At 41.8% G+C, this 57,671-nt stretch carries 62 protein-coding genes and 1 pseudogene (2 of these 63 running past the window's edge); 21 read left to right on the top strand and 42 right to left on the bottom strand.

Features of this window, described 5'->3' with window-relative positions; translation table 11 throughout:
- Positions 1–198: the 3' portion of a DUF2529 domain-containing protein gene (locus tag OIT90_RS01990; RefSeq protein ID WP_039182149.1), read on the top strand. The gene continues 333 nt to the left of window position 1, outside the view; only the last 198 of its 531 coding nucleotides appear in the window; its start codon lies off the left edge, out of view; its stop codon occupies positions 196–198.
- A gap of 40 nt (positions 199–238) precedes the next feature.
- Here OIT90_RS01990 and pyrG read toward each other — a convergent pair whose 3' ends face one another.
- Both pyrG and rpoE read right to left on the bottom strand, forming a co-directional pair.
- Positions 239–1,846 (bottom strand): glutamine hydrolyzing CTP synthase, encoded by a 1,608-nt coding sequence (gene pyrG, locus OIT90_RS01985; protein ID WP_039182151.1) that lies wholly within the window; start codon positions 1,844–1,846, stop codon positions 239–241.
- Between the two features lie 239 nt (positions 1,847–2,085).
- A complete protein-coding gene (rpoE, locus tag OIT90_RS01980; RefSeq protein ID WP_058838549.1) occupies positions 2,086–2,625 on the bottom strand; it encodes a DNA-directed RNA polymerase subunit delta in 540 nt (179 codons plus the stop codon).
- 377 nt (positions 2,626–3,002) lie between these two features.
- Here rpoE and OIT90_RS01975 point away from each other — a divergent pair, with 377 nt between their 5' ends.
- Complete coding sequence (locus tag OIT90_RS01975; protein WP_474892323.1) at positions 3,003–3,476, top strand: DUF2798 domain-containing protein; 474 nt, start codon at positions 3,003–3,005, stop codon at positions 3,474–3,476.
- Positions 3,477–3,489: 13 nt separating this feature from the next.
- Here OIT90_RS01975 and OIT90_RS01970 read toward each other — a convergent pair whose 3' ends face one another.
- The 6 genes from OIT90_RS01970 to OIT90_RS01945 all read right to left on the bottom strand — a co-directional run bounded on the left by OIT90_RS01970 (position 3,490) and on the right by OIT90_RS01945 (position 10,372).
- Positions 3,490–3,687, bottom strand: coding sequence for a hypothetical protein (locus OIT90_RS01970; RefSeq protein WP_251180984.1), 198 nt, complete (start codon positions 3,685–3,687; stop codon positions 3,490–3,492).
- A 131-nt stretch (positions 3,688–3,818) separates the two neighbouring features.
- The gene (locus tag OIT90_RS01965; RefSeq protein WP_039182155.1) at positions 3,819–4,961 is read right to left on the bottom strand and encodes an acyl-CoA dehydrogenase; all 1,143 of its coding nucleotides are present in this window, start codon (positions 4,959–4,961) and stop codon (positions 3,819–3,821) included.
- Between the two features lie 16 nt (positions 4,962–4,977).
- Positions 4,978–6,090 (bottom strand): acyl-CoA dehydrogenase family protein, encoded by a 1,113-nt coding sequence (locus tag OIT90_RS01960; RefSeq protein WP_039182157.1) that lies wholly within the window; start codon positions 6,088–6,090, stop codon positions 4,978–4,980.
- An 11-nt stretch (positions 6,091–6,101) separates the two neighbouring features.
- The gene (locus OIT90_RS01955; protein ID WP_039182159.1) at positions 6,102–6,965 is read right to left on the bottom strand and encodes a 3-hydroxybutyryl-CoA dehydrogenase; all 864 of its coding nucleotides are present in this window, start codon (positions 6,963–6,965) and stop codon (positions 6,102–6,104) included.
- Positions 6,965–8,158, bottom strand: coding sequence for an acetyl-CoA C-acetyltransferase (locus OIT90_RS01950; protein ID WP_474892209.1), 1,194 nt, complete (start codon positions 8,156–8,158; stop codon positions 6,965–6,967). Before OIT90_RS01950 ends, OIT90_RS01955 begins: the two co-directional genes overlap by 1 nt.
- A gap of 102 nt (positions 8,159–8,260) precedes the next feature.
- Positions 8,261–10,372, bottom strand: a complete 2,112-nt coding sequence (locus tag OIT90_RS01945; RefSeq protein WP_212043493.1) for a heterodisulfide reductase-related iron-sulfur binding cluster — start codon at positions 10,370–10,372, stop codon at positions 8,261–8,263.
- 143 nt (positions 10,373–10,515) lie between these two features.
- Here OIT90_RS01945 and cls (OIT90_RS01940) point away from each other — a divergent pair, with 143 nt between their 5' ends.
- From cls (OIT90_RS01940) to OIT90_RS01930, 3 genes are all read left to right on the top strand, one after another.
- Positions 10,516–11,712: a cardiolipin synthase gene (gene cls, locus OIT90_RS01940; protein ID WP_474892208.1), complete on the top strand. Its 1,197-nt coding sequence runs from the start codon at positions 10,516–10,518 to the stop codon at positions 11,710–11,712.
- Between the two features lie 12 nt (positions 11,713–11,724).
- A complete protein-coding gene (uvsE, locus tag OIT90_RS01935; protein ID WP_474892207.1) occupies positions 11,725–12,687 on the top strand; it encodes a UV DNA damage repair endonuclease UvsE in 963 nt (320 codons plus the stop codon).
- A 73-nt stretch (positions 12,688–12,760) separates the two neighbouring features.
- Positions 12,761–13,015 (top strand): hypothetical protein, encoded by a 255-nt coding sequence (locus OIT90_RS01930; protein WP_039182170.1) that lies wholly within the window; start codon positions 12,761–12,763, stop codon positions 13,013–13,015.
- A gap of 29 nt (positions 13,016–13,044) precedes the next feature.
- Here the strand turns inward: OIT90_RS01930 and OIT90_RS01925 are convergent, their stop codons facing one another.
- From OIT90_RS01925 to cls (OIT90_RS01910), 4 genes are all read right to left on the bottom strand, one after another.
- Positions 13,045–14,043 (bottom strand): S66 family peptidase, encoded by a 999-nt coding sequence (locus OIT90_RS01925; protein WP_474892206.1) that lies wholly within the window; start codon positions 14,041–14,043, stop codon positions 13,045–13,047.
- An 87-nt stretch (positions 14,044–14,130) separates the two neighbouring features.
- Positions 14,131–14,373 carry a hypothetical protein gene (locus tag OIT90_RS01920; RefSeq protein ID WP_039182177.1) on the bottom strand — a complete coding sequence of 81 codons (243 nt, stop codon included), beginning with the start codon at positions 14,371–14,373 and terminating at the stop codon, positions 14,131–14,133.
- 151 nt (positions 14,374–14,524) lie between these two features.
- Complete coding sequence (locus OIT90_RS01915) at positions 14,525–16,240, bottom strand: ABC transporter ATP-binding protein (protein WP_474892205.1); 1,716 nt, start codon at positions 16,238–16,240, stop codon at positions 14,525–14,527.
- Between the two features lie 105 nt (positions 16,241–16,345).
- Positions 16,346–17,863: a cardiolipin synthase gene (gene cls, locus OIT90_RS01910; RefSeq protein ID WP_474892204.1), complete on the bottom strand. Its 1,518-nt coding sequence runs from the start codon at positions 17,861–17,863 to the stop codon at positions 16,346–16,348.
- A 137-nt stretch (positions 17,864–18,000) separates the two neighbouring features.
- Here cls (OIT90_RS01910) and OIT90_RS01905 point away from each other — a divergent pair, with 137 nt between their 5' ends.
- Positions 18,001–18,972, top strand: coding sequence for a S66 family peptidase (locus OIT90_RS01905; RefSeq protein ID WP_474892203.1), 972 nt, complete (start codon positions 18,001–18,003; stop codon positions 18,970–18,972).
- A gap of 507 nt (positions 18,973–19,479) precedes the next feature.
- The gene (locus tag OIT90_RS01900; protein ID WP_106025510.1) at positions 19,480–19,797 is read left to right on the top strand and encodes a YolC/YozM family protein; all 318 of its coding nucleotides are present in this window, start codon (positions 19,480–19,482) and stop codon (positions 19,795–19,797) included.
- Positions 19,798–19,837: 40 nt separating this feature from the next.
- On the opposite strand, the gene argS is transcribed toward OIT90_RS01900, so the two are convergent.
- The 5 genes from argS to speE all read right to left on the bottom strand — a co-directional run bounded on the left by argS (position 19,838) and on the right by speE (position 24,256).
- Positions 19,838–21,511: an arginine--tRNA ligase gene (gene argS / locus OIT90_RS01895; RefSeq protein ID WP_107162929.1), complete on the bottom strand. Its 1,674-nt coding sequence runs from the start codon at positions 21,509–21,511 to the stop codon at positions 19,838–19,840.
- Positions 21,508–21,930 carry a YwiB family protein gene (locus tag OIT90_RS01890; RefSeq protein WP_003215400.1) on the bottom strand — a complete coding sequence of 141 codons (423 nt, stop codon included), beginning with the start codon at positions 21,928–21,930 and terminating at the stop codon, positions 21,508–21,510. The genes argS and OIT90_RS01890 overlap by 4 nt, the downstream gene beginning before the upstream one ends.
- Before the next feature lie 124 nt (positions 21,931–22,054).
- Positions 22,055–22,405, bottom strand: a complete 351-nt coding sequence (locus OIT90_RS01885; RefSeq protein WP_474892202.1) for a hypothetical protein — start codon at positions 22,403–22,405, stop codon at positions 22,055–22,057.
- 78 nt (positions 22,406–22,483) lie between these two features.
- Entirely contained in the window at positions 22,484–23,356 is an 873-nt protein-coding gene (speB, locus tag OIT90_RS01880; protein ID WP_025093863.1) for an agmatinase, read from the bottom strand.
- 69 nt (positions 23,357–23,425) lie between these two features.
- Entirely contained in the window at positions 23,426–24,256 is an 831-nt protein-coding gene (gene speE / locus OIT90_RS01875) for a spermidine synthase (RefSeq protein WP_003214614.1), read from the bottom strand.
- Between the two features lie 224 nt (positions 24,257–24,480).
- Here speE and OIT90_RS01870 point away from each other — a divergent pair, with 224 nt between their 5' ends.
- Positions 24,481–26,550 (top strand): transglycosylase domain-containing protein, encoded by a 2,070-nt coding sequence (locus tag OIT90_RS01870; RefSeq protein ID WP_474892201.1) that lies wholly within the window; start codon positions 24,481–24,483, stop codon positions 26,548–26,550.
- Between the two features lie 125 nt (positions 26,551–26,675).
- On the opposite strand, the gene OIT90_RS01865 is transcribed toward OIT90_RS01870, so the two are convergent.
- Together OIT90_RS01865 and OIT90_RS01860 are read right to left on the bottom strand one after the other, a co-directional pair.
- Positions 26,676–27,194: a YwhD family protein gene (locus OIT90_RS01865; protein ID WP_039182196.1), complete on the bottom strand. Its 519-nt coding sequence runs from the start codon at positions 27,192–27,194 to the stop codon at positions 26,676–26,678.
- Between the two features lie 12 nt (positions 27,195–27,206).
- Positions 27,207–27,863 (bottom strand): site-2 protease family protein, encoded by a 657-nt coding sequence (locus tag OIT90_RS01860; RefSeq protein ID WP_371412193.1) that lies wholly within the window; start codon positions 27,861–27,863, stop codon positions 27,207–27,209.
- Positions 27,864–27,976: 113 nt separating this feature from the next.
- On the opposite strand from OIT90_RS01860, the gene OIT90_RS01855 reads away from it, so the two are divergent.
- Positions 27,977–28,162 (top strand): 2-hydroxymuconate tautomerase, encoded by a 186-nt coding sequence (locus OIT90_RS01855; protein WP_003214939.1) that lies wholly within the window; start codon positions 27,977–27,979, stop codon positions 28,160–28,162.
- Between the two features lie 50 nt (positions 28,163–28,212).
- Here OIT90_RS01855 and OIT90_RS01850 read toward each other — a convergent pair whose 3' ends face one another.
- Complete coding sequence (locus OIT90_RS01850) at positions 28,213–29,025, bottom strand: zinc-dependent metalloprotease (RefSeq protein WP_058838532.1); 813 nt, start codon at positions 29,023–29,025, stop codon at positions 28,213–28,215.
- 373 nt (positions 29,026–29,398) lie between these two features.
- Here OIT90_RS01850 and OIT90_RS01845 point away from each other — a divergent pair, with 373 nt between their 5' ends.
- On the top strand, positions 29,399–30,727 hold the full coding sequence (locus OIT90_RS01845; RefSeq protein ID WP_059377951.1) for an LLM class flavin-dependent oxidoreductase: 1,329 nt from the start codon (positions 29,399–29,401) through the stop codon (positions 30,725–30,727).
- Positions 30,728–30,766: 39 nt separating this feature from the next.
- On the opposite strand, the gene OIT90_RS01840 is transcribed toward OIT90_RS01845, so the two are convergent.
- Entirely contained in the window at positions 30,767–31,657 is an 891-nt protein-coding gene (locus tag OIT90_RS01840) for a LysR family transcriptional regulator (protein ID WP_251180975.1), read from the bottom strand.
- 150 nt (positions 31,658–31,807) lie between these two features.
- On the opposite strand from OIT90_RS01840, the gene ssuE reads away from it, so the two are divergent.
- The 8 genes from ssuE to OIT90_RS01800 are packed head-to-tail and all read left to right on the top strand — an operon-like array spanning position 31,808 to position 37,314.
- Positions 31,808–32,359, top strand: a complete 552-nt coding sequence (gene ssuE / locus OIT90_RS01835; RefSeq protein WP_474892200.1) for an NADPH-dependent FMN reductase — start codon at positions 31,808–31,810, stop codon at positions 32,357–32,359.
- Complete coding sequence (locus OIT90_RS01830) at positions 32,343–33,368, top strand: LLM class flavin-dependent oxidoreductase (RefSeq protein WP_474892199.1); 1,026 nt, start codon at positions 32,343–32,345, stop codon at positions 33,366–33,368. Before ssuE ends, OIT90_RS01830 begins: the two co-directional genes overlap by 17 nt.
- A complete protein-coding gene (locus OIT90_RS01825) occupies positions 33,368–33,622 on the top strand; it encodes a glutaredoxin family protein (RefSeq protein ID WP_474892198.1) in 255 nt (84 codons plus the stop codon). Before OIT90_RS01830 ends, OIT90_RS01825 begins: the two co-directional genes overlap by 1 nt.
- A gap of 26 nt (positions 33,623–33,648) precedes the next feature.
- Entirely contained in the window at positions 33,649–34,212 is a 564-nt protein-coding gene (locus OIT90_RS01820; protein WP_474892197.1) for a GNAT family N-acetyltransferase, read from the top strand.
- Between the two features lie 13 nt (positions 34,213–34,225).
- Positions 34,226–34,987, top strand: coding sequence for an amino acid ABC transporter permease (locus OIT90_RS01815; RefSeq protein WP_474892196.1), 762 nt, complete (start codon positions 34,226–34,228; stop codon positions 34,985–34,987).
- A 17-nt stretch (positions 34,988–35,004) separates the two neighbouring features.
- Complete coding sequence (locus OIT90_RS01810; RefSeq protein ID WP_339208491.1) at positions 35,005–35,847, top strand: transporter substrate-binding domain-containing protein; 843 nt, start codon at positions 35,005–35,007, stop codon at positions 35,845–35,847.
- A 16-nt stretch (positions 35,848–35,863) separates the two neighbouring features.
- A complete protein-coding gene (locus OIT90_RS01805) occupies positions 35,864–36,574 on the top strand; it encodes an ABC transporter permease subunit (RefSeq protein WP_047202585.1) in 711 nt (236 codons plus the stop codon).
- Positions 36,571–37,314: an amino acid ABC transporter ATP-binding protein gene (locus OIT90_RS01800; RefSeq protein WP_251180971.1), complete on the top strand. Its 744-nt coding sequence runs from the start codon at positions 36,571–36,573 to the stop codon at positions 37,312–37,314. Before OIT90_RS01805 ends, OIT90_RS01800 begins: the two co-directional genes overlap by 4 nt.
- Before the next feature lie 92 nt (positions 37,315–37,406).
- On the opposite strand, the gene OIT90_RS01795 is transcribed toward OIT90_RS01800, so the two are convergent.
- The 3 genes from OIT90_RS01795 to OIT90_RS01785 form a co-directional block, all read right to left on the bottom strand.
- A complete protein-coding gene (locus OIT90_RS01795; protein WP_212043533.1) occupies positions 37,407–37,907 on the bottom strand; it encodes a YwgA family protein in 501 nt (166 codons plus the stop codon).
- 30 nt (positions 37,908–37,937) lie between these two features.
- Positions 37,938–39,239 (bottom strand): HD domain-containing protein, encoded by a 1,302-nt coding sequence (locus tag OIT90_RS01790; RefSeq protein ID WP_007497716.1) that lies wholly within the window; start codon positions 39,237–39,239, stop codon positions 37,938–37,940.
- Between the two features lie 170 nt (positions 39,240–39,409).
- Complete coding sequence (locus tag OIT90_RS01785) at positions 39,410–39,631, bottom strand: YuzB family protein (RefSeq protein ID WP_003215259.1); 222 nt, start codon at positions 39,629–39,631, stop codon at positions 39,410–39,412.
- 242 nt (positions 39,632–39,873) lie between these two features.
- On the opposite strand from OIT90_RS01785, the gene OIT90_RS01780 reads away from it, so the two are divergent.
- On the top strand, positions 39,874–40,683 hold the full coding sequence (locus OIT90_RS01780) for an RsfA family transcriptional regulator (RefSeq protein WP_034281253.1): 810 nt from the start codon (positions 39,874–39,876) through the stop codon (positions 40,681–40,683).
- Between the two features lie 33 nt (positions 40,684–40,716).
- On the opposite strand, the gene OIT90_RS01775 is transcribed toward OIT90_RS01780, so the two are convergent.
- From OIT90_RS01775 to pta, 16 genes and pseudogenes are all read right to left on the bottom strand, one after another.
- A complete protein-coding gene (locus OIT90_RS01775) occupies positions 40,717–40,950 on the bottom strand; it encodes a DUF5970 family protein (protein WP_024426379.1) in 234 nt (77 codons plus the stop codon).
- A complete protein-coding gene (locus tag OIT90_RS01770) occupies positions 40,947–43,223 on the bottom strand; it encodes a glycosyltransferase (RefSeq protein ID WP_260774973.1) in 2,277 nt (758 codons plus the stop codon). Before OIT90_RS01770 ends, OIT90_RS01775 begins: the two co-directional genes overlap by 4 nt.
- 105 nt (positions 43,224–43,328) lie before the next feature.
- Positions 43,329–43,814, bottom strand: a complete 486-nt coding sequence (locus OIT90_RS01765; RefSeq protein WP_047202590.1) for a tetratricopeptide repeat protein — start codon at positions 43,812–43,814, stop codon at positions 43,329–43,331.
- 36 nt (positions 43,815–43,850) lie between these two features.
- On the bottom strand, positions 43,851–44,696 hold the full coding sequence (gene lipL / locus OIT90_RS01760; protein WP_144516255.1) for an octanoyl-[GcvH]:protein N-octanoyltransferase: 846 nt from the start codon (positions 44,694–44,696) through the stop codon (positions 43,851–43,853).
- Between the two features lie 240 nt (positions 44,697–44,936).
- Positions 44,937–45,350 carry an SMI1/KNR4 family protein gene (locus tag OIT90_RS01755; RefSeq protein WP_474892322.1) on the bottom strand — a complete coding sequence of 138 codons (414 nt, stop codon included), beginning with the start codon at positions 45,348–45,350 and terminating at the stop codon, positions 44,937–44,939.
- Between the two features lie 87 nt (positions 45,351–45,437).
- Positions 45,438–45,707, bottom strand: coding sequence for a hypothetical protein (locus OIT90_RS01750; protein ID WP_151284891.1), 270 nt, complete (start codon positions 45,705–45,707; stop codon positions 45,438–45,440).
- Positions 45,708–45,954: 247 nt separating this feature from the next.
- Positions 45,955–46,281 carry a hypothetical protein gene (locus tag OIT90_RS01745; RefSeq protein ID WP_039182239.1) on the bottom strand — a complete coding sequence of 109 codons (327 nt, stop codon included), beginning with the start codon at positions 46,279–46,281 and terminating at the stop codon, positions 45,955–45,957.
- Positions 46,282–46,300: 19 nt separating this feature from the next.
- Positions 46,301–47,995, bottom strand: a pseudogene (locus tag OIT90_RS01740) (T7SS effector LXG polymorphic toxin).
- Positions 47,996–48,006: 11 nt separating this feature from the next.
- A complete protein-coding gene (locus OIT90_RS01735; RefSeq protein WP_064498874.1) occupies positions 48,007–48,285 on the bottom strand; it encodes a YwqI/YxiC family protein in 279 nt (92 codons plus the stop codon).
- A gap of 4 nt (positions 48,286–48,289) precedes the next feature.
- Entirely contained in the window at positions 48,290–48,688 is a 399-nt protein-coding gene (locus tag OIT90_RS01730; protein WP_474892321.1) for a YwqH-like family protein, read from the bottom strand.
- Between the two features lie 175 nt (positions 48,689–48,863).
- Complete coding sequence (locus OIT90_RS01725) at positions 48,864–49,130, bottom strand: hypothetical protein (protein ID WP_039182253.1); 267 nt, start codon at positions 49,128–49,130, stop codon at positions 48,864–48,866.
- A gap of 13 nt (positions 49,131–49,143) precedes the next feature.
- Positions 49,144–50,478 carry a TRAP transporter large permease subunit gene (locus OIT90_RS01720; RefSeq protein WP_474892195.1) on the bottom strand — a complete coding sequence of 445 codons (1,335 nt, stop codon included), beginning with the start codon at positions 50,476–50,478 and terminating at the stop codon, positions 49,144–49,146.
- 46 nt (positions 50,479–50,524) lie between these two features.
- Positions 50,525–51,400, bottom strand: coding sequence for a prephenate dehydrogenase/arogenate dehydrogenase family protein (locus OIT90_RS01715; RefSeq protein ID WP_144489899.1), 876 nt, complete (start codon positions 51,398–51,400; stop codon positions 50,525–50,527).
- Positions 51,401–51,413: 13 nt separating this feature from the next.
- Positions 51,414–52,085, bottom strand: a complete 672-nt coding sequence (locus OIT90_RS01710; RefSeq protein ID WP_474892194.1) for an RraA family protein — start codon at positions 52,083–52,085, stop codon at positions 51,414–51,416.
- 150 nt (positions 52,086–52,235) lie between these two features.
- On the bottom strand, positions 52,236–53,087 hold the full coding sequence (locus OIT90_RS01705) for a MurR/RpiR family transcriptional regulator (RefSeq protein WP_458210225.1): 852 nt from the start codon (positions 53,085–53,087) through the stop codon (positions 52,236–52,238).
- A 130-nt stretch (positions 53,088–53,217) separates the two neighbouring features.
- Positions 53,218–54,189: a phosphate acetyltransferase gene (gene pta, locus OIT90_RS01700; protein ID WP_056766819.1), complete on the bottom strand. Its 972-nt coding sequence runs from the start codon at positions 54,187–54,189 to the stop codon at positions 53,218–53,220.
- 239 nt (positions 54,190–54,428) lie between these two features.
- Here pta and hemQ point away from each other — a divergent pair, with 239 nt between their 5' ends.
- Complete coding sequence (gene hemQ / locus OIT90_RS01695; RefSeq protein ID WP_330545667.1) at positions 54,429–55,199, top strand: hydrogen peroxide-dependent heme synthase; 771 nt, start codon at positions 54,429–54,431, stop codon at positions 55,197–55,199.
- Between the two features lie 1,241 nt (positions 55,200–56,440).
- Positions 56,441–56,710, top strand: coding sequence for a YesK family protein (locus OIT90_RS01690; protein ID WP_126682447.1), 270 nt, complete (start codon positions 56,441–56,443; stop codon positions 56,708–56,710).
- A gap of 22 nt (positions 56,711–56,732) precedes the next feature.
- Here OIT90_RS01690 and OIT90_RS01685 read toward each other — a convergent pair whose 3' ends face one another.
- Both OIT90_RS01685 and OIT90_RS01680 read right to left on the bottom strand, forming a co-directional pair.
- Complete coding sequence (locus OIT90_RS01685; RefSeq protein ID WP_126682448.1) at positions 56,733–57,500, bottom strand: hypothetical protein; 768 nt, start codon at positions 57,498–57,500, stop codon at positions 56,733–56,735.
- Between the two features lie 96 nt (positions 57,501–57,596).
- Positions 57,597–57,671 carry the final stretch of a hypothetical protein gene (locus tag OIT90_RS01680; protein ID WP_126682449.1) on the bottom strand. Its footprint extends 159 nt past the window's final position, so only the last 75 of its 234 coding nucleotides appear in the window; its start codon lies beyond the right edge, outside the window — the gene reads right to left on this strand; its stop codon occupies positions 57,597–57,599.

Raw genomic sequence — 57,671 nt, 5'->3', positions numbered from 1 at the left:
GTTGGTGTAGGGCCGGCACAAAAGGAGCCGTCCACGATTGAAGAGCATTGTGATGTCCACATTGATTTTCAGCTCAAGAAACCGCTTGTGCCCGCTGAAGATGGGACAAGGTTTGGTTTTCCTGCTTTAATGACCTGCTTATACGTCTACCACGCCCTATCGTTTACTGTGAAGGAGATCGTGGAGGAATATGAATAAAAAAACTGCCGAGAAGTGATATTCTCGGCAGTTTTTTGTTTTATTTTGATTCAGATGCTTGTAGTGAAGCACCAACGAAATCTCTAAATAATGGCTGTGGTCTTGTCGGTCTTGAAACGAATTCTGGGTGGAACTGAGAAGCAAGGAACCAAGGGTGATCCTTCAGCTCGATAATTTCAACAAGACGTCCGTCTGGGCTTGTACCAGAGAAGACGAAGCCTGCTGCTTCCATTTGCTGTCTGTATTCGTTATTAAATTCGTAACGATGACGGTGGCGTTCGTAGACCACTTCGTCATTGTATGCAGCAAATGCTTTTGAGTCTTCATTTAATTTACAAGGATATAGACCAAGACGAAGTGTTCCGCCTAGATCATCTACATCCTTCTGTTCTGGAAGAAGGTCAATGATTGGGAATGCTGTTTCAGGATCAATTTCCGCTGAATGAGCTCCTTCAAGGCCTAATACGTTTCTCGCGTATTCGATTGATGCCACTTGCATTCCTAAGCAGATTCCGAAGAATGGCACTTTGTTTTCACGGGCAAATTGTGTAGCAATGATTTTCCCTTCTACTCCGCGGTCTCCGAAGCCTCCAGGAACAATGATGCCGTCAACATCTTGTACGAAATCAGCGATATTCTCTGCTGTCACTTCTTCTGCATTGATCCATTTAATTTGAACATCTGCATCAAACGCATAACCAGCATGACGAAGTGATTCAACGACAGAAATATAAGCATCTTGCAGCTCAACATATTTCCCTACAAGACCAATTGTGACTTGTTTTGAAAGGTTTTGCACTTTATCAACAAGTGCTGTCCACTCTGTCATGTCCGCATCTTGGCAGTCAAGTTTCATATGTTCACATACTAGCTTGTCCAGCCCTTGTTTTTGTAAATCAAGCGGAATAGAGTAAAGCGTGTCTGCATCCTGACATTCGATAACAGCTTTTGTATCAATATCACAAAACAGTGCAATTTTGTCCTTCATATCTTGTGCCAATGGCATTTCCGTTCTGACCACGATGACATTTGGCTGAATACCAAGACTGCGAAGTTCTTTTACACTATGCTGTGTTGGTTTTGTTTTCAATTCACCCGCTGCACGGATGTAAGGAACGAGGGTACAATGAATGTACATCACGTTTTCGCGGCCGATGTCACTCTTCATTTGACGAATGGCTTCAAGGAATGGAAGGGATTCGATATCTCCTACTGTTCCGCCGATTTCTGTAATAACCACATCTGCACCCGTTTCTTTTCCGGCACGGTACACGCGGTCTTTGATTTCATTTGTAATGTGGGGAATGACCTGTACTGTTCCACCTAAGTAGTCACCGCGGCGCTCTTTCTTCAGAACAGTTGAGTAGATTTTACCAGTTGTGACGTTGCTGTACTTATTTAAGTTAATATCAATGAAACGCTCGTAGTGACCTAAGTCAAGATCTGTTTCAGCACCATCATCTGTGACAAAAACCTCACCGTGCTGGTATGGACTCATTGTCCCTGGGTCTACGTTGATGTATGGATCGAATTTTTGAATGGTGACATCCATCCCTCTATTTTTCAGAAGGCGGCCTAACGAAGCAGCCGTGATTCCTTTTCCAAGTGAGGAAACAACTCCTCCTGTTACAAAAATATACTTTGTCATTTCGTATGCTCCTCTCTTTTTTACCCTTGCATGTCTACGCATGCACAGCTTCATCCTTTTTAGAGTGTATCCCTAAATCTCTTGAAAAATAAGAAAGCTCCCTTTCAAATAAATGAAAGGGAGCGTAAATGAACGTATCTTTACGTACTCTTTTTTAGAGAGCCCAAAATACATACTACATAGTTCGCTCAGGAAAGTCAAGACGGTTTTGTCCTGTTTTGAGGACCGGTTTGAGAGGGTTATTTCTCTTCCTCTTCATCGTCTAAATCGTCTTCATCAATCTCCGTTAAGCCGTCATCATCTTCATCATCATCTTCGTCGAAGTCTTCAAGATCTTCATCGATTTCTTCATCATCGTCTAGGTCGAGATCATCGTCGTCTTCAACAAGATCAAGGTCTTCTTCAAGCTCGTCGATTTCTTCTTCCTCTTCGATTTCATCGAAGTCGTCTTCAACGACAGCTGCTTTTGTTTTTTTCTTTTTCGCTTTTGTTTTCACAGCTGGCTGAACTTCTTCTTCGATTTGATCAACTGGATACCAGCTGCGAAGTCCCCATCTCTGATCACCTAACGAAATAAAGCGGCCATCTATATTTAAGTCTGTATAAAATTGAGCAAGTCGATCATCTAGATCGGATTTTTGTATTCCTTGCAAACGGACGATTTCATCTATTAACTCGGAAAACGTAATTGGTGTTTTGCTGTCTCTGAAAATTTCATAAGCAAGTTCAACTAAAGACATTTGTTTGAGCTGTTCCTGTGAGTATTCTTTCAAACTCAAGGTCAGACACTCCCTTTCTATTACATGTATGTATCCATTTATCAGTGAAATAATAAGTATTTATACCTTATTCTTACGACAAACCATACCTCTCATTATAAACAAATTAGGGGAGTTTATGCCACCTTTATCGATGTTAATTTTTCATTTTTTCACAAGAGAAGCCTCTAGCGGTCAATCATTTGCGCCGAATTGGCATAATTCATGTGTGAAGCACACATTTTGCATGCTTTTTTGTCTTCCCTTTAGATGAATATAAAGCCATTTATCCTTCTTAGAAAAGGGGATTTATTCCTTCACAAAATGTTCACTTACGACGAATTGAAACAGAAATCTATAATAAATAGACTAATTTTGAGAGGTTGATCGAATTGCCAATGACAAAAAAAGAAGATATTCAATTTGGTGTCTTGATGTGTTTTTGTATGTTTTCAGTGATGTTCTTTTATAATCTACTTCTAAATAGCCGGCTTGGACATATGACATGGTTAGAAGGTGTACTCACCTATGTGATCGGTTTTGCCATCACTTTGTTGATTGAGATGTGTATTGTTGGGCCTTCAGCAAAAAAAGCAGCCAGCCGTTTTGCCCCAAAAGGCAAGAAAATCTATTTTATTCTCACTCTTTCTATCTGCATCGTGTTTGGGATGGTGTGTCTCATGTCTTTATGCGGATATGTAGTTCAAAGCATCAGCGCAGGATTTCAAACACAATCGATTCTATCTGACTACTTTACGATTTTCGGCCATAATGTCATTTTGGCGCTCCCTTTGCAGATGTTGATTATGGGACCGCTTGTCCGTTTTGTTTTTTTCAAATGGATGAAATCAAAACAGCCCGCAGCGGTTTAGTCGAATGGATATGTTACAGCTGGATATTCTGAATTAATGAAAAAACCAAAGGTAAGGTGAGTAAAGTGCCCGCAGACATGAGTACAATGAGTTTTCTGTGGCTGTTTTCTTTTTCTTCCTTCTGTTTTGGAGACTTTGAAAGCTCTGTGGAGACCATAATCCATATGATCATCGTGACTATCCCTAAAATGCCAATAAATGTTGTGCTCATCATGATAACCTCCATTTTGATTTTTTCCAATTTTACCATAACGCTCAGTTGAATATGAGATCATATTGGAGACATTTCACATTTGACACAAAAACAGACCACCTCACATTCAGGTGGTCTTTGCTTGTTTTCTACATATCTAGCAGTTTCCTTGAGATGACCAGACGCTGGATTTCCTGTGTTCCTTCATATATTTGAGTGATTTTCGCATCACGCATGTATCGTTCGACTGGGTAATCCTTTGTGTAGCCGTACCCGCCGAAGATTTGAACCGCTTCTGTCGTCACCTTCATCGCTGTATCACCGGCAAAGAGCTTGGACATGGCTGATTCCTTTCCATACGGGAGGCCTTTCGTTTCAAGCCATGCCGCTTGGTAAGTAAGCAGCCTTGATGCTTCAATCGCTGTGGCCATATCAGCCAGCTTAAAGGCGATCCCTTGCTGCTGAATAATCGGTTTGCCAAATTGTTTACGCTCCTTGGCATAATCAACCGCCGCATCAAGAGCGCCTTGAGCAATCCCAACTGCCTGTGCAGCAATGCCGTTTCTGCCGCCATCGAGCGTCATCATGGCTATTTTGAATCCTTCTCCTTCTTGACCGAGCCGGTTTCTTTCATGAATCCGGCAATCTTCAAATCGAATTTCAGTTGTTGGGGATGAGCGTATGCCCAGTTTGCTTTCCTTTTTGCCAACGGAAAAACCAGGTGTCTCTTTTTCTACAATAAAAGCAGTTGTATTTCGGGATGAAGCTCCTTGGTCTGTTACGGCAAACACAATATAATAATCTGCAATGCCTCCATTTGTAATAAAGATTTTCGCCCCGTTCAGAACATATTCACTGCCTGCCTTGACAGCCGTTGTCTTCATTCCGCCAGCATCTGAGCCTGAACCACTCTCTGTGAGCGCATATGCTCCTATCTTCTGCCCTTCTGCAAGCGGCTTTAAATAGGTCTCTTTTTGTTCATCTGTTCCGAATGTATAGATTGGCCATGAAGCAAGAGATGTATGGGCGGACAGGGTGACGCCTGTAGAGGCGCATACTCTTGAAAGCTCCTCAACTGCTATGACGTAGGCTAAATAGTCACTGCCGATTCCGCCCACGTCTTCCGGCCAAGGGATACCCGTTAAACCAAGCTCTGCCATTTTGCGAAAAATAGATGGATCATATGTCTCTGTTTCGTCTCGCTTTGCTGCTGTTGGCTCCACTTCATTTTTCGCAAAGTCTCTCACCATTTTTTGAATCATTTCATGTTCGTCACTTAATTGGAACTGCATCGTGAGCCACCTCGTTTCATATTAGCTGTTTACAGATGACCAGCCTTTGTATTTCACTTGTTCCTTCATAGATTTCACAAATTTTCGCATCACGAAAGTAACGTTCTGCTTGATAGCGATTCGTATAACCATCCATGCCTAGCAAATGGATCACTTCTGTACTGATCTCCACCGCCGTTTTTGACGCAAATAGCTTTGCCATTGATGCTTCCTTTGTGACGGGACGATTGGCCTCTTTGAAAGAAGCCGCTTGATAGACGAGTAATTTAGCTGCCTCAAGCTTCGCCGCCAAATCGCCCAGTCGAATGGTCGTTTCAAGACCTGCTGGATGTCGCTTTAAATAGCTGACTGCCTCGGTTAAAGCAGCTTCTGCAATGCCAAGGCTTTGAGCCGCAATTCCGATTCTCCCTGCATTTAAGCTAGACATGGCAATTTGAAAGCCTTCTCCTTCTGCACCCAGCAGCTGATCTTTTGGAATCCGCACGCCATCAAAATGAAGCGTGACTGTTTTTGAACCGTGCAGTCCCATCTTTTTCTCATCTTTTCCAATCGTAAATCCCGGCGTATCTTTCTCTACAATGAACGCCGATATATTTTTTCTCGCAGAAGCCGGATCGGTCACCGCAAAGACAAGATATAACTCTGCTTCTCCGCCGCTTGTGATAAAGATTTTCGTCCCATTTAATACATAATCGCTGCCCATCCGCTCTGCTCTTAACTGAATACTGGAGGCATCTGATCCAGCCTTTGGTTCAGTCAGACAAAAGGCGCCTAGCTTCTCTCCTGATGCAAGCAGCGGGACATAGGATTCTTTTTGTTCCTTCGTTCCAAAAGTCAAAATAGGCATCGTCACAACAGATGTATGAACGGACACAATGACACCGATGGTCGCACTCACTTTCGATAATTCATGGATTGCGATGATATACGTTGTAAAATCTGCTCCTAAGCCTTGATACGAAGCTGGTATTGGAATCCCTAGATAGCCTTGCCTTCCCATTTCACTTAAAAGGGTTTTTGGAAACCGGCCTTGTTCCATGGCTTCTACTTCAGGGAATACACGCTGGCGTGCAAATTCTGCTGTCTGTTCTCTCCAGAGACGCTGTTTATCCGTAAGCATAACATCCATCTTGACTCCCCCTATGAGTGGTCGTGGTATGTGTAAAAACCTCTCTTTGTCTTTTTGCCAAGCCAGCCTGCATTCACGTATTTTTTCAAAAGAGGACAAGGGCGATATTTGCTGTCTCCAAGTCCTTCGTGAAGGGTATTCATAATAAATAAACATGTATCCAATCCGATGAAATCAGCTAGACGAAGCGGCCCCATTGGGTGATTCATCCCTAGTGTCATCACGCCATCAATGCTTTCTGCATCTGCCACGCCTTCATATAGGGTGTAAATGGCTTCATTGATCATTGGCATCAATATGCGATTTGAGACGAACCCTGGGAAGTCTTCCACTTCAATTGGGGTTTTGTTTAATGTCTTCGCTGTTTCATAAACAAATTGATATGTGTCATCACTCGTTTGCAGCGCGCGAATGACTTCAACGAGTTTCATGACAGGAACGGGATTCATAAAATGCATGCCAATCACTTTCTCCGGTCTGCTCGTCACAGCTGCTAATTCTGTGATCGACAAGGAAGACGTATTTGTCGCAAATATGGCCTCCGCCTCTGCAAATTGATCAAGTGTTTCAAAGATTTGTTTTTTGACACTCATTTGTTCAGAAGCAGCTTCAATCACTAAATGAGCCTGCTGAACGTCTTTTAAATCTGTGGATACGGCAAGTCGCTGCGTGATATCTCGGACTGCCTGATGTGCCAGCTTTCCTTTTTCTGCCCGCTTCGTCAGTTGTTTGGTCATGGAGGAAATCGCTCGATGAATCTGCTTTTCTGATGCATCATGGAGCAGGACTGTATAGCCTGACTGTGCAAACACTTGGGCAATGCCTGATCCCATTTGACCGGCTCCAACGACCAGAACGGTCTCTTCTATGCTCATCAAAAAACGCCTCCCTTTTCATCTACCTTTATCATGATCGCATCTCCTTGACCGCCTCCACTGCAAATCGCTGCAATGCCAATGCCACCGCCTCTTTGTCTTAATGCATGAATCAATGTCAATATGATACGTGTTCCGCTTGCCCCAATCGGATGACCGAGTGCGACAGCCCCTCCGTTGATATTCATTTTCCGCCGGTCGATCCCGGTCATTTTTTCACATGCCAGAGCCACAGCTGAAAAGGCCTCATTGATTTCAACCAAATCGATATCCTCTAGGCGCTTTCCTGTTTTCTTTAAAAGCTTCTCGATGGCAAGGGCTGGTGTTTTCGGGAAATCCTTCGCCTCTACAGCAACCTGAGTATGACCGAGAACGACTGCCATAGGCTTTACACCATGCCGTGCAGCATACGTGTCTTTCATTAGAAGAAGTGCACTTGCACCATCATTGACACCTGGTGCATTTCCAGCGGTGATGGTACCTGTCTGATCAAAAACAGGCATGAGCTTTGACAGCCGTTCATATGACGTATCACGCCGCGGAGATTCATCTTCTGTGATCAGCCGTTTTCCCGTTTTTGTTTTGACAGTGACGGGGGTGATTTCATGTTGAAAAAAGCCACTTTTTTGCGCTTCGATGGCCCGTTCATGACTTCTGAGTGCCCACAGATCCTGCTCTTCCCGCGTGATGCCCAGCTCCTTTGCAGCCATACTTCCATACTCACCCATATGAACGCCTGTAAACGAACAGGTTAAGCCATCTAAAATCATCGCATCTTGTACTGCACCATCTCCCATTTTGTAGCCCCATCGCGCTTTTTTTAGCAGATAAGGAGCGTGAGACATGGATTCCATACCGCCCGCCGCGATGACCTCAGCATCACCGGCTCGAATGATTTGATCTGCCGTGCTCACACTGCGCATGCCTGATGCACAGACTTTATTGATGGTTTGTGTTGGAACATACCAAGGAAGATCAGCATATCTTGCTGCTTGCCTTGAAGGAATCTGCCCTTGCCCTCCTTGTAAAACACTTCCCATAATGACCTCATCTATTTCATGAGAACCCGAAACTCTTTCCAGTGCAGCCTTGATCGCTATACCGCCTAGTTCTACGGCAGTCAAACCACTGAGAGCACCGCCTAGTTTTCCAAATGGTGTTCTTGCTCCAGATACAATGACCGTCGTACTCATGTATGTCCCTCCTAATTGTTACCGCTTACATATCATCTAGGCAGCTGATGTAACAGCGCCATGGATAAGCCGATGAACATCCTATTCATCGGCCTGTCATCTTTACGACACCTGTTTTCCAGGCTCGCCAAACACTGATTTTTCAAGAAGTTCGGCGACATCAAATGTGCCTACCTGCTCCTCTACTTCCTTCGCCTTCGTCCCATCTCCCAGCATCGTTAAGCAATAAGGACACCCTGAGCTGATGATGGACGGCTGGACCTGTAGCGCCTGCTCCGTTCGTGCAGTGTTAATCCGGGTACCCGTCTCCTCTTCCATCCACATTAAGCCCCCGCCTGCACCGCAGCACATACCAGTTTCACGGTTGCGTTCCATTTCTTTCAGCGTCACACCTGGAATGGCTTTTAAAATATCTCTTGGCGGGTCGTACACTTCGTTATATCTGCCTAAGTAGCATGAGTCGTGGAAGGTAATTACCTCGTTCACTTCATGTACAGGCGTTATTTTCCCTTCTTTCACTAACTCTGCCAGTAATTCTGTATGATGGTACACTTCTGCCTCAAGTCCAAAGTCTGGATATTCATTTTTAAATAAGTTGTAGGCGTGTGGATCAATCGTGACGATCTTTGTGACGCCGTTTTTCTGGAATTCTTCAATATTTTTTGCAGCAAGCTCTTGGAATAAAAATTCGTTTCCGAGTCTTCTTGGTGTATCGCCTGAGTTTTTCTCTTTATTGCCTAGGATCGCAAAGGATACCCCCGCTTCATTGAGGAGTTTTGCAAAGGCAAGTGCAATCTTTTGGCTTCGATTGTCATATGCCCCCATTGAACCAACCCAGAATAAATAATCAAAGGTTTGCTCTGCTTTTTTCAGCTCTTTCACTGTCGGCACATGCACATCTTCTCTCAGTTCACGCCAATTTTCTCTTTCTTTCCGGTTCAATCCCCACGGGTTTCCTTGGCGCTCAATGCTTGTCATGGCACGCTGTGCATCTGCGTCCATTTTTCCTTCGGTCAGCACAAGATATCTGCGCATATCAATAATCTTGTCGACATGTTCATTCATGACAGGGCATTGGTCTTCACAGTTTCGGCATGTCGTACATGCCCAGATCTCTTCTTCTGTAATGACCTCTCCAATAAGAGAAGGATGGTATATAGAGCTGGCAGCCGACTCTTCCGCACCTGCTCCTCTCGCCTGCAGTGCCAACTGGTTTCCTGTTGTCTGCTTGAAGGCAAGCTGCGGGACCCAAGGTGTTTTCGATGTAATGGCGGCCCCTTTATTGGTTAAATGATCTCTTAACCTTAAAATCAAATCCATTGGAGACAGCATCTTTCCTGTCCCTGTTGCCGGGCACATATTCGTGCAGCGCCCACATTCCACACAGGCGTAAAGATCAATCAGCTGAGACTGACGGAAGTCTTCAATTTTTCCCACACCGAAGGTCTCTTGTGTCTCATCTTCAAAATCGATTTTTTGCAGCTTGCCTGGCGGGTCTAATCTGCTGACAAATACGTTGACAGGCCCTGCAATCAAATGGGCGTGCTTTGACTGAGGAACATATACTAAAAATGTCAGCAAAATGAGCAGATGCATCCACCATGCGGCATAAAAAACAATCGCAGCCGCAAGAGGTGAAATTCCGCCCAGCAAGAAAGCAATACCAGAAGCGATTGGCTCAGTTGGTGATAGAGAGTGTCCATGCCAGATGATGTTCATGCCGTTCCCTAGTAAGACTGTAAGCATTAATCCGCCAATAAATAAAAGCACTAGACCCGATTTAAAACCTCGTTTTAAACGGACAAGTTTTTCCACATATCTTCTATGGAAAGCCCATACAACGGCCACTAAAATGAGAAGTGTGACCACCTCTTGGAAAAACGTAAAGGCGCCGTACACCGGACCTAAAGGAAGCCCGCTGTCTGGAATAAGCCCCTTCAAAATAAAATCAAGGGCTCCGAACTGTACAAGGATAAATCCGTAGAAAAACAGCACATGAATGATGCCGCTCTTCTTGTCCTTTAACAGCTTCTTTTGCCCAAATACATTGACCCAAACACGCTCTAAGCGTTTCTTCATGTCTTGTTGAAACTCTTCTTTTTTACCAAGACGAATATACGCCGCTCGTGTTCGAATGAGATAAACAAACAAATACACAGCGTAAGCGGTCACCGCCGCAAATGCGATCAAGTTGATGATTAAAAGGCTATTCATCTTGCTCCCCCTTTCATTCCCCAAAACCCACTTTGTTCCGTTTCCATGTTGTACCTCTATCATAAATAATGAATGAGTATTCAGTCAATATTTTTTGTGCGTTTGGGTACACTATTGAAATATGCAAAAAAGGAGGAAGTTTCATGATCGCATTGATCATCCTACTCGTACTCATTGCCATCGTTTTGCTCGTCATGTTAGACCTTTATATGGGAAAGAAATATTTTTCTACGCACGCATTTGAACGGTCTTTTGACCAAACAAGCGGCGATGCCACCTTTTATCATGATGGCGAGCCATTTTTCGATCAGCTGCTTGCGGATATACAGCAGGCCTCTTCTTCTATTCATATGATGTTCTTTATTGTAAAGAACGACAAGATTGGTCAAAGGGTGTTCCAAGCATTGAAAGCCAAAGCGGAGCAAGGCGTTTCCGTCTTTTTGCTGACCGACCGATTAGGCTCCTATCCGTTTGATCAAAAGTCGATTGACATGCTAGAAAGAAGCGGCATTCAATTTTACTTTTTAAATAAGCCTCGTTTTCCTTTTTTGATTTACCGGTTAAACATGAGAAATCACCGTAAAATTACGGTGATTGATGGGAAGATTGGCTATATCGGCGGATTTAATATAGGCGATGAATATGTTGGGAAAAAAGGCCGCTTTGGCATTTGGAAAGATTATCATTTGCGGATGACTGGACAGGTTGTCGCAGATCTCCAGCATGTGTTTCTGAATGATTTGTACCGGTCGTCTGGCATTCATCAGCTGCAATATGAGGTTTTCCCTGCATTGGAACCGGGAACATTACAATGCACAACACGCGCGACTGCCGGTTTTTCTTTAGAAGCTTTATTTCTCCAAGATATTGAGCAGGCGAAGAAACAGATCATCATCTGTACGCCTTATTTTATTCCATCAGCCCCACTTCTGAAGGCGCTGCTTGATGCACGAAAGCGGGGCGTCACAGTTGAAATTATCATTCCAATGAAAGCGGATCATCCACTTGTCAAAGAGGCTGGTTTTCATTATTTAAAGGATCTCATTGCCTCTGGATGTCTTGTTTATCGTTTTTATAAAGGATTTTATCATTCGAAAGCCATATTGATTGATCACAGCCGCTGTATGATCAGTACCGCGAATTTTGATAAACGAAGCTTGTTTTTAAACGAAGAAGTAGATGTGGCCATTGATGATTCCGACTTTACTGCACACGTAGAGGAAAAGATTCGGGAGCATATGGAAGTATCTGAGATCCTGACAGAAGAAACATTGTCAAAGCGCCCTCTTTTCACACGGCCGCTTGAGTGGGTTGCCGCCATGTTCTCGTATTTTTTATAAAGGAGATGACCTATGCGTTATCGATTTGGTTATGTATCCAATGCCGTCACCCTGTGGGAAGCTTCTCCTGCCAAGTCGCTGACCTTTGCAAGATACAGCAAGCTCTCTAAGGAAGAAAGAAAAGAGGCTTTATTGCGAACAACGAAAGCCAATCTCATGAATACATTAAGAACGCTTTACTTCGCCATTGCTCATGATATCCCGCTGTACCGTTTTTCAAGCTCGATCGTCCCGCTCGCGACCCATCCCGAGGTGCGCTGGGACTTCGTGACACCTTTTCACAAAGAATTTCTTGAGATTGGCAAGTTGGTGAAACGGCACAACTTACGGGTAAGCTTTCACCCCAATCAATTCACCTTGTTTACCAGCCCAAAACCTTCAATTACAGACAATGCCGTCATCGATATGACGTACCATTATCAGATGCTTGAGGCAATGAAGCTCGAAAAGGAAGGTTACATGAATATTCATATAGGCGGAGCGTACGGCGATAAAGAATCGGCTCTTCAACGCTTTGATGAAAATATCAAACAGCTTCCGGCTCATATCAAAGCAAGGATGACACTTGAGAACGATGACAAAACATATACGTCGCTCGAAACGCTTGGCGTATGTGAAAAGCATGACATTCCATTTGTTTTTGATTACCATCATCATGTGGCAAATAAAGATGACGATGCCGAACTCGATGACATCCTTCCAAGAATGTTCGACACTTGGACAAAGACTGGCATTCCGCCCAAAATTCACTTGTCTTCACCTAAATCAGAAAAAGCCATACGCAGTCATGCAGATGGTGTAGATATGGCCTTTGTCTTACCGCTTTTTCAAGCATTAAAACCGTATGGGCTTGATGTAGATTTTATGATTGAAGCAAAATTAAAGGATCAGGCTCTGCTCCGTCTAGTCGAAGAGCTGTCTGCGATTAGGGGCAATAAGCGGACGGGCGGAGGAACCATTGAATGGAAATCATAGAGAAAGGTTTACCTTTGTACAAATGGGGGTAACAAAGCTATTGTGAGAAAGTAATTAACAGGAGGATATGAAGATGTCTCAAATCTATTCAATCCGAATCGCTGCAAAAGCGTTGAATTTACATAAGCTTATTTCTCTTTATGAAAAGTGCCAGCAGGCTCAGCATCGTATATATGTGTATTCTAAAAAAACAATGTGCAGCATTAAGAACATCGTAGAGCTTGAAACCTTCAGGCTCACTCATTTAGAATCTGATTACTTAATTGTGGTTGAAGGGAAAAAAGCGCAAGATCTTCTTCAGCCGTTTGAGAAAGAAAAGGTTTCATAAAAAAGAGCAGCCTCGGGCTGCTCTTTTTCTTATATCCACTCTTCTGTTAACCAAACTTGTTTAGAAGCTGTATCTATTTTCACTTGTGCCCCAATTGGCATCGTAAGCATTGGGTGCGTATGGGCACAGTCAAAATCAGCGATGAGTGGTCTCTTCGTCTCTCCGAGCACCTCAAGCAAAATCTCGTAAGGCTCTTTGCCCGTCCCCTCATCATCAAACAGCTCATGTTTTCCTAAAAGAATCCCTGACACCCGTTCAAACACTCCATTTACTTTCAATAAAGAGAAATTCTTTTCTACAACAGAAGCGGTTTTCATGCAATCTTCAATAAGGAGGATGTCTCCGTTTTGGATGGCTGGCATGAACTCACTTCCCCAAATGCCGTACATCGCATTCAGGTTCCCTCCGATCAATCTGCCTTCTGCCTGTCCCTCTATGACGCACAGCCAATCATTCGGACGCTGCTTTTTGTCACGCGTCTTTTCTTCCCAATTGATTCGTTCATCTGTCCAAAAAGGCGGTTTTTCAATCTGATAAGGAATGCTTTGAGGAGACATCAAGATGTCCTCAAATGACTGATATGTATAATCGACAAACGGTTCAAACTCGCCAAAAGAAGGAACAAGCGCCGGCCCGTAGAAAACAGGAAGTCCCGTTTTTTCATACGCCGCCAGTAGAATCGCTGTCGCATCTGAATAACCGATCATGATTTTCGGATGTTGATTCAGCAGCTCAAAATCAAGATAAGGCAGCAAACTATTTGAATTCGTACCGCCAATCATTGACATGATGCACGCCAAGTCCTCTCTAGCCATCAGCTCATTCAGCTCATCAGCTCGTTCTTGAATTGTACCGGAACGGTAGTGATCCTCTTTTCCTGTTAATGATCCTGGGATCACAATGAATCCTTTTTGCTCAAGCCACTTCTTCGCCCGCTGATACCTAAGAGGCGAGGTCGCTGATGCAGGACTGGAAGGTGAAAAAATACCGATCTTATCGCCCTTTTGTAATCGCCGAAGCCCCTTCATTCCATCAGATCCTTCCTACACGCATTTTTTCTATCCTAACAAAAAAAGCCCTTTATCAAAAGGGCTACTGAACGAATGAAAATCTTTTCAAAAAAATATTTTAAAAAGGCCAAGTAATATGAGCGTAAAACTAATAATCAATGCTATCGATATTTTGACTTTGCTTAAAGAACTGTCTATAACGTTTACAAAAAGGTGAATGCCAAATAAAATAATCCCAATGTAAAAAAATACTGGGTTGATTCCAGCTGGAATGATCAATATAAATAAACCAACAAGAGTCACGTAGTGAATGCTTTTCAGCATGAATGTTTTTGCTGTTTCGCTCAAACAACCCTCTCCTTTTGGATCTAATTTCCTTAAATTATATCAAAATTCCATTTAAATGGTGATTTAAATATTTGCAGGACGAACCACTTTTTATTATCACATGTAAAAAAATGAGTCCAACTCAATAGCTGAACTCATTTACGCCTTACTATCAATGACCAAACTGCGCTTCATGCAGTCTGCTGTACACGCCGCCCATTTGGATGAGTTCTTGGTGGCGGCCTTGTTCTTGAATGCCTTCTTCTGTTACGACGATGATACGATCGGCGTGCTTAATTGTAGCGAGGCGGTGGGCAATAACGAGTGTCGTCCTGCCGACAGCCAGTTCGCTTAGTGCATCCTGTATAGCTTTTTCTGTTTCTGTATCAAGTGCTGATGTGGCTTCATCTAAAATAAGAATTGAAGGATTTTTTAGGAACATCCGCGCAATGGACAGGCGCTGCTTTTGACCGCCTGACAATTTGACGCCGCGCTCGCCTATGACAGTATTTAATCCTTCTGGGAAACGCTGAACGAGTTCCTCTAAATGCGCACGACGTACAGCCTCCCAAATCTCTGCATCGCTGGCTTCTAGGTTGCCGTACGCAATGTTTTCTCGAATGGTGCCTGAGAATAAAAAGACATCCTGCTGCACAATGCCGATCTGCTGTCTTAAAGAAGAGAGGGTCATCGATTTTGTACTCACGCCATCAATCGTAATTTCCCCTTCATCCACATCATAAAAACGTGGCAGCAAACTGCAAATCGTCGATTTCCCGGCTCCTGAGGGCCCGACAAACGCAACGGTTTCTCCTTGTTTGATCTTCAAATCGATATCCTTTAACACATGACTGTGCTCATCGTAGCCAAATGTCACGTTTCGATATTCAATTTCACCTTTCAGCCCAAATACATCACGAGCTCCTTCTGTATCCTTCACATCTGGCTCTGTTTCAAGTAAATCGACATAACTTTTAAAGCCCGCAATGCCTTTTGGATACATTTCAATCACTGTGTTAATCTTATCAATCGGTCTGAATAAGACGTTTGTAATCAGAACAAACGCGATAAATCCACCTGCCGTTAATTGACCCTGCAGAACAAACCATGTCCCTGCTAGAAGGACAAACAGTGTCACAAGACGTGTCAGAATGTAACTGATTGAGCCGTTAACCGACATGATTTTATATGAAAGAAGCTTCGCTTTCCGAAAGCGGTTGTTGTTTTCAGCAAAACGCTTTTTCTCAAAATGTTCGTTGGCAAAGGCTTGAACAAGACGAATACCGCCGATATTGTTTTCAACCCTTGCATGAAAGTCTCCAATGTCATTGTTCAGCTGTGTAATCGCCTGTGTCATCTTTTTATTAAAATGAAGGGCAAGCCAAATGATGACGGGCATGATCAAGAAGGTTAAAATGGCAAGCTGCCAGTTAATCATTAGCATGACAGCAAAGGCGCCAAGAATCGTCATAATCGCAATAAACAAATCCTCAGGTCCGTGATGAGCCACCTCCCCAATGTACATGAGGTCATTTGTCATCCGAGACATAAGCTTACCCGTTTTGTTGTTATCAAAAAACTTAAATGAGAGACGCTGAAAATGATTAAACAGCTTCTTCCTCATATCTGTTTCAATATTGATGCCAAGCATGTGTCCCCAGTACGACACAATAAATTGCATCACTGAGCTGAGGGCATAAATGATAAACAGAGCAAGTGCGGTCCAGGCAATGACTGTCCAGTTCCCTGTTGGTAATAACGTATCAATGAAGTAGTTCACGATCAGCGGGAAACCAAGTTCCATTAATCCAACTGCGACAGCGCAAAAGAAATCTAAAAAGAACAGACCGCGATAGGGCCTGTAATAGGCGAAAAAACGTTTTAGCATATGTAAAAGGACCTCATTTCCTCTATAATTGATAATCATTTTCAATTATAGAGGAATCCTCTGCAAAATACTAGATCAGGAAATGATTTCTTTGACTGGAAATCCTCATAATACGCCAGAAAACAATCGAGCAAATGATTCCTTCAACCGCTCTTTTAAGCCTCTTTTATAAAAATGAACCGGACCCATTTGCTCACATTCCTTCATATCTTCCTCATAGTGGGCCATCAATTGATCAATTGGCTTTTTCGCTGCTGTAAAGACATTGACCTCAAAATTAAGCTGAAAGCTTCTCATATCAACATTTGCGGTGCCGACAGAGGCGAGTTCTCCATCTGCGATCATCACCTTTTGATGCATGAACCCTTTTTGATAGTGATATACCTTGATGCCCTCTTTTAGAAGCTCAGAAAAATAGGAACGTGTGGCATATTGCGTGAGAAATCCGTCATTGATCTCCGGTACCATCACCCGCACATCCACCCCTCTTGTGGCAGCGATTTTGAGCGCAGTGCGAATCGATTCGTTTGGTACAAAATAAGGTGTGGCAATCCAGACAAATTGTTTCGCATTAGAAATGAGAGCATCATATAAATCACTCATACTTTCTTTCATATCAGGTCCAGTTGGTACAACCTGAATGACATCCTCTCCTGTCACAGGATGCGGCGTATGATACTTCGGATCATCAATTAATACTTCATCTGATACATATTCCCAGTCGAGCATAAAAACGGAGTGAAGGGTCTGAACAGCCTCACCCTTTAACATGGCATGCGTATCACGCCAAAAGCCGATCTTTTCATCCCGTCCTACGTATTCCTTGCCAACATTTAATCCGCCGACGAACCCTGTTTCTCCATCAATAATGACGATTTTTCGGTGATTTCGGAAATTGAATTTTTGGTTAAAAAATCCATATTTTAAAGGTAGAAAAGGAGCGACCTTTACCCCTGCCTGCTTCAAGCGTTTAATATCTTTTCGTGAGAAACGAATGCTGCCCGCCGCATCATATATGAAGCGGACCTCTACCCCTTCTTTCACTTTTTCAATCAAAATCTCCATCATCCGGTGGCCGAGGAAATCAGATTTAAACATGTAATATTCAATATGAATGAATGATTTTGCTTTTTTTAACTCTTCAAAAATTCGGGGAAACGTCTCCTCTCCATTCTTTAAAATGTCCATATCACTATTTGTATTCACATGCATGCCTGTAGCTTTTTCTGTGTATTGAAAAAAACCACGCTGATTATCGGTTAAACGTGATTCATCCGGCTTGCTCTCAAGCTCAGATATTCTTCTTAATTTTTCACGGTTATACATTCTCTTTGATTTGAATAAATGACCTTTTACATAGAGCTGCCCTGAGAACAGATAAAACATATAGCCAATGATCGGGAAAAAAATCAGCACATATATCCATAATAACGTGTGCTGTGATGTACGATTCTCCAGCATGAGTGAGACGATACTAAATAAAATAATGGCGATATAAATCGCTGCGTACAGCTGAACGCTCCACGCCGGCACAGTCCACCAATACACGACATATGCCCCGAATATCATAAAATATAAAAATAAAAATTCCAGTCTTCTCTTTTTCACATTCTCCGCCCTCATTCTGTCTTTTTCTCTTCCATACCCTTTGCACAGCTTGTATGAAACGCACGACCCATTCCTTTCTCCTAGCCTTTACAGACTTTCGCTATTTGATCCGATATAATAGAGAAATATGTGATGGAAAGGAAGATCTGTTTATGCATACCCCCTCACCTCTTAAAAAAGGGAGCCATATACGTGTCATTGCCCCAAGCCGAAGTGCCAGCATTTTATCAGAAGAAGGAATTGCTCAAGCGAAAAAACGTTTAGAGGCTTTAGGCTTCACTGTCTCTTTGGGACAGCATGTGTTTGAATGTGACCTTCATTCCTCATCGTCTATTGAACACCGCTTGTCTGATCTGCATGAGGCGTTCAGAGATCATGATGTCGATGGTATTTTGACAGCTATCGGAGGCTTCAACTGCAATGAACTTTTGCCTTATATTGATTACGACTTGATCCGTCAGCATCCTAAAGTCCTCTGCGGCTATAGTGACATCACTGCACTTGCAAACGCCATTACAGCGAAATGTGATATGGTGACATATTCCGGCCCCCATTTTTCCAGCTTTTACATGGAGCAGGGGCAGGAGGAGCAGACTGCTATGTTTCAAGCTTGCTTGATGAACGGCGGCGAACCGTTTGATATGATTCCTTCGACAAAATGGAGTGATGATGCTTGGTATCTCGATCAAGCGAACAGGCAGTTTCATCCGACAACATGGGGGATTTATCAGGAAGGAACAGCTGAAGGCACCTTGTATGGCGGAAACCTTTGTACACTGAACTTACTGCAAGGGACATCGTTTATGCCGAATGTAAAGGATGCGATCTTATTTGTCGAGGATGATGAGCTGGTATTCCCTGAAATGTTCGCCAGAGACCTTACCTCCCTCTTGCAGCATGCACAATCAATCAAAGGATTGATCATCGGACGATTTCAGAAGAAATCCAAGATGACAGAGGAACATTTGAGGTTCATTCTAGATAAGCACCCAATGCTCAAACACATCCCAGTGATTTACGATGTCGATATCGGACATACACAGCCCGTCTTCACCTTCCCGATTGGCGGAAACGTTCAACTAGCGTGTACAAATGGAGACATAAAGCTACGCATTCATTCATAACTAAAGGCAAAAAAGCACCCGAATAGCCGGTGCTTTTTTCTATGCCACCATCTTTTTTAAAATTTTTTTAGAAAAAGTGATCCACCCCTTCATTCCCTTCGTTAAGTAGATGTAAAAAGAAAAGAGAGGAGGCAAAAATATGTTTTCTGATGTACTTAGCCAATTATTCGATTCTATCTCCAACATTATTAACACACTTGGATAATTTCATTTGACGCACACATACTACATGCTTACCGAAGGGAGGCACACTCTATGTTCTCTGATGTACTTAGCCAATTATTTGATTCTATTTCTAACATTATTAATACACTTGGATAATTTTCAAAACCCGCTATCCTCAAGAGATAGCGGGTTTTTACATGTTTTGAGTGGATGACATGTTGCTCCATTAAATAAATCTAGAACAATGCCTTCTATGAGCATGTTTCTGTTAAGTTATTTAAACAAACCTAATTGGATGCTATAATCTATTAAAGGAATATATTAACTATTTAAGGAGATATAATGAAAAAACGTTTGATTGGTTTGTTTTTTATTACTCTTTGTATTCTTGGATTAAGTTCCACTCCAAATCGTCTCACTCTTTCTGAAGAAGAATTAGATCAAAAGGTGACACAAGTATTAGACTCGTTATGGAAAGAGCATGGCTTGTTACATTATCAAATCGTTAAGACAGATCCCACAATTTCCATCGGCATCAATACTTCAAAAGATATAGCAGGTTTGCAGTCTATATTAGAAAAGAAACTTCCTAAACAAGCATTAGAGAATTATGAAATTGAGATTTTCCAGAGAAATAAAAATGATATAAACGTTGAATGACAAAAACCCACTCCTGTTCCGAGTGGGTTTCTGCGTGTTCTTACATCTTTTCCGGAGCCGATACACCAATTAGTTTTAATGCATTAGCGAGCGTGATTTGTGTTGCTTTCATGAGTGAAAGACGTGCTGTTGTTTTTGTTTCGTTTTCTACATCGATGACCTTCTCGGCATTGTAGAAGCTGTGAAGGGCTGATGCAAGGTCGTAAATATAGTTCGTCACGCGGTGCGGAATACGTTTTTCAGCTGCTTCTGCTACAACTTCTGGGAAGCTGCCAATGATTTTCAGAAGATCGTATTCTTTTTCCGATTGAATGTGAGAGAAATCGGCTTTTTCAAGGTTTGGTTCGTAGCCTTTTTCTTCTCCTTGACGCAGCATGCTGCAAATTCTCGCATGCGCATATTGTGCATAGTACACAGGGTTTTCGTTAGACGTAGAAATGGCTAGGTCTAGGTCAAAGTCCATATGTGTCGCCGCACTTCTCATCGCAAAGAAATAACGAGTCGCATCTAAGCCGACTTCTTCAATGAGATCACGCATTGTGACAGCTTTTCCTGTACGCTTACTCATCTTCATTTTTTCACCGTTTTTATAAAGATGCACAAGCTGGATGATTTCTACTTCAAGCTTGCCAGCTGGATATCCAAGTGCTTGGATCGCCGCTTTCATTCGAGGGATATAGCCGTGATGGTCCGCTCCCCAAATGTTAATGAGCTGGTCAAAGCCTCTGTCCAATTTGTCTTTATGATATGCGATGTCTGGAAGCAGGTAAGTGAAGCTGCCGTCTTTTTTAATCAGCACACGGTCCTTGTCATCGCCAAAATCAGTCGAACGCAGCCATGTTGCGCCGTCTTCTTCAAAGACATAGCCTTTTTCACGAAGTGTTTCCAGCGCTAGTTCGATTTTTCCGTTTTCATATAAAGAGGTTTCTGAATACCATACATCAAATGGCACACGGAAATTCTCAAGGTCTACACGTAATTTCTCTAATTCGTATTTCAATCCGTATTCACGGAAGAACTTCATCCGCTCTTCTTCTGGTTCATGAACGAAACGGTCACCAAATTCATCCGCAAGCTTTTGTCCGATGCCTTTGATGTCTTCCCCTCTGTAGCCGTCTTCAGGCATTTCTTTTTCAAGACCGAGTGCCTCAAAATAACGTGCTTCGACAGATAAAGCGAGGTTATTAATTTGATTCCCTGCATCGTTGATATAGTATTCACGGCTCACATCGAACCCTGCTTTATCAAGGATATTGCAAAGGGAATCTCCTACAGCTGCTCCGCGGGCATGTCCAAGGTGAAGGTCACCTGTTGGGTTGGCTGAGACGAATTCGACTTGCACCTTTTGACCGCCGCCTGTATTCGTTTCGCCATACGCTTCTTTTGCTTCAAGGACAGCTGGAATCAGCTTTGTTAAATACTGATTGTTCATATAAAAGTTAATGAATCCTGGACCTGCGATATCCAGTTTTTCAATGGAAGCTTTCCCTTTATCAAACGCATTGACGATGTCTTCTGCGATTTGACGAGGTGCTTTTTTCGCAATGCGGGCAAGCTGCATCGCCATGTTGGTAGAGTAATCACCGTGAGTTTTGTCTTTCGGCACTTCTAAAAGGACATCTGGCACCTGGCTTTCATCGGCAAGTCCTGCTTTGACGACTGCCGCAATGATTTCTTCTTTTAACGCATCTTTGACCTGTTCTGCGATATTCATGAACGTAAATCCTCCTTATACGAAATCGATAATGTATGTAAATGCTTTTGATCTTCTCCTGTCAGCATATCGTACGTAATGTGCAGCAGTCCCTTGTCCACATCGAGATCAATGCCATGTGTGTGCACATCTAACTGAAGTGTACCGAATGGCATCGTGTAATGTGTGACGGTCGTTTCTCCAATGAGAAAGCGCTGCTTCATTTGAATAGCTCCTGATCTCATGACAAAAATTTCTTTTTCACTCATTTTCACAACGGTTTTTACTTGACCCATTTCATGTTCTTCATGGTAAGTGAGATACGTTTTGTCATTCTTCTCTTGATATGTTCCAGTCGTGCGGAATTCGATCGTTTCAGCCGGCTCCGTCTCTGGTTTCATCACTGACTTTACATGAATTGAAATTTGGTTTTGTGTCATTTTGCACTTCCTTTGCTAAGACCCGTTTAACTAAAATAGTATACCATAATCATGAGCGCCTATCATACCATCATTTCTCTTCTTCACGGCGATTAAACTTCGTTTTTCATCTTCAGCCATCCCTTTAGAAAAAAAGAAAAATGCAACTGACCAATACGACAAGTCCAGCCTTTACGCCTAAGTCTTTTCTTTTCAGTAAATAAAAAAGAGCCTGTATGCCTGAACTTGCCAAAAATGCCTGAAAAAAAAAATCAAATGGTGCGATTTGATCCTTTTTAAATACCAACTGCATGAATAACGCAATGGCCGTCAGATAGAAAAAGCCTCGATCCTGAAATAAACCAACTAACTCCACCTTTGCTTCCTTTTTAGAAGCAAAAACAGGCGGATCAGCTGCGAGCTCTCGTTTCAGTGTGAGAAAGCCTGCCGCTAATACGCATAAAGCGAGGAACACCATCAATATTGACGAAAACATGAGCTGCCTCCTTTATTTTTTGACCAATGTAAAAAAAGAGCTTGTCCACATGAGATGACAAGCTCCTCTATCAACTGATTATTTCACAAACCCAAGCAGCATTTCGCGTAAAAGCTTACTCGCTGTATTCGCTGTTTGGTCAGAGTGATCATATACAGGTGCTACCTCGACTAGGTCTGCCCCAACGACTTTGACGTCAGATCCTGCAATCGCATGAATGGATGCAAGCAGCTCTTTTGATGTAATACCGCCAGCATCTACCGTTCCTGTACCAGGTGCATGGGCTGGGTCAAGTACATCAATATCGATCGTCACATATACTGGACGCCCTTTTAGCTTTGGCAATACTTGCTTCAATGGCTCCAGCACTTCAAATTTAGAAATGTGCATACCCGCTTCTTTTGCCCATTCAAATTCTTCTTTCATTCCAGAACGGATGCCGAAAGAAAATACATTTTCAGCTCCAATAAGTCCTGCAACTTTACGAATTGGTGTTGAATGTGAAAGTGGCTCACCCTCATATTCCTCACGAAGATCTGTATGTGCGTCCATATGGATGATGGCCAAATCAGGGTATTTCTTATACATCGCACGGAAAACCGGCCAAGACACAAGATGCTCGCCGCCCATTCCTAATGGAAACTTTCCTTTTTCTAAAATACTGTCGACATACTCTTCAATTAAATCTAAGCTCTTTTGTGCATTCCCAAAAGGAAGTGGGATGTCACCCGCATCGAAGAATGGCACCTCGTGCAGCTCACGATCTAAATAAGGGCTGTATTCCTCTAAACCGATCGATACTTCACGAATGCGGTTCGGACCGAAACGTGAACCTGGGCGGTAGCTGACTGTCCAGTCCATCGGCATGCCGTATAAAATGACCTTTGCATCTTCCCATGTCGGATGACTTCCAATAAACACTTTTCCTGAATAAGCCTCGTCGAATCTCATGCAAGATTCCTCCTTTTACGCTTCAAAAAATGCGCAAACTGTCATTTGCGCATTCCCATTTCGCTTGATTTATTTGATTAAGTCGCTCACAAATTTCGGCAGAACGAATGCCGCTTTGTGCAATTCTTTTGTGTAATATTTCGTATCAATATCAAAGAAACGGCTGTCTTCTACAGCAAGTGGATCATATTTTTTAGAACCGATGGTGAATGTCCAAAGACCGCTTGGATACGTTGGAATATTCGCTGTGTAAAGCTTCGTAATTGGGAAAATTTCTTTTACATCACGCTGTACATTTGTAATCAGCTCCGGTGTGAACCAAGGGTTGTCCGTTTGTGCAACAAAAATACCGTCTTCTTTGAGTGCCTTTGAGATTCCTGCGTAAAATCCTTTAGAGAATAGGTTCACAGCTGGTCCAACCGGCTCAGTTGAGTCCACCATGATCACATCATACTCGTTGTCAGCTTCAGCAATGTGCATAAAACCGTCTCCGACTTTGACATCTACACGAGGATCGTCTAATTTCCCAGCAATAGAAGGAAGGAATTTTTTCGAGTATTCGATAACCTTTCCGTCAATATCAACAAGTGTCGCTTTTTTCACACTTGGGTGTTTGAGGATTTCACGAATAACACCGCCGTCTCCTCCACCTACGACAAGAACATTTTCCGGGTTTGGATGAGTGAAAAGAGGAACATGAGCCACCATTTCGTGGTATACAAACTCATCTTTCTCAGATGTCATCACCATGCCGTCTAAAAACAGCATATTGCCAAACTCTTCTGTTTCCACCATTTCTAAATGCTGAAAGTCTGTTTGTTCTGTGTGAAGGGTTTTGTTCACCTTCAATGTAATACCAAAATTCTTCGTTTGCTTCTCTGTATACCAAAGTTCGCTCATTGTTCATCTTCCTCTCATCCAATAATAAACAAACATCTATTGTTAGCGCCTTTTATCGGCTTTGACTATATCGATTGTCCAAGAAAAAAGTATAGTGGATTCATATCAAATTGTAAAGAACCGCTTGAGTTCTCTTCATTTTTTAAAGTGCTCCTGCAATCGCTTGTTTAAAACGGTTTTCTTTGTTCCATACTGATAAAAAACCGTCAAAATGGGGGCTTTGCATGGACACAATCATGAGTAATAAAAAAATCCGCATGACCGTGAAAACGATTCGAGCCTGTTTTTTTATCGGCTTGCTCGCTTTTCTATTTGCAGGCACTGTCTTTTTGACGATTCTATTAATAGCTAAATGGCAAGGTGCCCCTTCTGTTCAAGTTCCCCAATCCACGACCATTTATGCAGCTGATGGGTCAAAGCTTGGAGAATCCAGTTTTGGAGAAAAGAGATATTGGGTGCCATTAAAGAATATGTCTCCTCATATGAGACAGGCTGTTGTGGCTGTTGAGGATAAAACCTTTTATGAGCATCATGGCTTTGATGTGAAACGGATGGCAGGTGCTGCGGTGGCCGATATTCGTGCCATGGCTAAGGTACAAGGTGCCAGCACGATCACCCAGCAATATGCACGAAATCTGTATTTAGATCATGATAAAACGTGGAAGCGGAAGTGGAATGAAGCCTTTTACACGATTCGTTTAGAGCAAAACTATACAAAAGATGAGATTTTAGAAGGATACTTGAACACCATTTATTATGGTCACGGAGCGTACGGTGTGGAAGCAGCGTCACGTCTGTATTTCGGGAAAAAAGCAAAGAACTTAACCCTCGCTGAATCTGCCCTTCTTGCCGGTATCCCAAAGGGGCCTTCTCTGTATTCCCCTTATGTGAACGAGGAGAAAGCCGGCGCAAGAAAGAATATGATTTTGAGACAAATGCAAGAGGATGGCATGATTACGAAAAAAGCAGCCGATGACGCTGCGAAAGAAAAGCTGTCCTATCGCCCTTTGCAGAAGAAGCAGCTGCAAGCAAAGCAAGCCCCATATTTTTATGACGATGTGATTCGAGAGTTGAAACAAAACTTGGGGTTAACAGAGGAACAGATCGAAACCTATGGACTTCATATCCAAACGACCCTTAATCCAAAATTACAGAAAATCGCAGAAAAGACGTTAAAAAACACGATGGATTCCAAATCAGATATCCAAATTGGCTTTGCCGCCATCCATCCTCAAACAGGCCATGTACTTGCCCTCATAGGTGGGAGAGATTATGAGAAAAGTCCATTCAACCGGGTGACACAAGCAAAAAGGCAGCCCGGTTCAACCATGAAACCCCTTCTTTATTACATTGCCTTGCAAAACGGGTTTACACCCGCAACCGTTATGCGCAGTGAGGAAACGGTGTTTGAACTGGATGATCAAGGCAGCGGTGCGGCTTATTCACCAAGCAATTATCACGGCTATTACGCCAATGACGGCATTACAATGCTACAAGCTTTAGCGCTGTCTGATAATATTTACGCTGTAAAGACCCATCTATTTTTAGGAATGGAGCAGCTTGTACGTGCTGGCAAGACATTTGGAATCAAGGAGAAACTAGACCAAGTACCATCTCTTGCTCTAGGCACGTCTCCTGTGAAACCCATTGAAATGACCAATGCTTACGCCATGCTGGTTAATGGCGGAAAACGCGTCAAACCAACCTTTATTACGAAAGTAACCGACGCAAAAGGCAATGTGCTTTTTGAAGAGAAACAAAAACGAGAACAAATCCTCGATGAAAAAGCAGCCTTTGTCACCACCGATATGATGTCAGGAATGTTCAACGATCAATTAAACGGCTATACGAGTGTCACTGGCCGCACCATTATAAAGGACCTTACACGAACATACGGAGGAAAATCCGGGACAACAGGAGCCGACAGCTGGATGATCGGCTTCTCTCCCCAGCTCGTCACAGGTGTATGGACTGGCTATGATAAAGGCCGCACCATTGACTCAGTCGAAGAAACGGCCTATGCGAAAAAAATATGGGCTTCCTTTATGGAATCAGCCCTCTCGAAGCAGCCAGCCTCCTCCTTCATGCCTCCAGACGGTGTCAAAGGGGTATATATCAATCCAAAAACTGGCGACCTCGCAGGGCCAGGTTGTGAATCAAAGGTGTTTACTTATTTTATAGAAGGAACAGAGCCGACAGGTGTCTGCTATGGCGCTGAGGACAAAGCCTCTGAGCAGGAACCAGTTCAAGATCAAAAGCCAAAGAAATGGTGGGAAAAGTGGCTGAAACGTTAAAAAAAGACATGAAAAACCCCGAGATCTGCATCTCGGGATTCTCCATGTCCTAGCTTTAACACCAGTTTACTCAAAAAACGGATGGATTTGGTAGTGATCCGCCATTCTTCACAAAAATTTCACAATTATTCAGGGACAGCCAATCCTTCTTTTAATTCATCTGTCGATGCGTCCCATAGTGCTTCATTATGACCCTTTAAGAAATCAGCCAGCACCTTTTTGGATACGTCATCCATATGACTCACGACGATTTTTCGCTTCATCGATTTATCCATTAAATTCACATGCTCTGGAAGTGACTTATACCCGCGGCGAATCGAACGGTCAACGGTCATTTCACAAGCCGTCACACCTGCATAATAAGGCCCTTCTTCTCTGCGGTCAATCGTCACCCATACGAGCCAATAAGGCTTTCCGTTCGGTACCTCTTCTTTTGTTTTCAAAAATTTAATTCCTTTTTCGACGGCACTTCTTGCATGCATGGCACCAATATCAATGACAGCTTCCTTTTCCTCTACATCAATGATGACTGGCGAGATATTATCAAGGCTGAGTGCACCTGCCCCAAAGCCTCCATGTCCGTCGGTTGCATCTGTTTTTTTAATGATGTTAAAACCAATTGGTTTCTTCTTTTTACCTTCCATTCATTAAACCTCCTAAAGCAGCGGCTTCAAAATAAGATTAAACCAGTATATGATTTGATCCCGCATTCCGATCAATGGACCAAACACAAACTGACCCAGCGGTGTGATCACGAATATGAGAAAAATAATGATCCCATATTGTTCAAATTGCGTCATTTTCGCACGAATACTAGGACTGACGACGTCCTCAATGATACGATATCCATCAAGCGGCGGAAGCGGCAATAAGTTAAATAGGAACAAGATGACGTTTAAGTTAATAAAGATCTGGAAGAAATAATCGACTCCCGGCTCAAAACGCATGATCCATTCCCCGCCAAACTTCTGAAGAAGCACATACACAAGAAAGCCCAAAAACGCCAGCACTAAGTTACTTAATGGTCCAGCAATAGAGACACAAATCCCTGCTAAACGCGGTTTTTTAAAATGGTAACGATTCACTGGTACAGGTCTCGCCCAGCCAAACCCCGCCACAAAGATCAAAATCGTCCCGAAAATATCGAGATGCTTCAGTGGATTTAACGTCAGTCTCCCTTGATTCTTAGCCGTCGGGTCTCCGAAACGGTACGCAACATATGCATGTGCCAGCTCGTGCATCGTAAATGCAACAACAAGCGTAATGGCGACATATGGAATAAGTTCTAATGGATAAACAAGAAATTGGTTCAAAGGCATGAATCCCTCTTTCTTTCTATACAATGATTTACTTCATTCAGTATACTATAAGAAGTCCCTTAAACTAAAGGGAAGCGTAGCATTAAAGGAAAAAGGAGGTTTTCGCCATGCCGATTGTCACCGTACAAATGCTTGAAGGAAGAACAGACGAGCAAAAAAGAGCGCTTGTGGAGAAAGTCACTGATGCTGTTGTTGAAACAACAGGCGCAGGTGCAGAAAAAGTCTCTGTTATTATTGAAGAAATGAAAAAAGAACACTATGCCGTAGCAGGAAAGCGAATGAGCGACCTGTAAGCATATAAAAAGGACAAACCCATAAGGTGTTTGTCCTTTTGTCTTCTTTCTTATCTGTACCAAGCTTTATTACGGTTCACTTGATTTTTATGAGCCGCATCAAAGTAGTCAACTGTGTAGGAATAATCATAATTCATTAAGCAGACAATGCCGCTTCCTTGAGGGTCATGCGGTAAGCCAAAGTTATGGCCGTATTCGTGTGTAGCCGCTTTTGCTGTATTCGCTGTTCCTTGGTCAAGGTTCACGGCGAATGCACTTCCGCTTGGTGCACTATTGTAGACATAAGCGATTCCGCCAGCATCAAAGTTTGGATTTGCTGTAAATCCAGTGACAAAGTCGTATCCTCTGCCATCAAAACTGCGCGCAAGGTTGGAAAGAATTTGTGATGAATTTGATCCCGAAGACGTCCAAGATCCTACTGCTTGTACGACAAAGTCCACATCATGATCACGGTTAAACGTGACATCTGCTTGCTCGATGATGTTGACAATCCGTGTTTGCCAGTCACTATATTTCGCACGATACTGCGCATCAGCAACCGCATAGACAGTGACCTTCTGACTGCCTGTACTTGCTTTTGTTGAAATTGAATCTCCTGTATTGGCCTTAAAGGTTCTCGAGCCTACCTGCTTACCAGACTCATCTAATACCTTTGTTGTTACATCTCGTTCAATTGGAGGTGCTGCCGTCAAATCTTTAAAACTGTTTGCTTTTGGCAACCCCTCACCAATATGGGTTTCGAACGGCGCATGACCATGATCATGCCCATGACCAGCACTCGCTACTGGTGCTGAAGCTGAACTTACTCCCGGTAACAAACTACCTACCAATAAAAATGACAAAAAGACTGAACGCTTTTTCATTCCTATCCCTCCTTTGTTTTTCACAAAGTTATATATTCACTGAAAATTCACCATTTTCCTTCTCTTCAGTCAAAAACAGGGAATTAGATGCACAGGAAAAAAGTCGAATTACGTCATTTTCACTAATTTTTCAGATATTTTGACACACATTTCATCGAAAAATAGCGCTTTTGGTCTGGGTCATTTACTTAGTAAACATCCATGTTTTTCAAGAAATCATATCATGGACCTAACGACACATCTAAAAGAAACAAAAAATGATATTAGAAAAGATAAAGTCACACTTTACTGATACCAATTATACTTCTCTGCGGTTCTGCCTTATGATGAAGAACATAAAACATTGCTACCTCAAACAGAAGGGACGATCGGCATGACTGGAAAAAAGCACATACAATTTGGATTAATGTTACATGGCCCAGGGGGTCACATGAATGCATGGAAGGATGAATCGGTTCCAGCAGATGCAAGTGTTAACATTGATTATTATCAAGCGATGACAAAAAAGGCAGAATCAGCGGGTTTCCGTTTTGTTTTTGTTGCAGATGGTTTATATATCCACGAACATTCAATTCCTCATTTCTTGAATCGATTTGAACCATTAACCATCTTATCTGCGCTTGCCACAGTCACCAAACAGATTGGACTTGTGGGTACTGTATCCACTTCATACAGTGAGCCCTTTACCATTGCCAGACAATTTGCTTCCTTGGACAAATTAAGTAAAGGCCGGGCAGGCTGGAATGTTGTGACTTCCCCATTAGAGGGCTCTGCTGAAAATCACATCATCCGTTCGCACCCAAGCCACTCACTTCGATATGAAATTGCAGAAGAGTACTTACATGTAGTGAACGGGCTTTGGAGCTCATGGGAAGAAGATGCTTTTGTAAGGGATCGTTCAACGGGGGTTTTCTTCGATCGAGATAAATTGCACACTTTAAACCATCATGGAAAACACTTTTCTGTCAAAGGTCCTTTAAATATTGAACGCTCTGAACAAGGGCAGCCCGTGATTTTCCAGGCAGGCGCTTCAGAGGCTGGAAAAGATCTAGCCGCAAAAGAAGCAGACGCTGTATTTACAAATGCCGATTCACTCGAAAAGGCAAAAGCCTATTACCGCGACGTGAAAAATAGAGCCGAGGCGTTTGGTCGAAAACCATCTGATATTAAAATATTCCCTGGCATCCACCCGATTACAGGGAAAACAGTCGAAGAAGCAGAAGAAAAATATGAAGCCATTAAACATCTAGTCTCTATTGAAGAAGCTCTGCATTATCTAGGCCGATTCTTTGACCACTTGGACTTCAGTCAATTCCCGCTTGATGGACCTTTTCCGGATATAGGTGACGCTGGGTCAAACAGCTTCCAATCCACAACAGATTCCATTAAGAAAATGGCCAAAGAACAAAACCTGACCTTAAGAGAAGTCGCTTTACAAGTGACCACGCCTAAAAGTGCCTTTTTCGGCACTTATGAACAAGTAGCTGACAAATTAATTCAATGGATCGAAGAGGATGCCGCAGATGGATTTATTTTTGGCGCTCCGATTTTAGCTAGTGGTTTATCCGAATGGACGGAGCACGTCATTCCGATATTAGTCGAAAGAGGATATTACGACCCAAATTATCCAGCTCATACCCTTCGCGAAAACTTGGGTCTGCCCATTAAGAAGAATCAGTTTCTGAAACAAACAGTGAAATAAACTTGAAAGAGGGGCTAGCATAAAGGCTAACCCCTCTTTTTATGATGGTTGGTGCTGGTGCAATCGATTTTCAATGAGATCAATAAACTGGAGCACAGCTCTTCCAGGCGTATCATTTGTTTTCCTCAATAGACCAACTGGCGGGGAAACTTGAATGCCCTTTATTTCTAATACCTTCGTACCGGGGAGTGTAAAAGAATGAGCCGTTCGTGTAAACAGAGAAACTCCTAAGCCCGCCTGAACATAATGTTTATGGGACATGCTGCTAGTAATCTCTAATTTCTTATAATTTGTCCCAATGCCATCGACGATTTGTTGTTCAATTTGAATTCGAATGGGGCAATTGTGCGGTGTGAATAATATGGTCTCATTTTCTAAATCTGTTACCTCCACTGCCTCTTTTTCCGCCAATCGATGGGAAGACGGGACCAGCAGGACGATATCATCTTGAAAAAGCGGCTTATAGCTATTTTCCATCGAAGCTTCTGGTGCGCCGCAAATCGCAAAATCAATCTCATCATGGGAAAGCAAGGAACTCAGTGTATTTGCATCTGCTACTTGCACAGAAAATTCTACATTCGGAAACCTTTCCTTGAATTCTGCAAGGAGCGCCGGGAATTCTAAACTGGCAGTAGGCTCAGAAACACCGATGCGAATTAATCCCGCAATGCCCACTTCTAAATCTTGGAGCGTTTTCGTCAGTTTCTCATATTCATTGAGTAAAGAATTGGCTCTTTCATAAAAAAGCTGTCCTGATGCTGTTAACTTTAAGGTCTTCCCTCTCTCTAGAAGCTTCTCTCCAATTTCCTCTTCTAAATGTTTGATGTGCAAGGTAATGGTTGGCTGAGAATAATTCAGTGCTTCTGCTGCTTTTAAAAAATTCCCATATTTCACGATGGTGGCAAAGGTGCGGATCGCACGAATCTCCATAAAAACCCCTCTTTTCTCTATATTTTAAATAACTGAATCGTGTATTTATGATTACTAATTATACTTTTCAATTGGTTTGCCTTATTATAATTTATATTATCAACTATTCCAAGTTGTTTAGAAGGAATTATGTGAAATGGAGGAGACGAATTGACGAAAGTAACGATTATAGCAGGCGGACATTCCGTCCAATCTCGATTAACCGGTGTACTGCAGCATGTTCAGCAGCATTTAACGATCAATGGAATCGATGTACATATCATTCAAGTTCACCAGCTGCCTAGCAGCGCACTAATACGTGCGGACTTTTCAAACGAAGAGATTGTCAAGGCCATTGAACTTGTGAATGAGAGTGACGGTGTCATTGTGTTAACGCCTGTCTACAAAGCTTCATTTTCCGGTATTTTAAAAACGTTTTTAGATTTACTTCCACAGAAAGCGTTGCAAGGAAAACCCGTCCTTCCATTCGTTTTAGGAGGAACCTACGGTCACCTGCTCGTCATTGAATATGCTCTTAAACCGATTATTCATCAACTTGGTGCAACGGTTGTTCAATCTGGCGTGTATGTCGTGGATCAACAGGTCACAAAGCAGGAATCAGGTGATTATTTACTTGATTCAGATGCCGCAAACAGGTTAAACCTCGCATTATCTCAATATCAAAGTCTGATAGGAGGAACAGCCAATGTCGTTCACCCTTAGTATTCTTGATCAAAGCCTTGTCGGTGAAAACGAGAACGCAGAGACGGGCATTCAGCATACTGTCAGATTGGCTGAAGCAGCGGATCAGCTTGGCTATCACAGGTTTTGGGTGTCTGAACATCACAATAACCCTCAAGTAGCAGGTTCTTCCCCTGAAGCACTTGCCGGCTATCTCTTAGCAAAAACAAACAACATACGAATTGGGTCTGGTGGCGTCATGCTTCAGCATTACAGTCCGTTTAAGGTGGCTGAAACATTTCACGTCCTGGCATCATTAGCGCCTGGAAGGGTCGATTTAGGTGTTGGGAAAGCACCGGGAGGACTGAACCTATCGACACAAGCTCTTCAGGAAGATTATCAGGCGTCACGTAAGGATTTTTCTCAGAAATTAGTGGATCTCAACACCTATCTGACGGAACACACAAATGACTTGAATGCTCAGCCCACCCCGCGTATATCACCCGACATCTTCCTTTTAGGGGGAAGTACGGAGAGCGCTGAATTCGCAGCAAAACTTGGTATCTCCTTTGTGTTTGCCTTCTTTATTAATGGAGATGAAGCCTTATTAAAAGAAGCAAGAGAGACCTTCCAAACATATCAGAAAGCGGGCGCCCGCCAGCAGTTCCTTCTTGCCATCACCGTTTCTGTAGCTGAAGATCACGAACAAGCACTCTCGCACATCAAACAAAAGGAAACAGTAAAGGTCTCCTTTTCCGATGGAAGAAAGCTGAATGTCACATCGTTAGAGGATGCAGAAAAACTGGTGAAAGAAACGGAGAAGGAACACTACAACATTCACGTACAAAAAGCCGGCTACACCGCTGGCACAAAAGAAACCGTTCATCACAGGCTGACTGAGCTATCCGAGTCATACGATATCAATGAATTCATCGTGCTGTCGCCAATCGTAGATATTGATAAAAGGATCACGTCTATTACTTTATTAAAAGAAGCACTTGATCAAGAACAAACAAACCAAAAACCAATCAATCAAGAGGTGAACGTCTAATGTCAAACAGTCAACAAATCATTTTATGGAGCAAAAATGGATGCAGTTATTGCAAGAACATTCAATCCTACTTCAACGAACAGCAGATTCCTTTTTCAACGATTGATGTCACAGAGCATGACGATTACAGAAACATTTTAGAAGCAAAATACGGTGTCCGTTATGTGCCTGTAGTTGAGATCAGTCAAAATTCCAATGTGTATCAAGCATTGCTGAATCCAGATATCGAGACTTTAAGAAAAGCGTTAATCTGACATTACATTTTGAATGGAGGTTTGTCATGAGTCGAGATATTTTTCGCATCGCTACCGAAGAAGATGCACCAGCTTTTTTAGAATTGCTGTCCAGTGCATTTAAACCGCTTGGTGAAATGGGCATCGATTGGCCATCCACGAACGCCACACTGAAAATGGTCACAGAAAACATTAAACAGTCCGCTGCCGTTGTATTAGAACGAGACGGCCGGCTCATATCTACCATCACCATACGTTTTCCTTGGGAAAGCACTGAGCCGGTCTCAGGCTATCCATTTGTTTGGTGGTTTGCGACAGCTCCTGATTTAGCCGGTCAAGGGATTGGAAATAAGCTGCTCGATTATGTAGAAAACACCTTGCTTCGGCAGACATATAAAGCTCCTGCATATACACTGGGCACTTCTGGCCGGAAACACCCTTGGCTTTTAGAGATGTACGAACGAAAAGGATATACAAAATATATTGAACGCGAGGCTGAAAATGGAGATTTAGGTGTTTTGATGTATAAAGTGCTTATCCCTGAACGCTTTGATCCAGACATTCTAGGGACACCACCCGCAGAAGAAAAAGTCGAAACGACTTCTACATAGGAGGTGATTCAACGTGGGTGAGTTTTTCAAATGGGAGTACGTGGTCACACTCTTTCCTAAAGTATTATCAGCCCTTCCAACGACCTTGCTGATTGTTTTATTTGCCACTTTGATTGGCGGCTTTCTTGGATTCATCCTTGCTTATTTTCGAATTGAGCGCATTCCTGTTCTGCACCAACTCAGTGCAGTCTATGTCTCATTTATTCGCGGAACGCCTATCCTGGTTCAAATGTTTATTGTCTTTTATGGTCTGCCAGGTGTGCTCGCCGCAATTGGTCTTGATATCTCCATGTGGAACAAATTGATCTTTCTTTATATTACATATGGACTCAATACAGCTGCCTACTTTTCAGAAATATTCCGATCAGCCTTATCAAGTGTCCCAGCATCTCAATATGAAGCGGCTGCCTCAATTGGGCTGACGAAATGGCAGATTTATAGAAGGACGCTCATTCCTCAAGCAGGTAGAATCGCGCTCCCGAATATTGGCGTAGCCATTGTCAACTTATTACAAAATACCTCCCTCGCCTTCACATTGGGCGTGATGGATATTATAGGAAAGGTTCAAACATTAGGGGCTTTATACTATCGCGTATTAGAAGGATACTTTATTGCTGCCGTCATTTTTATTTTGTTAAGTCTGCTGCTGGAAAAAGCGTTTGACCTATTGGAAAAACAGATCAATACACCGAAAACAAGAAAACAGCGTCAGACGACATTTGTTTCCTTAAAAAGACCCGAAACGGCTTTCACAGTAGAAAAGCGTGCGAAGTAAAACGAGGAGGATTTCACATGAAAAATAACAAACAATTCAAAAAACATTACATCATCGGTCTGCTTACACTTGGCTCATTGCTGCTTGCTGCCTGCGGAAATACGGAACAATCGAATGAAGTCAAAGCAGAAGCAGCGAATAATGATCCAGATGCGAAAGAAATCATCGTTGGCACAGGGAACGCTTATCAGCCTTTCGTTTACTTAGATGAAAACGGTCAACTAACAGGCTATGAGAAGGCTGTATTAGATGAAGTGGATCAGCTGCTTCCACAATATAAGTTTAAATATGAATCCTTCGAATTCAAAAATATTCTGCCCGCTTTAGATGCTGGTAAAGTAGATCTCGCTGCCCATCAATATGAAATCAATGATGAGCGCCAGAAGAAATATCTATTTGGAAAAGTTGGCTACACAGATTATACAAGCTATGTGGTTGTTGATAAAGCCTCCGGTCATGATTTTCAAAGCCTTGACGATTTGGCTGGACACAAAGTTCACACCTCTACAGGAAGTAATTTCGCTTATCTTCTTGAGCAATATAACAAAAAGCATGATCGGAAAATTGACATTGTCTACGGAGATGGCGGGAACGAGATTCTCGTCAAAAACCTTCAAAATGGCACAGTCGATGCGGCCCTGCTCACAAAGTATGACGTCAACAAGCTAAACAAACAATTTAATGCCAATCTAGTCACCTCTGGAAAGCCTGTAAACGTATCTAAAACGTATTATCTTTATCAAAAAAACAATACGAAACTTCAAAAAGACATTGATCAAGCATTACAAAAACTAATCGATAACGGCAAGCTCGCTGAATTGTCTAAGAAAATATTGGGCGGAGACTTTACTACATCATAAGAAAGGAGCGATCTGAGTGGATTTTGATGTTGCCTTTATGCTGCAGGCCTTTATAGCCGCACTTCATTATTTGCCAACGACATTGCTATTAGGCTTTCTCCCGCTATTATTTGGCTCTGTCTTTGGATTTGGTATTGCCCTTATCCGTTTTTATCAGGTGCCTGTATTGTCTCCCTTGTTCAAATGGTTTGTGGCTATTTTTAAAGCAATTCCGGTTGTCCTGATTTTGCTCGTATCTTATCTGCTTTTTTCCGATTCACTGGACCATTTGGCTGCATCTCTTTCTCTTCAGATTCGTTTCAGTGATTTGGACAGACGATGGATTGCCATTTTCGCCCTTACTTTATATGCCGTAAGCGGGTTATCTGAAATATTTCGAAGCTCTCTTGCATCTATTCCAAAGGGACAATTCGATGCTGCTCTATCCGTTGGTTTCACCAGCAGACAGGTCTTAAGAAGGGTCATCATACCGCAAGTCTTTCCCATCTCCCTTCCAATGCTGAACAACATGCTGATCAGTTTAATCAAAGCCTCTTCTCTCGTTTCTATGGTGTCTGTGGTCGATATTTTAAACGGCGCTTTAATTAAAGCAAATGTGAACTATCGTTATCTTGAAGCATACATCGCCGTTGCCCTGATCTACTGGGCCCTGTGTGCCTCAATCGAAGCCATTACAGCCGGATATGAGAAATATGGACACAAAAACAAAAGGAGACGATTGGCATGATTGATATCAAACAGGTGCATAAAGCGTTCGGTAAAAATCAGATTCTGAGAGGAATTGATTTAACGGTAGAAAGAGGCGAAGTGGTCGTCATTTTAGGTCCGAGCGGTTCTGGAAAATCAACCTTTCTGCGATGCTTGAATTTTCTTGAGCGTGCAGATCAAGGGGAAATCAGCATTGATCACACGACCGTCAAGTTCAATCAAGCAAAGCCTAAAGACATTCTCGCACTTCGCAGAAAAACCGCCATGGTCTTTCAGCAATATGATCTATTTCTTCATAAAACAGCACTTGAAAACGTCATGGAAGGTTTAGTCATTGCCCGTAAACAACCGAAAGATCAAGCCTATGACACAGCTCTCCAATTACTCACAAAGGTCGGATTACTAGAGAAAAAGGATGCCTATCCGCATCAATTATCCGGCGGTCAGCAGCAGCGAGTCGGCATTGCACGGGCACTGGCTTTGAATCCAGAAGTCATTTTATTCGACGAACCGACCTCTGCATTAGATCCAGAACTTGTAGGAGAAACGCTTGATGTCATTAAACAGGTAGCACAAACCGGGGTCACCATGATCATCGTCACCCACGAGATGAGCTTTGCCTATGATATTGCTGACAGAGTGATTTTCATGGAGGATGGAGTCATCGTCGAATCAGGTACGCCGGAAGAAGTCTTTGAACAGACGAAAGAAGAACGTACGAAACAATTTTTAGCAAGATTCTCTTATCACCATTCATAAAATACAAGTCGATCCATGCGGTCGGCTTGTTTCTGTGCAAAATAAAAACCAGTCTGTTCTAGCCATCAGCCATCACATACTGGTTCTTCTCGTTAGTTCAATTCCTTCAACTGATCAATATAAGCAAGGGCAGCCTCAAATTCTTCGTCCGTATAGCGCTGCTTGCTTTTAATGGTGAAGACCTTTTCCTTTATCTCATCTTCTGGCAGGTCATCAAAATATAAAATCGTTGAGACAAGCTCTAGGAAACGGGACGATTGCTCGTTCATCTGCTGCGTCAGCACTTTGAGGTCAGGCATGTCCACTTCACATTGATCGAGAAACTCTTTCCCATTGTCCGTCAGCGAATAGCGATATTGATAGTATCCGCCCTTTTTTTCCTTCATTTCGTCCAAGAATCCAAGGTTGCACAGCTCTTCAATTCTGAGCGTCAACTCCTCTGAATAGGGGCCATAAAAATGAAAATCGTATTTCTCGTAAAAAGGCAAATCTAGCTTTTTTGCTATGTAAATCATCTTTTGCAGCTTCTTCCGTCCAACGATTTCCCCTGATTCAGAGAATACCTTCATCAACTTTGCATGCTCTTTCAACAAATTCCCGACATCTCCTTTTTCAGTACTTCTTTATCCCAAACCAAGCAGCTTCATGATCGCCTTCTTTTCTTCAGCTTTTTCCGACATATCTACAATTAAGTCCATCGGGAAATAAAGTTTATGATCGGTTCTTCGTTTACCGGAAATGGCGTCAACAATATCTGACTGTCTCGACAGTTCTTTAATATGACCACTTTGCGTCAAAAGGTGAATTGGCAGCCTCTCTTCTTCCTCTCCTGGTCTATAAAAGTCATAGGGCAAGTCAGAAGACGAGTCGACCACTAAATAGTAGTCAGGATCAATTCCTGCCTCCTTAAACAAGGCGGTCAGCTTGAAATATTTCGTCATTTCTTCATTTGGATTAAACTCTGTATATTGGAACAATCGGCGGTTCATAAAACGGCGGCACAAATCGGCCAGCACGTGATCTTCTTCATCTTCCCACGCCTGAAAATAAAATAAAACAATGGATTCATCCAGCTTAATATAGTCCTCTGTGGTGACATTTCCCTCAAAGATTGAGTAAAAATGAACTGGGGCATGTGTAAAAATATAACCCGTTTCATGCAGCTCTTTTGCACGATGAAGGATTTTCGTTAAAATGACTTCAGCACTGCGTGTTACTGGGTGGAAATAGACTTGCCAGTACATTTGATAGCGGCTCATAATATAATCTTCTACCGCATGCATCCCGCTCTGCTTCATCACAATCTGATCTTCTCTCGGGCGCATCACACGTAAAATACGTTCCATATCAAAGTGGCCGTAGCTGACGCCAGTATAATAAGCATCACGCTGCAAATAGTCCATTCGGTCGGCATCGATTTGACTTGAGATCAAACTAACTACCTGTTTGTTTTGATACGTTTTGGCAATGACTTCAGCCACATGCTTCGGGAAATCATCACTCACCCGGCGGAGCACTTCATTGACTTCCGTCTGCCCTAAAATAATATCTCTTGTAAACGATTCATGGTCTAAGTGGAAGACCTTTTCAAAGGAATGAGAAAATGGACCATGTCCGAGGTCATGAAGCAAGGCTGCACTAAGTACAAGCTCGCGCTCTCCTTCATCCCATTCCGGTCGCCCTTTAAACACATCATCCACAATTCGTCTCACAATCTCGTATACACCGAGTGAATGATTGAATCGGCTGTGTTCTGCACCATGAAACGTCAAATACGTGGTTCCTAGCTGTTTAATCCGTCTCAGGCGCTGAAATTCTCTTGTTCCTATTAAATCCCATATTAATGCGTCCCTTACGTGAACATAACGGTGCACAGGATCTTTAAATACCTTTTCCTCAGATAATTTACCTTTTGGATACGCCATCGTTTCGTCCCTCTTTTTTTAAGACGTGTTTCTATTATATCGGGTAACTTTTCCCGAAAACATCCTTGAATTTGCTGGTGAATGTGTTCTCAAAGATTGCACGGACGTAAAAAGCCCGACCTGACAGGGACGGACCTCTTTTTAGGTCGACTGAACACATTCAGTGACATTTATTTGACTTTTTTTTGAACCTTTTCGAGTAATTCATCTTCTGTTGGTGCGGATAATGGGCGATTGTTCACAAACGCAAAAGCCTTTTTTCGTCCTGGACCACAATAGGATTGACAGCCAATCTCAATTTTTGCATCAGGGTCAACCGATTTGAGTCGAGGCAATAACGTCTTTAGGTTCGTCGCATCACAATCGTCACATACGCGAAACTCATTAGCCATGGTCTTACGCTTCCTTTCAATGATGATACTTCATTCTATATGAAACAGTTGGACAGCCAATCGTGAATAATATACCACCCAACATTGTACATCGAAGCGGCTGGACTTGCAAGACGCTTTGCCGTCCCAATGACGCGCTTACATAAAAGCTAGTATTTTCCACTATCCTTTTAGCAAACTTGTATAAACCATCTTGAACTTGGCTAATCTAATACCATCAAATCATATGGGGGTTTAAACACATGTCAAAACAAAGACAAGATGCTTGGTCAGAGGAAAATGATCTCCTCCTGGCAGAAACCGTCTTACGTCACGTCAGAGAAGGCAGTACGCAGCTAAATGCGTTTGAAGAAGTAGGAGACAAGCTGAACCGCACCTCCGCAGCATGCGGATTTAGATGGAATGCTGTCGTGAGGCATCAATATGAAAAAGCGTTGGCACTTGCCAAAAAACAGCGAAAACAACGGATGCGCGCACTTGGCAATGGCCAGCCTGCGAAAAAACGATTACTTTATCAGCCGCAAGTAGAAGAAACGGTCACTCAGGAGGAATTCTCACAGGAATTGGAGCCAGCAAAGGAAGAAACATTTGCACCAGCTGCTGAAACTGCCGAACAGCTTCAGTTTGTGGATCAAAGCTACAATGAAGAGTTAGCTAGTTTATCACATTTATTGTCACAGGCTTCTCCTGCCCCAAATACCGCAGAGAAAAAGCCGGAAGCGAATCCATTTAGGCAGCATCAAGAATTAACCATCGACGATATCATTGATTTCTTACGCCGTTATGAAGGCGATGGTCAGCAATCCACTGCCTTACGTATGGAAAACAGCCGCTTAAAACGAGAAAACAATGAGCTTTCTCATAAAGTCTCGCAGCTAGAAGCTGAAGTGAAAAAGCTTGAAAAGGATCAGCTCACGATTCAAGAAGATTATGAAACACTCGTCAAAATCATGAACCGTGCAAGAAAACTAGTTTTGTTTGAAGAAGACGATAGTGCCGCACCAACCTTTAAAATGGACCGGAACGGCAACCTCGAAAAAATGGCAGAATAACAAAAAGTGCTCCCCGCCTCGGGAAGCACTTTTTTAAATGCCCAAAAATAGCATTACACTAAAAAGGACATTGATCAAAAACACGAACATAAAAATATACCTGACCTGCCTTACTTGAAAATCACCAAACATAAAAATATAAAGACCTGCGATGCCAAGTGTTAGTACAGGCTGAAGAAATGGCACTAAAAGCGAAATGCCGTAGCCGGCTCCCATGATGACAGGAAGCCATAGTAAATAGAGGTAACCGCCATTTTTGGATTTCAAGAAACCACTCCCTCTCTTTCTTCTATCTGCTTGATTTCAGGCTGAACAAACTTGAGTCCGGCTATTGTGCGGCCGCGTTTTTGTGATGTCCAGACCACAATCGCCGGCTGCTCTGTCAGAGATTCTGTATCAATGGTGATTAGCACTTTGTCATGTAATTCAATTGAAGCTTCAGACTCGATTTTACACCCAGATAAACTAATATCATGTATGTTCACCGGCACCTTCTCTTCTAACCGGTCCTCATAGACAAGCGTGCCTGCCACACCTTGCAATGGTCTTCTCATCCATTTGCGCCGAATAGCCTTTGGTACTTTCTCCGTTTCTCTTACAAAGCGGAGAAATGTCCGAACAGCATAGGATTTTTTCTCACGATCCGTTATCGATACGTGCTCTCGTGTGAATAAGAAGCGGATCAGTGATAGGTACTGTGATTTTTCTGTGTCAGTAAAAGCCACACCAACCATCAGCTTGTCTCCCTCCGGATGACTCCAGACCACATCACATGCCACACTTTCATTCTCTGAAAAGAATAATTGCATTTGTCCTTGATTTAGAGAAGAAGCTTGATCCGATGGAATGGATAGACGCGCACCTGAATCACTCATATCTAGTAGAAAACAAGCAATCGACTCATCTTGATGATCGGAACGAAGATGCCCCTCTTTTTCAATGACAAAACGCTCTGATTTTCGATAACGCGGACGATCAAACGCCACAATAAGTGCCATGAACAGCCCTGCACCGTTATAAAGTACCCAAAAAATATTAATCAACGTGAGATCAGCATTCATCGTCCCATTTACCTTCATATCGTATCCTATTTTCACAAGGACAAGCAATGAGAGTAGCAAGAAGATCAAATGAGGAATCATCGTTTTCAAATGAAAATGTCTCTTGTCCGTTTGAATTCCCTTCGGTGTGACAAGGAATTCAACCCTCTTCTTCAAAAATAGCTCACTTAAAGCCACACCAGCCAGGTGGAATGCCATAGAGCTTTCGTAAATATGACTCCAAAACATACTTCTTTTTTGATTCGACACCAGTTTAAACGCTAAATACGAACTAAAGAACGCCGGCAGCCAAAACATGAAAATGGACTGAAAATCGGCCCAGAAACTTTGAATACCAAATAATAAAAACAATATCGGTGTAAGAATGTAAATCATTTTAAACAAACCGTTAAACCAATACACAATGCCATCTAAATAAAGAACGCGCTGCATAAGCGTTAAGCCGCGAACCTTCAATGGATTAAACTTACGGGCGCACTGAATGTTCCCTCTCGACCACCGGTCTCTCTGCTTTAACAAATCAAGCCAGCTTTCAGGTGCCAGACCGACAGCTAATACCTCTCCGACAGACACAGATTTGAACTTCCCTTGGAGAAGCATTCCTGTCGCCATGTCTTCTGTAATTACCCCAGTAGCAAATCCGCCAATTTCCTCTAATGCTGTTCTTCTAAATACCGTATTACTCCCGACATACATGACCGCATTGAATCGATCTTTACCAGCTTGGAGGGTTTGCATGAAAAAGTCCTGCTCATTTGGAATTCGATCCTTCGAGAACATATTATATTGGAAAGGATCTTCGTTATAAAATGCTTGTGGAACTTGAACAAACGCAGTCGCTCCATCATGAAAGTAAGGCACTGTCTTTTCTAAAAAGGCAGGAAGGGGGACCATATCAGCATCAAGTGTGAGAATCAACTCCCCATTCGTTTGAGACATCGCATGGTTTAAATTCCCCGCCTTAGCAAACTTGTTATCTGTTCTTGTCAGATAATGAACACCAAACTCAAAAGCAAGCTGCTTCACAGACTCCCTCTTGCCATCATCACATAAATAAATATGGACGCTGCCTTTTGGATAAGACAAATTCAAACAACCTGCAACCGTGCGTTTTAACACTTCAATTGGTTCATTATATGTAGCTATGAAAATATCAACTGTTGGCAGCCTGTCAAGATCACTGATCATGACTTGTTTCCGATTTGAAGGCTTCCAAACAAGTGTATAAAACACAAGCAGCTGTAAAAATCCAATACATTCACAGGCAACAAGCAAAATTCCCATCACAATATTAAATGTACCTTCATGCGGCAGTGTAAAGAAGAGACGCCAGCAAATGTATGCAGCATTTGTTAACACACAGAGCACAATGGTGATTTTTTTAATCGTAGAGGCCATCGGCTGAATACGATACATCACATACAACAAAGACAAAACACAAAGCATAAACAGCGGGTAATACGTGGTGATGAATGACAATACATTTTCCTTCTTTCTTATGTCATAAAGGACTATCACATATATAAAATTTCATAACAAAGGAGGGGATTCTTCCATTACATTGCCCCTCCAAATCTATATAAATCATTTCCACAATCTATCTAACTGATTCGAATAAAAATCAATGGCTTTTCGATAACTCAAAATAGCAGGATCGTTTGTCGTCTCAGTTAAACAGTTCAGTAATATTTCCATCGCTTTGCTATGTTCCTTCAAATTATACAAAGTCATGGCATAAAACGTTTGAATGGCTTTATTATGCGGATAAGCTTCCATCGCATGCAGGAATATCTGTTTTGACTTTTCATATTCCCCTAAGGTTCTGTATGTACTTCCTAATCCTAGTAAAGCGTCTTCTAGTTCTTCTGAAGACAATCCTAACTCAATGGCCCTTTCATAAAAAAAGACAGCTTGTTTTTCCTTTCCTAACACATCATAACTCCAAGCACATTGATAGTGAATGGAGGCATGGTCTGGATACTCTTCTACAAGACGGGTGAGCATGTCATTGGATTCTTGAAGATGTCCACTTTCTCGAAGTTCAATGGCTTTCAGAAGTTTCGTTTCCATTACATCACCCCTATTTTTTAAGATGGAAAGATGTGTTTACGAGAACACTTTCTCATTCCGCTCAATCATCCGCGTCATGTTTTTCTCAAACTCTAGCTGTTCCTCGGTGGTCAGTCCTGAAGCTGTCAGTTGGTCGCTCAGCTTTTGGAGTTCTTCTAGTAAAAGACGCATGAGAAGCGCACAGTCAATTGGTTCTCCAGTTAATTCTGATAGGGATGCCATCGTATCCGGCTGTATATCAGGGAATACCGCTTTCACCTCATGTCGTTTATCCTTTAAGGCCACCTCATAAAAACGGCGAATCAAATCAGCTCGTTTTCGACCGCTTCCATCTGCACACAAATAGATTTGCACAGCGACCCCTCCGCGTAATCTACGCTGAGAAATGCCGGCAAATTTCTTTCCATTGATACTCAAATCGTAGCTGCCTGGACAGTAAGAGCCGACAATTTCATAAGCTTCAATGTCCACCTCGTACATTGACAGCATCCGGCGGATCAATTCCACCATCGCATCATACCCGCGGTCAATATCAATACCTTTCTTTTGTTCAGCAAAGATTAAAGACACATTCAGTACGCCTTCATCCAGTACCACAGCAAGGCCGCCTGAATTGCGCACAATCACGCGATATCCTTCATCCTCAAGCAGCTTTACACCATCTTGGAGAAAAGGAAGTCTTGTATCCTGAATCCCAAGCACAATCGTATTGTGATGCACCCAAGAACGGGCTGTCGCTGGTGAGAGACCCTTCCCCACCGACGCGCAAAGCGTATCATCCATCGCAAAGGATTGCTTTGGGTCTACATAGAGACCTAGGCTCGATTGATCTATGATTCGCCATGTCGGCTGTGTCAATAACTCAATAGGTTCATTTTTCATGTCCTGCATATCCTCTCGTTCATAAACTGTGTTTATTATACCATGGGAGGAATGGAGGGAGAATGCAAAAAAGCTCCATAACATTTGGCGTCACAGAGCGTTTCAGTTAGATGATTTTGTTTTCTTATTCTTCCTTTTCGAGATGAAATAAAAAGCTGCAATTAAAACGACAGGAACCCCGACCACGAGGCATGCAGCGATCAATGTATTCCACGGCAAATCGATCATCTCCTTAATAGACTAAACTTCTATGAAACAGCCCTCATTTACCCAGCTCAACAAGTCTTCAGCGACCAATTCCGCATGTTGAGGGTCCATCACACCAGCATCGACGATCCACACTTTTTTCTCCTCTTCTGCCTGCCGCATGAGAAGTACTCGCCCGCCGCCATCATCGCCAATGGCTACATAGCCGCTCGCATAATGATGGACTTCCCACGTTGTATTGCGTTCCATTATGTCCTCCGTCCCGTATAACAGAACATCGCCGCCAATGGAACATCCATTTGTCTGTTTCAGCAAGGTTTTATAAGCATGGGGCAGCGCCATGTTTAACTGGGATTCTGCCTCTTTGATATGTATGTCACTTGCTGGTTTGTTCACGTGCAAATTTGGGATTTGAGGTAAATTGAGCATTTTAAGAGCCTCCTCTATGTTAAGCAGCTGATTTTTTCATGACCCTTTTATACATCTTTAAAAGAAAATAGCCTCATCTAGAACTATAGACAGCCATTTTATCTATTACAGCATTTCTTTTAGCAAGCTCTCTGCTTTATGTAATTCATCTAGAAAGGGGTTTAAATAATCATTGTAACTATCCAAATAAGCCCTCACCCCGCCAATGATCAACATCTTTTGGAGATCTTCATTGTTCTGAATGATCCTTTGTGCATCCTTATATCTTTTGTATATTAATTGGAGAACACCTTGATTGATTTCTTGGGAATAGTCTTTTTCTAGGATGTTGATGACGGTTTGGATTTGTTTCGTTAGTTCTTGTTTTTTGTTCATTGAACGCTCCTATTTTCGAAGTTTTATTTAAATCATTCAATGGTACTTTACTGTTAATAATATTGATTGAGCTTTGATGATACACATGCGCTATCATATTTCAGCCCAAACTGCCCCAGTTATGAACCTACAGAAACCGGTTTTGCCAACGATCAACTTGACGCATATTTCACTAACTCATAAATAATTAAAAGGCCCTCTTACCGAGGGCTTAGATTTTAAAATTCTAAAATGTCAATTGTTACTCTTATGCCAATTCCCATACTATTTGGCCATCTACCAAAATCTTATTTGGTGGATCATCATAAAGAGATATCTCAACTAAAGAGCTTTTCTCTTGAATTAACCAATCGTATACACTGCCACTGTTTTCATTAGGATGAGATAGAATATCATTTACTTGGAAAGCAGCTGCAATATATTCTGTAAAATTAATATCATCTTCATCTAACATATTATTTGTTTCAAAAACTGTATCTAGTTTCCCTAAGATTTTCAAGCCACTATTCCATTCCAAAATCATATCTTTTTTTTCATACTTTATTAATGTTCCAATCAAAGAATCATAACCCATTTTTTACCTCCAATTCATTTTAAGGCCTCGCTGGTACGATGTGAGCACCATCTTTCCCATAATGTATCATTCCCTTAGTAGTCTCTTCATACTTTCCAGTATCAATATTATAGTATTTTCCTATTGCTTGGCCAAAGTCTATCCTTTCTTTATTCTTACCCAATTCTTTGCCTGTCCCTGCATATTTATCTAGCAATTCTTGTGCCTTTTTATTATCTCCGTAAAAAATGCTTTTCTTTTTTCCATTTGCTACTTCTTGCTTGTAATTTGGTGTTTCTGGAATATGTTTTTCTTGAGCTCCTGATTTTACTTTTGCTGGAAAACCATTCACTTCACGGTAAGGTCCTTTAGGTACGGATTGTTTTCCGTAAGCAGGTGTTTTAACCCTCTTCACATTCTTCCCTTGATCCAACCTAAAAACATATTTCCCAACCTTCACTATTTTCGTGATTGGGATGATAGAGGCTGCGGATAAGGCTCGGTCTGTGCTACTGATGTTTTGGCTGGTTTCTGGGTCTTTGCCAGTAACGGCTCGGTAGCCGTCGTAGATGCCGGTGTATTCTAAGATGATGTTTTCGGTAGTTGAGACAACTTCGCCGTGTAATATGCGTTTAGCGTTGCCACGGCTGCGGCTTTCTGGAATTTTATCGACTTCTTCTATTCTTATTTCGCCGTTTGCGATATACGTTCGGATGATTTGTTTATTGGCGTAAACGGTGTATCTTCCGCCAATAAAATCAATATCCGATGGGTCCGTGACGACTTCATCTGCGATGTCGAATTCTTTTAACTTTTTAATGCCTTTTACGTTGAATAGTTTACCATTTATGACCCTGATGTCTCTATGAATCTTGTTTTTCCCGTTCACGGCTTCCCTTTGCAATGTCGTAAGCGATGGATCGTTTGCTGTGATTTGTTTACTGATGTTTTTATGGGTGTCATTCCGAACAACCATCTCCACATTCGCCTGTTGTTTCTCTTTCAGTTTCTTCAGCATGATGATCATTGGATTGTCTTTTGGGTTGTCTATTTTGTCGTTCAATCCACTGATGGTGCTGCTTACTTTTTCTTTTTTTCCATCTTTGAAAATAGATCCCTTTTGATAGCTTGTGATGTCGATTTTTGGGCCGGTGAACATGGTACTTAAGGTATCTATGTATTGCTTCATTGTTTGAAGGGGGCTTTTGGTTTCATGTAAAGCACTTGTCTGCTCCCTGTCAAATGCATGAAGCAGACCAATGGTTCTTGAGGTCTCAAGCCATGCCTTTTAATAGTTTTGCTGAAAAGCTGATTCGTCTACACTTGGCAAGTAAACAATATGACCAACTCTGCCGATGGCGTGGTTTACCTCTGATACGATTTCAGAAATCGTACGTTCAGCTTTTTTTAAGCCTTGATCAAGATCATCTTCGATAAACGCTTGTGAGATAAAGCCGTGCTCGTTTGATTCTAGTGCATGAAGAGCCTGCTTTGTGTTTTTTAATGCAGCGCTATATTCCTCAATGACGACCTGAAAGAATTGCAGGAAGGGAATATGGCATTCTGTATAAAAGGCGCGGATAGCTTGTCCTGCTTCTCCCTTTAGTGCGCCATCGAGTGAGATGATGTGATGGATTTGTTTTTCTATGGAGCTGATTTGCTGTGACTGCTGATTTAACGCATTCAGCGTTTGATCTATTCCGTTTATTAGCGCAAAGGCGTCAAGGGTTTTCATTGCGTTCTCCTTTATTTTCTTTTACTGCTGGAAGCAAGCGCCTTGTCCGTTTCAATCATGGTGTTCACCGCTTGTTCTGTTTGTACAAGCTGTTTCTGAAGGATGCCTATATAGGAATTACTTAATTCGTTCAGCTGTTGATTGATCTTTGCTAATGAGTCTGCTGTCAGGAGCTGATTTTTTCCTTTGATGGTTGTTGGAAGGGCTGCATTCATTTGAGTGCCTGATTGTTTTGCTTGCTGTAATACTCGTTTGACCTGACTGGCATCTATTTTAATTTCTCTCGTCATGTGACTACCCTCTTTTTTCTTCCAGTTGTTTCTGCTTTTCTTTCTCTATTTTTCTTTCAACCGAATGAATTTCATGTTCTAACGATTGGATCTCTGATATTAGGTCATTGATTTTCTCATCAATTCGATTTAATAGATTGGTTAGCTGTACACCTTTTATTTCCTGACTGGCGGAAGCCATTTCGTCTCGAATGTCATCAAACGTGTCTGCCAAATGGCCAAACCATGTTTGTGATGTCAGATCTGGATGAGTGATTTTCTTGCTGGCATCTGACAGGGTTGATTTTGCCTCTTTGATTTCTTTGCGGCACATGTTGAGTTCGATGATTTGTTCTTTTTTTATAGATATATCTGCCTTTAATGAATACAAGGCTGTTTTATAACCGATGATTGCTCCAGATATCGTCAAACACCTCTATCCCTTAAATAGTCCTCCGTTATGTTACCATTTACTAGAACAAGAGGCATATGATCGAAAGTGAATTTACCAAAAAATGAATCGTACGTATTGGGTTTTAATACCTATTTCTCGCGCACAAAAAAGCTGAATTCATTTACTGAATCCAGCTGTTTATTGCTTATTTGAGCGAATCACTCGCTGATGCTGATGGATGATCGCTAAATGAGGTGTCTTTCTTTTCAGGAATATAATTGAGAGAGAAACCAACAAGACTAAAAAAGGCACTTAACACCAGTGTTGGGTTTTTGAATAGATTCGTACTCGCAATAATCATATCTCCCTTTTGCAAGAGAATCCCTAGTATTTGACCGAATACCAACAGGGCTCCTGACGTTAAGAACAGGACAAGCAGCACTTTAAATAATAATTCCATTAATGCTCTCATGTGTTTCTCCTTTCTATACTGGAAGTATTCCCATTCCGATGAACCAGCCAATTCCCACGATTGGCAGCATATAGTAGAGAATCAGTGGTATAAAGGTTTTCTCAGGTTTGGCTCCTGCAAGACCAGAAGCAATGAAAATCGATCCTGATGCCGGAGGGGAAGCGCCTTCTGTCGATGAAAAAGCAAGAATGGCGACAACAGCCACAACTGGATCAACTCCGACTGAGACTAAAGCTGAAAATGAGACAAGTCCAACAGCTGTTAATGTAGCTGTTGAAGATAATGGCCCAGCCACCAGCGTGACAAGAATTCCCACAATGAGCACCATGAGCCACTTCGGAATGGTAAGTACTGATGTGATTTGCGTCAAATCTTCTGCCAATCCTAATTCAGCAAGCACCTGACTTGCTGCAACAGCAAACAGCATCAAGGCACCAATCGTTGTAAATTTAGGAATGGCCGACTTGAAAAACTGAGACCAATCTAGTGCAGAGGCCTTTTTCCTTCCAATTGTTAAACTAATCAACATCATGAGAATCGGAATCCACGTAATTAAAGAAATCTGATCCATTGCCTCTGGTCCAATGTTTGGATTACTTTTTAAGTAGTTTGCCAGCGGGCCTATTGTGATAATGATAGGAATCAAGGCACCGAAAAAAATAAAGATCGACTTCCATCCTTGTTTCACAGCTTCCCTAAAAGGAAGAATATCATCTGGCGGCATGGCCTGAATTTTATTCTTTTTCACCAGAATATACACCAAAATAAATCGGTATACGACTTGATACAGTCCTCCTATTAGAAGCGCAATATATAAATCTCCTTCAGATACAAGGGCTGCAATTGGTGCAAAACCCAGCATGATAAACATGGAAGAGTTCGGAGGCAGTGCTGCTCCAAGTCCGCCATTCCCTGCTAAAATGGTCGCTGTATGGGTTCGGCTCCAGCCTGATTTAATCATCCAAGATGCCGTGATAGAGCCAGTGGCAGCTGTGTTTGCAGAATTTGAACCTGAAAGAGCACCTAAGACTGCTGAGCCTAACGTACTCATATAAGCCGCTCCACCAGGAAGTTTACCTACAACCGAATTTAAGATTCGTAAGAGTGCATGAATTAATTCCAGCTTTTCAATCAAATAAGCCATGAATACAAATGCGACAGCTGCATAGAGCACCTCATATGTGGATGCAAATTTTAATCCATCCCAGAAAAGTCTTAATGCATCCAATCCGCCAAATAATGTGGTTGCAATAAAGCCCAATAGCATGGCTTCTCCCATATTCCGTTTCACGACGACATTCCATACAATGATGACAGCTATGAATACAATCAACGCAATAAAACCCATATCGTTTTTTCGCCTCCCCTTCGTTAAATAAAACGCTTACAATTTATTACCCCTGCTGCATCACGTCAATGACTTCTTCCCAGCTGGCCGGCTTTTTCCCATTAAACCGTTCAACGAATTGAAAGTCTGCTAATCTCTCTAGCTTTTGTTGTGCTGCCCGAGACATGCTGGCATCAACCTCTGCTTCATCTAACATTTCAATAGAGCCAAGAAGCTCGATCGCTCGTCGTTTTGCATGTAATGCACTCCCTGTCACAAGACGGTTCATGGTCTCTTCAAAACTTTTGCTATCCATTGTATCGCTTAATGAAGAAATCACTTGTTGTTCCACATTATATTTTTTGGAAATTTCCAAAAATTCAATCATGAGACCAACGATCCCCTTCATATAAACGCTTCTGATCAGCTTTAAGGCAGAAGCATCTCCTGGCTGGTCACTGATTTTTGTGATATTCATGCCATAAGCATTCATTACTTTCATGAATTGGTCGGTTCCACTGCCGCTTGCCGTGATCGGAACCTTGTGTTTGTTGACTGGAAGAGGCCCTAGCATGGCAGCATCTACGAATAGAGCTTTTTGCTTTTCAATTTCATTGGCCACTTGCTTTTTGATGTCTGGTGTTGATGCTGACACATCTACATATAGTTGATTCTTTTTCAAACTTCCCGTTACAGATTGGGCAACTTCTAAAGTTTTATTCGCTGGCACAGCTGCAATGACAATATCAGATTTCTCAATGACTTCACTAATACTGCTGGTTAATTGAACTCCTGTCTGCGATGCTTTTTCTTTCAACGTTCCAGCCAATTTCTCATTTTGTAAAAGTACATCATACGCATAAAATTGATCTAATCCTTCTGTTTTCAATCCCGTTGATAGCTCATATGCTGCTTCTCCATAACCGATAAACCCTATTTTCATCACCGATTCTCCCCTATTCCTGAAATTTTTTCAATTTGCCTGCCAGCCATGCAGGTGCTAAGAGACTAGTGTCTTGCTTTCCTTCGTCCATATATTGTTGAATCGTGTTTAATCTCTGATTTTCATACGCTTGTTTCTCTTCCGCTAGTGTGAGCATGTGTTCCGCCTTCTCCTGTGGAACGATGACGACTCCATCATCGTCAGCAATGACTAAATCACCTGGTGCTACTTTAACACCGCCGCACGAGATGGTTTGATTCAATTCCCCAGGACCATCTTTAAAAGGTCCGTTTGGCATAAACCCCTTACTGTATATTGGAAAAGCCAGCTCCTCTAAAGCAAGTTTGTCGCGAACAAGCCCGTCTATCACGATCCCTTCTATACCTACAGCCTTTGCTGAATGTGCCATCAATTCCCCTAAATATGCATGACCTTTATGGTCTTTTCCATCAACAATCAGTACATCTCCTTCTTTAGCAGAGTAGATCGCTTGATGAAGAAATAAATTATCCCCTGGCCGTAAGCTAACGGTAAAAGCTGTCCCTACTATATTCATGCCTCTTGCAACAGGTTTAATTTGATGATCCATCGCTCCAGTGCATCCCATCACGTCTGACAGCAAGGTTGAGTTAAGCTTTCTTGCCCGATCTATTAGATCATTTGACACGAATTGAACAGTACTCATTGTTTCCATCATCCCCTTTGAGTTATATTCATTACATTAAATTTTATTAAAGTAATATATATTACTTTTGTGACACGATCATACCATCTCGATTTCATTTAGTAAAGCGCTTTCAAAAAAATTAAATGAAAAAAATGAGTCACCACACGACTAATGTGTTGTGTGATAACTCATTTTCGTTAACATATGATTGATTTGATCTAAACGAGGTTTTGTTCTTTCAGGGTCATTAATGGCTAAGGCACTTAAAATATAATCTACGATAAAGATAGCAGATACGACAGAGTTATGAGAGCCCACACTTGCTGAGGAACATGGTAATACATATTGTGCATACTTAGTTAGTGGAGAGCTGTAGCTGTCTGTAATTAAAAGCACTTCCACCCCATATGACTTCGCTGCCTCCAGCAAGTCCTTTATACGCTTTGCATAGCGAGGATAGCTGACCGCTATAATGAAATCATCAGATTGAAAATGAACGAGATCATCCACCCAATCGCTTTTGTCCGCATCAATATATTGACAGTTCCCCAATAGCCGATTGATTCCAAATGACAGATACTCGCCAACAGGTCTTCCACTTCGGGCACTTGTACACAGAACCTGGCGGGAGCTGGCTATTTTTTCAACAATATGCTGAAAGTTTTCTTCGGTGATATTGTCTAAAGCATACTGGATATTTTGAAATTGCAGCTCTACATGGTTATGCAGAAGCTTACTTTTATTTGAATGCTTGAGGTTCGCTTCAAGTCTCGTTTGAGGGGCAGCTTTATGCTTCATGTTTGATTGAAGCTCTTTTTGAAGCTCAGAGAAACCGGAATACCCTACAGCAGCAGAGAATCTCATGATGGTAGCTGTGCTCGTCCCTACTTTTGAAGCCAATTTATCTACAGTTAAAAACGCGACCTCCATCGGATTGTGCACGATATAATCTGCAATTCTCCTTTGTGCCTCTGTTAATCCCGCGACCTTATGCTGAAGCTTATGTATTAAATCGTTCATTATAGCACCTGCCTATTCTATCGGCTTTATCTACGATCAAATTTTTTCTTTTCCCCCTATATTGTACACATTTGTCATCAAAAAAACAGCCAGCACGAATCTATCGTACTGGCTGCCTTTGTCGAGATCATTATAATGCTTGTGCTGCTGTGATCAGCGCAAGGTTGTAAACGTCTTCGGCATTACAGCCTCTTGAAAGATCGTTTACTGGCTGGTTTAAGCCTTGCAGGATAGGACCTACAGCTTCAAAGTTACCTAAACGCTGTGCAATTTTGTAACCGATGTTTCCAGCTTCGAGGCTAGGGAAAACAAATACGCTAGCATCACCTTTGATCACGGAATCTGGCGCTTTTTTCGCTGCTACTGAAGGAACGAAAGCTGCATCGAATTGGAATTCTCCATCAAGTACAAGCTCAGGTGCCTTTTCTTTTGCAATGCGAACTGCTTCAGATACTTTTTCTGTTTCGTCTGATTTTGCTGAGCCTTTTGTAGAGAAGCTAAGCATTGCCACACGTGGTTCGATATCAAACATTTTTGCTGTGTTTGCACTTTCAATTGCAATTTCAGCTAGATCTTGGCTGTCTGGAGCAATGTTGATTGCACAATCAGCAAACACATACTGCTCTTCGCCGCGAGCCATGATGAAGACGCCAGATGTTTTCTTTACGCCTTCTTTTGTTTTAATGATTTGAAGTGCTGGACGCACTGTGTCAGCAGTTGAGTGTGCCGCACCGCTCACAAGTCCGTCTGCAAGACCTTTATACACAAGCATTGTACCGAAGTAGTTTTCATCTAGTAATGCTTTTCTTGCTTGCTCTTCTGTTGCTTTGCCTTTACGTCTTTCGACGAAAGCTTGTACAAGCTCTTCAAAACCTTCATATGTATGAGGATCATACACGTCAACACCAGCAAGTGTAAGACCTAATTCTTTTGCTTTTGCTTCAACTTCTTGTTTTTTACCTACCACAATTGGCTGCAATACTTTGCCGTCTGCTAGTTTTTGAACGGCTGTTAGAATGCGTTCGTCCATTCCCTCAGGAAAAACGATCTTTACTCCTTTACCTGCAACCTTTTCCTGAACTGTTGAAAAAATATCTGCCACTACAATACCCTCCTTGATTTTACAAAAAAAGCGTTCTCTTTTAAGCATACTCTTCTTCTACCTAAATTCAAACTACCAACTTATATTATAGCGCTTACAAATTAAATTCTTATTTTTCAAACTAATTTAATCAATTTTGATAAAGCTGTTTTCTTCGTTCAAGTTTTGATCACATCTCCATTTGGACAAACTATGTTATAGTTGGAACAGATGGAAAACTGTTAATAGGAGTGAAAGAAATGAGCGAACAACATACAACAAATGAAGCAGCTCAAACACTAGATGGCTGGTATGCGCTGCATGATTTTAGAACGATCGACTGGACAGCTTGGAAGCTGCTGACAAGTGATGAGCGCCAAGCCATCATTCATGAGTTCACAGGTCTATTGGAAAAATGGAAAATAGCTGAGCAAGATAAAGCTGGAAGCCAAACAATCTATAGTATTGTCGGCCAAAAAGCAGATATTATGCTCATGATTTTACGTCCGACAATGGAAGAACTAGGTGAAATTGAACTTGAATTCAACAAAACACGACTAGCAGAGTTTACGATTCCAGCTTATTCTTATGTTTCAGTTGTTGAGCTCAGCAACTACTTAGCAGGAGGCGGAGATGGCGGAGATCCTTACGAGAACCCGCATGTACGTGCGCGCCTATATCCAGAGCTTCCTTCTTCTCAATACGTGTGCTTCTATCCAATGGATAAAAGACGTTCTGGCAATGACAACTGGTACATGCTTTCCATGGATGAGCGTAAATCTCTTATGAGAAGCCATGGCTTAATTGGCCGAAGCTATGCTGGAAAAGTAAAACAGATCATTACAGGTTCTGTTGGTTTTGATGATTATGAGTGGGGCGTTACCCTTTTCTCTGATGATGTGCTCCAATTTAAAAAATTGGTTTATGAAATGCGCTTTGATGAAGTCAGTGCACGCTACGGCGAATTCGGTTCCTTCTTTGTTGGAAACCGTTTAGCAAACGAGCAGCTGGCGTCTTATTTCCATGTATGATAAACTCTTAAGGCTTCGGATCTTTCCGAAGCTTTTTTATGTATTTGTTTAGAAAGGTGATCACATCATGAGAAACTTCCCCATCGCTATTTTTGCATTAACACTCGGTGCGTTTTCGATTGGCATGACTGAATTTGTCAATTAGGCTTCTTCGTTGGCTCTCTTAAAGCTCCCTTTTCTTAAATAAGACACAAAATTAGTTAATCCAATGGGAAGGTCGATGTATATGAGAGGGTAATGCTATTTTTACTTCACCTTTAACCGAATTAATTTTCATTTGGGTCAAATATACTGGTGAATAGAAATTAATATCTCGCAAATCTACACCGATAAACTTATCCTGATGTTCTTTGAACAAGAACATTAACAATTTGTTGGAAAAATTCTTTCCTATTTATGCTATGATGGAATATACATAAAATTTGGAAAGAAGGTTTAGCTTTTGGAATGGCAAAGATGCCCTAGGTGCAACAGTAATCGTGTGGGGAAAAGGGGAAGAAACGCAGGCTGCCTAGCAATATTACTCATGTTATTTATTTCTTTTTTCATCTCGTATGTCATAACAAATTTATTGTTCTTTTCTATTTTTTTAATAAGGATTGGATTATTTGTCATCATATTTATTTACTTGATTAAACTACGAGAAAAGATATTCGGTTACTTGTACTGTAAAGACTGCGAGCTATCCTTTAAGCCTCGAAGTAAATCTAGCGAAAAAACACTTTCATAAATCTGGGAGTGTTTTTGTTTTTTTGAAAAATACTCTCGTGACTTTTAAGAAGGAATACAGCAGATATTGAGGGTTTAGGGAGTACCAAATTATCTTCCTTTCTCTTTGAACATCAGTTTGAGTCTTGACATGAAACTTCCGAAAATAAAGATTACTTAAACTGGAAAAGAAAGTGAATGGATTTTTCTCTTATTTTCAGCCCTTAGTATGTTCTGTTTCATTAACAATTCGTACCAATCACCGATCATATTAGCAGTAAATAAGCTTGTTACTTTTCCGTCAAACAAACCTCTCTTTTTATTTTCACTATCGCAAACCCAATAGGAAATTTAAAGATTTTATGATCTAAATGAGTAACGAGAAACACCATAAAGACAACAAAGAAGTAAAAGAAATAAAAAAACGATTTATCAGCTCAGTGGTAAACAAACAAAATCAGTGGTACGATATTGAAGAGATACATAAATATTCATAAAGGTTCTTTATCATTTCTTTCAAGGAGGCAAGAAAAATGTCATTCTGGCTACTTACAACTATCCTTACAGTTATTATATTTGGCATTTCTCTAATATTTAAAAAAAGAAATTCTTCTTTACAGTATGGATTTCCAGCAGCTTTAATGATGGGAAGTATCATCTTATTAATCATAAGTTTTTTTGTCGGAAGATGGGAAGGCTTAGGGTTAGGAGCTATCAGCGTTTCTTTGTTAATATCATCTGTTATCGCTTTAATTATTACCAGCATTTCTGGATTTTTTAAAAGTGAACAAAAAAATGCCTAGCTTGAATAGCTAGGCATTTCTTCTAACAACCTTTTGGTCCGAAATATAGTCTGATTGCAAAAGTAGCCCAAGTGATCTCGTTTCTCACACACTTGATAAGCATTGAATCACATTTACAATTTTTTGTTTTACTACCGTAACAACGATCATGTAACACGCAGCAGCTATCTGTATAGTTAATTGGCTTTTTACCTCCATGTTTCAGCCCATAACCACAGTTTCCTCCGCAATGTTGATATCCTCCAGGTAAACATCCATTGGAAGTCCACCAAGCTTTAGTGATAGCTACACCAGTTTTCTCTTTAGGTTCAGCGTAATTTTCTGTATCTTGCGGGACGTAATTAGGGTCATCCGGCAAAGGCTCGGTTATATCTGGTAATTCAGTATCCGGATAATCAGTGTGAATAGTATCAATTTCAAGTTCGCCTTCAGAAGTAAATGAAATCCCTAGTAGATGACGTGAGTCAGCTTCATCAGATGTTAAAACTTGACCTTGTAATTTGAAACTCTCAGGTACATCAAGGTCTTTAAGCTCACGGTAAACAATCCGTGCTGTTTTGCTTTCGTTGCCGAGAACGACTTGACTAGCTGAAACAACATAGTCTTTTTCTAATTCAATATCTCCTTTATATCCGTATTCAATAAGCAACTGTTCCTTTGTTAAATCATCATTACCTATAAGGTCATTAATCGTTTCTAGTAACTCCTCAAATTTACTAGATTTAATTGCACGTTCTTTAAATCCCTCTAGTTCTTTACCTTGCAAATAAATGCCATTGATTGTTTGCAAATACTCCAACTCCTTTTAATTTTTTAAGTGGTATCACCACCGTTATCTATAAAGTGAATTGGATATGTCAAAAGTACATTCTCCTTTTTAAAAAATTCAAATGTTCTTTTGTGCTTCTTTTTGTATCGCAAACTCCCAAAAGCCTGGTACCTCCTGATCGTTTATAAAATT

It is taken from the genome of Bacillus sp. ABR (genome assembly GCF_056172715.1).
This window is presented reverse-complemented; position numbering and strand designations above follow the sequence as displayed.

Bases quoted from the DNA above. Each gene is read 5' to 3' on its own strand.
- pyrG (WP_039182151.1), bottom strand. From the start codon at position 1,846: ATGACAAAGTATATTTTTGTAACAGGAGGAGTTGTTTCCTCACTTGGA.
- OIT90_RS01975 (WP_474892323.1), top strand. From the start codon at position 3,003: ATGACAAAAAAAGAAGATATTCAATTTGGTGTCTTGATGTGTTTTTGT.
- OIT90_RS01970 (WP_251180984.1), bottom strand. From the start codon at position 3,687: ATGAGCACAACATTTATTGGCATTTTAGGGATAGTCACGATGATCATA.
- OIT90_RS01965 (WP_039182155.1), bottom strand. From the start codon at position 4,961: ATGCAGTTCCAATTAAGTGACGAACATGAAATGATTCAAAAAATGGTG.
- OIT90_RS01960 (WP_039182157.1), bottom strand. From the start codon at position 6,090: ATGGATGTTATGCTTACGGATAAACAGCGTCTCTGGAGAGAACAGACA.
- OIT90_RS01955 (WP_039182159.1), bottom strand. From the start codon at position 6,965: ATGAGCATAGAAGAGACCGTTCTGGTCGTTGGAGCCGGTCAAATGGGA.
- OIT90_RS01950 (WP_474892209.1), bottom strand. From the start codon at position 8,158: ATGAGTACGACGGTCATTGTATCTGGAGCAAGAACACCATTTGGAAAA.
- OIT90_RS01945 (WP_212043493.1), bottom strand. From the start codon at position 10,372: ATGAATAGCCTTTTAATCATCAACTTGATCGCATTTGCGGCGGTGACC.
- cls (WP_474892208.1), top strand. From the start codon at position 10,516: ATGATCGCATTGATCATCCTACTCGTACTCATTGCCATCGTTTTGCTC.
- uvsE (WP_474892207.1), top strand. From the start codon at position 11,725: ATGCGTTATCGATTTGGTTATGTATCCAATGCCGTCACCCTGTGGGAA.
- OIT90_RS01930 (WP_039182170.1), top strand. From the start codon at position 12,761: ATGTCTCAAATCTATTCAATCCGAATCGCTGCAAAAGCGTTGAATTTA.
- OIT90_RS01925 (WP_474892206.1), bottom strand. From the start codon at position 14,043: ATGAAGGGGCTTCGGCGATTACAAAAGGGCGATAAGATCGGTATTTTT.
- OIT90_RS01915 (WP_474892205.1), bottom strand. From the start codon at position 16,240: ATGCTAAAACGTTTTTTCGCCTATTACAGGCCCTATCGCGGTCTGTTC.
- cls (WP_474892204.1), bottom strand. From the start codon at position 17,863: ATGAGGGCGGAGAATGTGAAAAAGAGAAGACTGGAATTTTTATTTTTA.
- OIT90_RS01905 (WP_474892203.1), top strand. From the start codon at position 18,001: ATGCATACCCCCTCACCTCTTAAAAAAGGGAGCCATATACGTGTCATT.
- OIT90_RS01900 (WP_106025510.1), top strand. From the start codon at position 19,480: ATGAAAAAACGTTTGATTGGTTTGTTTTTTATTACTCTTTGTATTCTT.
- argS (WP_107162929.1), bottom strand. From the start codon at position 21,511: ATGAATATCGCAGAACAGGTCAAAGATGCGTTAAAAGAAGAAATCATT.
- OIT90_RS01890 (WP_003215400.1), bottom strand. From the start codon at position 21,930: ATGACACAAAACCAAATTTCAATTCATGTAAAGTCAGTGATGAAACCA.
- OIT90_RS01885 (WP_474892202.1), bottom strand. From the start codon at position 22,405: ATGTTTTCGTCAATATTGATGGTGTTCCTCGCTTTATGCGTATTAGCG.
- speB (WP_025093863.1), bottom strand. From the start codon at position 23,356: ATGAGATTCGACGAGGCTTATTCAGGAAAAGTGTTTATTGGAAGTCAT.
- speE (WP_003214614.1), bottom strand. From the start codon at position 24,256: ATGAGCGAACTTTGGTATACAGAGAAGCAAACGAAGAATTTTGGTATT.
- OIT90_RS01870 (WP_474892201.1), top strand. From the start codon at position 24,481: ATGGACACAATCATGAGTAATAAAAAAATCCGCATGACCGTGAAAACG.
- OIT90_RS01865 (WP_039182196.1), bottom strand. From the start codon at position 27,194: ATGGAAGGTAAAAAGAAGAAACCAATTGGTTTTAACATCATTAAAAAA.
- OIT90_RS01855 (WP_003214939.1), top strand. From the start codon at position 27,977: ATGCCGATTGTCACCGTACAAATGCTTGAAGGAAGAACAGACGAGCAA.
- OIT90_RS01850 (WP_058838532.1), bottom strand. From the start codon at position 29,025: ATGAAAAAGCGTTCAGTCTTTTTGTCATTTTTATTGGTAGGTAGTTTG.
- OIT90_RS01845 (WP_059377951.1), top strand. From the start codon at position 29,399: ATGACTGGAAAAAAGCACATACAATTTGGATTAATGTTACATGGCCCA.
- OIT90_RS01840 (WP_251180975.1), bottom strand. From the start codon at position 31,657: ATGGAGATTCGTGCGATCCGCACCTTTGCCACCATCGTGAAATATGGG.
- OIT90_RS01830 (WP_474892199.1), top strand. From the start codon at position 32,343: ATGTCGTTCACCCTTAGTATTCTTGATCAAAGCCTTGTCGGTGAAAAC.
- OIT90_RS01825 (WP_474892198.1), top strand. From the start codon at position 33,368: ATGTCAAACAGTCAACAAATCATTTTATGGAGCAAAAATGGATGCAGT.
- OIT90_RS01820 (WP_474892197.1), top strand. From the start codon at position 33,649: ATGAGTCGAGATATTTTTCGCATCGCTACCGAAGAAGATGCACCAGCT.
- OIT90_RS01810 (WP_339208491.1), top strand. From the start codon at position 35,005: ATGAAAAATAACAAACAATTCAAAAAACATTACATCATCGGTCTGCTT.
- OIT90_RS01800 (WP_251180971.1), top strand. From the start codon at position 36,571: ATGATTGATATCAAACAGGTGCATAAAGCGTTCGGTAAAAATCAGATT.
- OIT90_RS01790 (WP_007497716.1), bottom strand. From the start codon at position 39,239: ATGGCGTATCCAAAAGGTAAATTATCTGAGGAAAAGGTATTTAAAGAT.
- OIT90_RS01785 (WP_003215259.1), bottom strand. From the start codon at position 39,631: ATGGCTAATGAGTTTCGCGTATGTGACGATTGTGATGCGACGAACCTA.
- OIT90_RS01780 (WP_034281253.1), top strand. From the start codon at position 39,874: ATGTCAAAACAAAGACAAGATGCTTGGTCAGAGGAAAATGATCTCCTC.
- OIT90_RS01765 (WP_047202590.1), bottom strand. From the start codon at position 43,814: ATGGAAACGAAACTTCTGAAAGCCATTGAACTTCGAGAAAGTGGACAT.
- lipL (WP_144516255.1), bottom strand. From the start codon at position 44,696: ATGAAAAATGAACCTATTGAGTTATTGACACAGCCGACATGGCGAATC.
- OIT90_RS01750 (WP_151284891.1), bottom strand. From the start codon at position 45,707: ATGAACAAAAAACAAGAACTAACGAAACAAATCCAAACCGTCATCAAC.
- OIT90_RS01745 (WP_039182239.1), bottom strand. From the start codon at position 46,281: ATGGGTTATGATTCTTTGATTGGAACATTAATAAAGTATGAAAAAAAA.
- OIT90_RS01735 (WP_064498874.1), bottom strand. From the start codon at position 48,285: ATGACGAGAGAAATTAAAATAGATGCCAGTCAGGTCAAACGAGTATTA.
- OIT90_RS01725 (WP_039182253.1), bottom strand. From the start codon at position 49,130: ATGAGAGCATTAATGGAATTATTATTTAAAGTGCTGCTTGTCCTGTTC.
- OIT90_RS01720 (WP_474892195.1), bottom strand. From the start codon at position 50,478: ATGGGTTTTATTGCGTTGATTGTATTCATAGCTGTCATCATTGTATGG.
- OIT90_RS01715 (WP_144489899.1), bottom strand. From the start codon at position 51,400: ATGAAAATAGGGTTTATCGGTTATGGAGAAGCAGCATATGAGCTATCA.
- OIT90_RS01710 (WP_474892194.1), bottom strand. From the start codon at position 52,085: ATGAGTACTGTTCAATTCGTGTCAAATGATCTAATAGATCGGGCAAGA.
- OIT90_RS01705 (WP_458210225.1), bottom strand. From the start codon at position 53,087: ATGAACGATTTAATACATAAGCTTCAGCATAAGGTCGCGGGATTAACA.
- hemQ (WP_330545667.1), top strand. From the start codon at position 54,429: ATGAGCGAACAACATACAACAAATGAAGCAGCTCAAACACTAGATGGC.
- OIT90_RS01690 (WP_126682447.1), top strand. From the start codon at position 56,441: ATGTCATTCTGGCTACTTACAACTATCCTTACAGTTATTATATTTGGC.